Annotated in this window: 47 protein-coding genes, 1 tRNA gene and 1 pseudogene (2 of these 49 only partly in view); 17 read left to right on the top strand and 32 right to left on the bottom strand. The window is 73.2% G+C overall.

All coding sequences use genetic code 11. The features are described 5' to 3' along the window. The 3 genes from ACZ45Z_RS02010 to ACZ45Z_RS02000 form a co-directional block, all read left to right on the top strand. Positions 1–817, top strand: the 3' portion of a protein-coding gene (locus tag ACZ45Z_RS02010) for a YndJ family protein (RefSeq protein WP_468354496.1). The gene continues 95 nt to the left of window position 1, outside the view; 817 of the gene's 912 nt are visible here — the last part of the coding sequence; its start codon lies beyond the left edge, outside the window; it ends in the stop codon at positions 815–817. Next, positions 814–1,344 (top strand): DUF1990 family protein, encoded by a 531-nt coding sequence (locus ACZ45Z_RS02005; protein WP_468354493.1) that lies wholly within the window; start codon positions 814–816, stop codon positions 1,342–1,344. Before ACZ45Z_RS02010 ends, ACZ45Z_RS02005 begins: the two co-directional genes overlap by 4 nt. A 70-nt stretch (positions 1,345–1,414) precedes the next feature. Next, entirely contained in the window at positions 1,415–2,638 is a 1,224-nt protein-coding gene (locus ACZ45Z_RS02000) for a metallophosphoesterase (RefSeq protein WP_468354491.1), read from the top strand. Positions 2,639–2,681: 43 nt separating this feature from the next. On the opposite strand, the gene ACZ45Z_RS01995 is transcribed toward ACZ45Z_RS02000, so the two are convergent. Then, positions 2,682–4,160, bottom strand: coding sequence for a glycoside hydrolase family 30 protein (locus tag ACZ45Z_RS01995; RefSeq protein WP_468354488.1), 1,479 nt, complete (start codon positions 4,158–4,160; stop codon positions 2,682–2,684). A 209-nt stretch (positions 4,161–4,369) separates the two neighbouring features. On the opposite strand from ACZ45Z_RS01995, the gene ACZ45Z_RS01990 reads away from it, so the two are divergent. Continuing rightward, positions 4,370–6,583, top strand: coding sequence for a SpoIIE family protein phosphatase (locus ACZ45Z_RS01990; protein WP_468354485.1), 2,214 nt, complete (start codon positions 4,370–4,372; stop codon positions 6,581–6,583). 177 nt (positions 6,584–6,760) lie between these two features. Here the strand turns inward: ACZ45Z_RS01990 and ACZ45Z_RS01985 are convergent, their stop codons facing one another. Then, positions 6,761–8,158 carry an NADP-dependent succinic semialdehyde dehydrogenase gene (locus ACZ45Z_RS01985; RefSeq protein WP_468354482.1) on the bottom strand — a complete coding sequence of 466 codons (1,398 nt, stop codon included), beginning with the start codon at positions 8,156–8,158 and terminating at the stop codon, positions 6,761–6,763. Between the two features lie 513 nt (positions 8,159–8,671). Here ACZ45Z_RS01985 and ACZ45Z_RS01980 point away from each other — a divergent pair. Continuing rightward, the gene (locus tag ACZ45Z_RS01980; protein WP_468355538.1) at positions 8,672–9,415 is read left to right on the top strand and encodes a hypothetical protein; all 744 of its coding nucleotides are present in this window, start codon (positions 8,672–8,674) and stop codon (positions 9,413–9,415) included. Positions 9,416–9,418: 3 nt separating this feature from the next. Here the strand turns inward: ACZ45Z_RS01980 and ACZ45Z_RS01975 are convergent, their stop codons facing one another. From ACZ45Z_RS01975 to ACZ45Z_RS01960, 4 genes are all read right to left on the bottom strand, one after another. Then, positions 9,419–10,693 (bottom strand): MFS transporter, encoded by a 1,275-nt coding sequence (locus ACZ45Z_RS01975; protein WP_468354479.1) that lies wholly within the window; start codon positions 10,691–10,693, stop codon positions 9,419–9,421. A 76-nt stretch (positions 10,694–10,769) separates the two neighbouring features. Beyond that, complete coding sequence (locus tag ACZ45Z_RS01970; RefSeq protein WP_468354476.1) at positions 10,770–11,906, bottom strand: amidohydrolase family protein; 1,137 nt, start codon at positions 11,904–11,906, stop codon at positions 10,770–10,772. Beyond that, positions 11,906–13,306, bottom strand: a complete 1,401-nt coding sequence (locus ACZ45Z_RS01965) for a glutamine synthetase family protein (protein WP_468354473.1) — start codon at positions 13,304–13,306, stop codon at positions 11,906–11,908. The genes ACZ45Z_RS01970 and ACZ45Z_RS01965 overlap by 1 nt, the downstream gene beginning before the upstream one ends. A gap of 78 nt (positions 13,307–13,384) precedes the next feature. Further along, positions 13,385–15,448 (bottom strand): SpoIIE family protein phosphatase, encoded by a 2,064-nt coding sequence (locus ACZ45Z_RS01960; protein ID WP_468354470.1) that lies wholly within the window; start codon positions 15,446–15,448, stop codon positions 13,385–13,387. Positions 15,449–16,050: 602 nt separating this feature from the next. Between ACZ45Z_RS01960 and ACZ45Z_RS01955 the strand changes: the two genes are divergently transcribed. The 4 genes from ACZ45Z_RS01955 to ACZ45Z_RS01940 all read left to right on the top strand — a co-directional run bounded on the left by ACZ45Z_RS01955 (position 16,051) and on the right by ACZ45Z_RS01940 (position 20,205). After that, positions 16,051–17,004 (top strand): metallophosphoesterase family protein, encoded by a 954-nt coding sequence (locus ACZ45Z_RS01955; RefSeq protein ID WP_468354467.1) that lies wholly within the window; start codon positions 16,051–16,053, stop codon positions 17,002–17,004. Positions 17,005–17,039: 35 nt separating this feature from the next. After that, positions 17,040–18,290 (top strand): MFS transporter, encoded by a 1,251-nt coding sequence (locus ACZ45Z_RS01950; protein ID WP_468354464.1) that lies wholly within the window; start codon positions 17,040–17,042, stop codon positions 18,288–18,290. Next, positions 18,287–19,369 (top strand): TolB-like translocation protein, encoded by a 1,083-nt coding sequence (locus ACZ45Z_RS01945; RefSeq protein ID WP_468354461.1) that lies wholly within the window; start codon positions 18,287–18,289, stop codon positions 19,367–19,369. Before ACZ45Z_RS01950 ends, ACZ45Z_RS01945 begins: the two co-directional genes overlap by 4 nt. Positions 19,370–19,677: 308 nt before the next feature. Beyond that, the gene (locus tag ACZ45Z_RS01940) at positions 19,678–20,205 is read left to right on the top strand and encodes a DUF309 domain-containing protein (RefSeq protein ID WP_468355536.1); all 528 of its coding nucleotides are present in this window, start codon (positions 19,678–19,680) and stop codon (positions 20,203–20,205) included. Between the two features lie 145 nt (positions 20,206–20,350). Here the strand turns inward: ACZ45Z_RS01940 and ACZ45Z_RS01935 are convergent, their stop codons facing one another. From ACZ45Z_RS01935 to ACZ45Z_RS01925, 3 genes are all read right to left on the bottom strand, one after another. Further along, positions 20,351–21,526, bottom strand: a complete 1,176-nt coding sequence (locus ACZ45Z_RS01935) for a D-alanyl-D-alanine carboxypeptidase family protein (protein WP_468354458.1) — start codon at positions 21,524–21,526, stop codon at positions 20,351–20,353. Positions 21,527–21,955: 429 nt separating this feature from the next. Next, entirely contained in the window at positions 21,956–22,633 is a 678-nt protein-coding gene (locus tag ACZ45Z_RS01930; protein WP_468354455.1) for a GIY-YIG nuclease family protein, read from the bottom strand. A gap of 660 nt (positions 22,634–23,293) precedes the next feature. Then, positions 23,294–23,367, bottom strand: a tRNA-Pro gene (locus tag ACZ45Z_RS01925). A 177-nt stretch (positions 23,368–23,544) separates the two neighbouring features. Between ACZ45Z_RS01925 and ACZ45Z_RS01920 the strand changes: the two genes are divergently transcribed. The 3 genes from ACZ45Z_RS01920 (at position 23,545) to ACZ45Z_RS01910 (ending at position 25,626) form a co-directional block, all read left to right on the top strand. Next, positions 23,545–23,829, top strand: a complete 285-nt coding sequence (locus ACZ45Z_RS01920; protein WP_468354452.1) for a YiaA/YiaB family inner membrane protein — start codon at positions 23,545–23,547, stop codon at positions 23,827–23,829. Between the two features lie 97 nt (positions 23,830–23,926). Continuing rightward, a complete protein-coding gene (locus ACZ45Z_RS01915) occupies positions 23,927–24,628 on the top strand; it encodes a transketolase (RefSeq protein WP_468354449.1) in 702 nt (233 codons plus the stop codon). A gap of 95 nt (positions 24,629–24,723) precedes the next feature. Beyond that, positions 24,724–25,626: a transketolase family protein gene (locus ACZ45Z_RS01910; protein ID WP_468354446.1), complete on the top strand. Its 903-nt coding sequence runs from the start codon at positions 24,724–24,726 to the stop codon at positions 25,624–25,626. A 54-nt stretch (positions 25,627–25,680) separates the two neighbouring features. Here the strand turns inward: ACZ45Z_RS01910 and ACZ45Z_RS01905 are convergent, their stop codons facing one another. After that, the gene (locus ACZ45Z_RS01905; protein WP_468354443.1) at positions 25,681–26,604 is read right to left on the bottom strand and encodes an alpha/beta fold hydrolase; all 924 of its coding nucleotides are present in this window, start codon (positions 26,602–26,604) and stop codon (positions 25,681–25,683) included. Between the two features lie 269 nt (positions 26,605–26,873). Here ACZ45Z_RS01905 and ACZ45Z_RS01900 point away from each other — a divergent pair, with 269 nt between their 5' ends. Together ACZ45Z_RS01900 and ACZ45Z_RS01895 are read left to right on the top strand one after the other, a co-directional pair. Then, positions 26,874–30,119: an amidohydrolase family protein gene (locus ACZ45Z_RS01900; RefSeq protein WP_468354440.1), complete on the top strand. Its 3,246-nt coding sequence runs from the start codon at positions 26,874–26,876 to the stop codon at positions 30,117–30,119. A 299-nt stretch (positions 30,120–30,418) separates the two neighbouring features. Continuing rightward, positions 30,419–31,711, top strand: a complete 1,293-nt coding sequence (locus tag ACZ45Z_RS01895) for an acyl-CoA dehydrogenase family protein (RefSeq protein ID WP_468354437.1) — start codon at positions 30,419–30,421, stop codon at positions 31,709–31,711. Between the two features lie 79 nt (positions 31,712–31,790). Here the strand turns inward: ACZ45Z_RS01895 and ACZ45Z_RS01890 are convergent, their stop codons facing one another. From ACZ45Z_RS01890 to ACZ45Z_RS01860, 7 genes are all read right to left on the bottom strand, one after another. Beyond that, the gene (locus ACZ45Z_RS01890; protein ID WP_468354434.1) at positions 31,791–32,396 is read right to left on the bottom strand and encodes a GAF domain-containing protein; all 606 of its coding nucleotides are present in this window, start codon (positions 32,394–32,396) and stop codon (positions 31,791–31,793) included. Then, on the bottom strand, positions 32,393–33,013 hold the full coding sequence (locus tag ACZ45Z_RS01885; RefSeq protein WP_468354431.1) for a GTP-binding protein: 621 nt from the start codon (positions 33,011–33,013) through the stop codon (positions 32,393–32,395). The genes ACZ45Z_RS01890 and ACZ45Z_RS01885 overlap by 4 nt, the downstream gene beginning before the upstream one ends. Then, positions 32,991–33,395: a DUF742 domain-containing protein gene (locus ACZ45Z_RS01880; RefSeq protein ID WP_468354429.1), complete on the bottom strand. Its 405-nt coding sequence runs from the start codon at positions 33,393–33,395 to the stop codon at positions 32,991–32,993. Before ACZ45Z_RS01880 ends, ACZ45Z_RS01885 begins: the two co-directional genes overlap by 23 nt. Before the next feature lie 2 nt (positions 33,396–33,397). Beyond that, a complete protein-coding gene (locus ACZ45Z_RS01875; RefSeq protein ID WP_468354426.1) occupies positions 33,398–33,847 on the bottom strand; it encodes a roadblock/LC7 domain-containing protein in 450 nt (149 codons plus the stop codon). Next, the gene (locus ACZ45Z_RS01870) at positions 33,837–35,951 is read right to left on the bottom strand and encodes a sensor histidine kinase (protein WP_468354423.1); all 2,115 of its coding nucleotides are present in this window, start codon (positions 35,949–35,951) and stop codon (positions 33,837–33,839) included. Before ACZ45Z_RS01870 ends, ACZ45Z_RS01875 begins: the two co-directional genes overlap by 11 nt. A gap of 156 nt (positions 35,952–36,107) precedes the next feature. Next, complete coding sequence (locus tag ACZ45Z_RS01865) at positions 36,108–37,295, bottom strand: MBL fold metallo-hydrolase (protein WP_468354420.1); 1,188 nt, start codon at positions 37,293–37,295, stop codon at positions 36,108–36,110. A 181-nt stretch (positions 37,296–37,476) separates the two neighbouring features. Next, entirely contained in the window at positions 37,477–38,352 is an 876-nt protein-coding gene (locus ACZ45Z_RS01860; protein WP_468354417.1) for a GNAT family N-acetyltransferase, read from the bottom strand. A gap of 233 nt (positions 38,353–38,585) precedes the next feature. Here ACZ45Z_RS01860 and ACZ45Z_RS01855 point away from each other — a divergent pair, with 233 nt between their 5' ends. After that, a complete protein-coding gene (locus tag ACZ45Z_RS01855; RefSeq protein WP_468354414.1) occupies positions 38,586–39,605 on the top strand; it encodes a carbohydrate kinase family protein in 1,020 nt (339 codons plus the stop codon). Positions 39,606–39,641: 36 nt separating this feature from the next. On the opposite strand, the gene ACZ45Z_RS01850 is transcribed toward ACZ45Z_RS01855, so the two are convergent. The 3 genes from ACZ45Z_RS01850 to ACZ45Z_RS01840 are packed head-to-tail and all read right to left on the bottom strand — an operon-like array spanning position 39,642 to position 41,656. Further along, entirely contained in the window at positions 39,642–40,511 is an 870-nt protein-coding gene (locus tag ACZ45Z_RS01850; protein ID WP_468354411.1) for an SAM-dependent methyltransferase, read from the bottom strand. Further along, positions 40,508–40,786: a DUF397 domain-containing protein gene (locus ACZ45Z_RS01845; RefSeq protein ID WP_468354408.1), complete on the bottom strand. Its 279-nt coding sequence runs from the start codon at positions 40,784–40,786 to the stop codon at positions 40,508–40,510. The genes ACZ45Z_RS01850 and ACZ45Z_RS01845 overlap by 4 nt, the downstream gene beginning before the upstream one ends. 3 nt (positions 40,787–40,789) lie before the next feature. Then, positions 40,790–41,656, bottom strand: a complete 867-nt coding sequence (locus ACZ45Z_RS01840) for a helix-turn-helix domain-containing protein (protein ID WP_468354405.1) — start codon at positions 41,654–41,656, stop codon at positions 40,790–40,792. A gap of 214 nt (positions 41,657–41,870) precedes the next feature. Here ACZ45Z_RS01840 and ACZ45Z_RS01835 point away from each other — a divergent pair, with 214 nt between their 5' ends. Continuing rightward, entirely contained in the window at positions 41,871–42,254 is a 384-nt protein-coding gene (locus ACZ45Z_RS01835) for an ATP-binding protein (RefSeq protein ID WP_468355533.1), read from the top strand. A 103-nt stretch (positions 42,255–42,357) separates the two neighbouring features. Here the strand turns inward: ACZ45Z_RS01835 and ACZ45Z_RS01830 are convergent, their stop codons facing one another. Further along, entirely contained in the window at positions 42,358–43,158 is an 801-nt protein-coding gene (locus tag ACZ45Z_RS01830) for an SGNH/GDSL hydrolase family protein (RefSeq protein WP_468354403.1), read from the bottom strand. 274 nt (positions 43,159–43,432) lie between these two features. On the opposite strand from ACZ45Z_RS01830, the gene ACZ45Z_RS01825 reads away from it, so the two are divergent. Continuing rightward, positions 43,433–44,242 carry a tyrosine-protein phosphatase gene (locus tag ACZ45Z_RS01825; RefSeq protein WP_468354401.1) on the top strand — a complete coding sequence of 270 codons (810 nt, stop codon included), beginning with the start codon at positions 43,433–43,435 and terminating at the stop codon, positions 44,240–44,242. A gap of 55 nt (positions 44,243–44,297) precedes the next feature. Here ACZ45Z_RS01825 and ACZ45Z_RS01820 read toward each other — a convergent pair whose 3' ends face one another. The 11 genes and pseudogenes from ACZ45Z_RS01820 to ACZ45Z_RS01770 form a co-directional block, all read right to left on the bottom strand. Further along, complete coding sequence (locus tag ACZ45Z_RS01820; RefSeq protein WP_468354399.1) at positions 44,298–45,686, bottom strand: aspartate aminotransferase family protein; 1,389 nt, start codon at positions 45,684–45,686, stop codon at positions 44,298–44,300. Beyond that, positions 45,683–47,590 (bottom strand): 1-deoxy-D-xylulose-5-phosphate synthase, encoded by a 1,908-nt coding sequence (gene dxs / locus ACZ45Z_RS01815; protein WP_468354397.1) that lies wholly within the window; start codon positions 47,588–47,590, stop codon positions 45,683–45,685. The genes ACZ45Z_RS01820 and dxs overlap by 4 nt, the downstream gene beginning before the upstream one ends. 118 nt (positions 47,591–47,708) lie before the next feature. Then, positions 47,709–48,731, bottom strand: coding sequence for an adenosyl-hopene transferase HpnH (hpnH, locus tag ACZ45Z_RS01810; RefSeq protein WP_468354395.1), 1,023 nt, complete (start codon positions 48,729–48,731; stop codon positions 47,709–47,711). A 5-nt stretch (positions 48,732–48,736) separates the two neighbouring features. Further along, positions 48,737–49,387 carry a phosphorylase family protein gene (locus tag ACZ45Z_RS01805; protein ID WP_468354393.1) on the bottom strand — a complete coding sequence of 217 codons (651 nt, stop codon included), beginning with the start codon at positions 49,385–49,387 and terminating at the stop codon, positions 48,737–48,739. Continuing rightward, on the bottom strand, positions 49,387–51,438 hold the full coding sequence (gene shc / locus ACZ45Z_RS01800) for a squalene--hopene cyclase (protein WP_468354391.1): 2,052 nt from the start codon (positions 51,436–51,438) through the stop codon (positions 49,387–49,389). The genes ACZ45Z_RS01805 and shc overlap by 1 nt, the downstream gene beginning before the upstream one ends. Positions 51,439–51,543: 105 nt before the next feature. Beyond that, positions 51,544–52,608 (bottom strand): polyprenyl synthetase family protein, encoded by a 1,065-nt coding sequence (locus tag ACZ45Z_RS01795; RefSeq protein ID WP_468354389.1) that lies wholly within the window; start codon positions 52,606–52,608, stop codon positions 51,544–51,546. A 53-nt stretch (positions 52,609–52,661) separates the two neighbouring features. Further along, a pseudogene (gene hpnE / locus ACZ45Z_RS01790) lies at positions 52,662–54,131 on the bottom strand (hydroxysqualene dehydroxylase HpnE); the annotation flags it as partial. Positions 54,132–54,216: 85 nt separating this feature from the next. Then, positions 54,217–55,170, bottom strand: a complete 954-nt coding sequence (gene hpnD, locus ACZ45Z_RS01785) for a presqualene diphosphate synthase HpnD (RefSeq protein WP_468354387.1) — start codon at positions 55,168–55,170, stop codon at positions 54,217–54,219. Beyond that, positions 55,167–56,063: a squalene synthase HpnC gene (gene hpnC / locus ACZ45Z_RS01780; protein WP_468355530.1), complete on the bottom strand. Its 897-nt coding sequence runs from the start codon at positions 56,061–56,063 to the stop codon at positions 55,167–55,169. Before hpnC ends, hpnD begins: the two co-directional genes overlap by 4 nt. A gap of 421 nt (positions 56,064–56,484) precedes the next feature. Then, entirely contained in the window at positions 56,485–57,288 is an 804-nt protein-coding gene (locus ACZ45Z_RS01775; protein ID WP_468354385.1) for an ABC transporter ATP-binding protein, read from the bottom strand. Then, a protein-coding gene (locus ACZ45Z_RS01770; protein ID WP_468354383.1) for an ABC transporter permease crosses the window boundary here: on the bottom strand, positions 57,281–57,333 show its 3' end. It continues 877 nt past the right edge of the window; the window shows 53 of its 930 coding nt (coding positions 878–930); the start codon falls outside the window, past its right edge — the gene reads right to left on this strand; it ends in the stop codon at positions 57,281–57,283. Before ACZ45Z_RS01770 ends, ACZ45Z_RS01775 begins: the two co-directional genes overlap by 8 nt.

Here is a 57,333-nt window from a genome sequence, read left to right as displayed (position 1 = left end):
CGTCCGGCGGGTCTGGCCGCTCGCCGCCCTCGCGGGCTCCGTCGCGCTGTGGCTGCCGCGCGGCCCGGCCGCCACCGCGTGCGCCGTCCTCTACGCGACGGCCACCGTGGCCCTCGCCGCCCAGGCCCCGCTACGGCTCGCCCGTACGCGCTCTCTGGCGCCGCCCGAGATCGCCCTGCTGACGGCCCTGGCCACCCCGTCCGTGGCGGGGATCGCCCTGGTCGCCGAACGCGCCGGGCTTCCGCTGTTCGGCTTCGACCTCGACATCCTGGCGCTGACCGTGCCGCACTTCCACTTCGCCGGGTTCGCCGCCGCACTGATCGCGGGCCTGGTGTGCCGCGGCGCCGGCGGCGGACCGGCGGGAGGGGTCGCGGCGCTCAGCGTGCCGGCCGGCACGCTGCTGGTGCTCGCCGGATACTTCGTCGATGACTGGGCCGAACTCGCCGGGGCGCTGGTGCTGACCATCGGCATGTGGCTCGTCGGGCTGCTGACCTGGCGCGACATCAGGGCCGACGGACCGGACCGCACCACCCGCGCGCTGCTCGCCTGCTCCGCCGCGGTCCTCGTCGCGACGATGCTGCTCGCGCTGAGCTGGGCGCTGGGCGAGGCGACGGGCCTGCCGCACCCCACCCTGGCCTGGATGGCCGCCACCCACGGCCTGGGCAACGCGCTCGGCTTCGCCCTGTGCGCCCTGCTCGCCCAGCGCCGCCTACGCGCCGCCGCCCCGGAACCACTACCGGCCACCGCCCCGGAAGCCGCCGCGACGACCGCCGCCACCCCACCCCTCCTCCCCACCCTCAAGGAGCGCACCGCATGAAGGACCTCAGCTACCCCGAAGCGGGCGGCACACGGCGTACCCCGCTGCCGCCCGGCTACCACCACCTCCACGAGGAGGTGCCGATCGGCCGCGGCCGCGAGGCGCTGGCGGCGGCCGGCGAGGCGATCACCACCTTCCTGATGCACCGCGCGGCGGGCGCCCACGTCCGCGCCGACGCACCGCGGGCCGCACCGGGGCTGGCCGTCGAGGTGGCGATGGGCATCGGTCCGCTGTGGCTGCGGGCTCCGTGCCGGGTGGTGTGGACCGTGGACGAGGAGGACCGGGCCGGCTTCGCGTACGGCACCCGGGAAGGCCATCCCGAGTGCGGTGAGGAGTCCTTCGTGGCGGAGCTGCGCGCCGACGGCTCGGTCTGGCTGACCGTCACCGCCTTCAGCCGCCCGGCCCGGCTCTCCACCCGCCTCGCCGGCCCCCTCGTCCCCTTCCTGCAACGCCGCTACGCCCGCCATCTGGGCCGGTCGCTGCGCCGCCTGGTCAGCCGCCCCAGGACCGGGCGCGGCGCGCCCTGATCTCCATACGTCCACCTCGCGTTCATCACTTCGTCACCTTCACCCCTGCCGATCATGAGAGAAACCAGGCATGTGTGAGGACGAACTGATACCGCCACAGGCGGACATGACGGAAGAACAGTGGCTGCGGGACGGCTCGCGAAGGGCGGCCGGCGCGCCGCCGACACCCACGACGGGACGTGTCCCGCACTTCGTGAACCGGCGGACGCTGCTGGGTGGCGCGGTGGCCGGTGCGGCCCTCGCGGTCCTGCCCGCCGGCTCCCGCGGTACCGCGTACGCCGCGCCGCGCGGGGGCGGCGCCGGCGCGTTCCCCTTTCCCGAACACCCCAATGGAGCGGGCGAGTTCGCCGTTCTCGTGACCGGCGACGCGGGCACCGGGGACGAGGCGCAGTACGCGGTGGCGGCCGCCGCCCGGGACGTCTGCCGGGCCGAGGGCATCGGTCTGGCCGTCGGCCTCGGCGACAACATCTACGAGAACGGCCCCGAGTCCGACCACGACTCGGAGTTCCAGGACAAGTTCGAAAAGCCCAACAGCGGTATCGACGTGCCCTGGCTGATGGTGCTGGGCAACCACGACTGCTCGGGCCTGATCCCCGGCAGCGGCGGCGACCCCTCCCGAGGGGACCGCGAGGTCGCCTACGCCGCGACCTCCCGGCGCTGGTACATGCCCGGCCGCTACTACAGCGTGCCGCTGCCGGCGGCCGATCCGCTGGTGGAGTTCTTCGCCCTCGACACCATTCCGTGGTCGTCGTACGTCATGCAGCTCGACCCGCACTACCGCTGGGACGGTCCATACATGCGCGCCCAGCGCGAATGGCTCGACGGTGCGCTGCGCGCCTCGCAGGCCCGCTGGAAGGTCGTGATCGGCCACCATCCGTATCTGAACAACGGCAAGCACGGCAGCGCCGGTTCCTACGACGGTTTCGAGTTCGGCCACTACACCAGCGGTGTGCACCTGAAGGAGATGTACGAGGAGGTGGTGTGCGGGCGGGCCGACCTGATCCTGTCCGGGCACGACCACACGCTCCAGGTGCTGGAGCCGACGGCCCGTACGGGCGGCACCCGGCAGGTGGTGTGCGGCGCCTCGGCCAAGACGGAGGACGGCAAGGCGCACTTCGGGCACCCCGCCGCCTGGCAGAACTTCTCCGACCACGGCTTCATGGTGCTGAAGGTGTCGGGCGCGCACCTGACCATCGACGCGTACACGGTCGATGTCGCCACGCGCAAGGCCACGTTGGCGCACCGGACGCGGACCACGACGCCGGTCACCGCCGGGGCCCGGGCTCACGCCTGACGCGGACGAGCCGTCCCCGCACCGGCACGCCGCCCGGGACGGCTCAGGGCCGGCCGCCCCAGGTGAAGGTGGCCGAGGCGCCGGCCGGCAGGCGGTAGGAGAAGTGCCGGCCGGCCCAGTTGACGCGCGCGGTGCGGGCGGTGCCGGTGGCGTTGTGGGCGATGAGCGCCCTGGACCCGTCGGGGTTGCGCCACGCCACGTTGGGCAGGGTGGCCGAGGCCGTGGAGGCGATGCGGCGGGCGCCGGGCCGGACGAACTTGGTCAGGTGGCCCATCGTGTAGAACTCGATGGTGCGGTCGACCCGGCCGTGCCGCCCGTCACCGTTGTGCACGGTGATCAGGCCGGTGCAGGTGGCGCAGCCGCCGTGGTGCGGGCCGCCGTTCTGGTCCACCGCGAGGGACCATTTGACCCAGGAGCGGCCCCAGTTGCGGGTGTAGTCGATGAGGTCGCGCATGTCCGCCTCATGCTGGTTGGCGGTCTTGCGGTCCCCGGAGTGCTCGGTGTCGTACAGGGCGAGGCCGGGATAGCGGTGGTGCACGCGGCTCTGCTCGGCGACGTCGCCCCGGTAGCCGTGCCAGGCCACACCGCCGAAGTTGGGGTGGCGGCGCACGGCCGGGTCGTCGACGACGGGCCTGGCGAAACGGGCGTAGGTGTCCCAGTTCCAGTCCAGCGCGAGGACCTTGGTGGGCAGCCGGGCCTTCCTCAGGGCGGGCAGCAGGTCGTTCTTGGTGAAGTAGGCGAGGCCGGAGGGGTTCCAGCGCATGGAGGGGTAACCGGAGCAGCAGGTCGGCTCGTTCTGGGCGGTGACGTAGGCGACGGGCACCCCCCGGTCGCGGTAGGCGCGGAGGTACTTCACGAAGTAGCGGGCGTAGGTGCCGTAGAACTCGGCGCGCAGCCGGCCCTGGTCGAGGCTGCCGTTGTCCTTCATCCAGGCGGGGGCGCTCCACGGGGAGGCCATGACGGTGAGGGCCGGGTTGAGCCGCCGGGCCCGGGCGGTGAGCGGCAGGACGTCGGCGAGGTCGTGCGCGACGGTGAAGCGGCGCAGCCGCGGATCGGTGTGTCCGGGAGGCAGGTCGTCGTAGGTGTAGTCGTGGCGGGCGAGGTCGGAGGCGCCCATCGGGTTGCGCAGGAAGCTCAGGCCGATGCCCCGGCGGGGGTCGAAGAGCCGGGTCATCGTCGCGTCGCGGGTGGCGTCGCTCAGTGCGCCGCTGCTGTTGAGCAGCCAGGCGGCGGTGTCGGTGAAGGAGGCGCCGCCGCCCTCGAAGGTCTGGTAGGTCCTCGACCCGTCGACGGTGATCCCGGCGCCGGTGCCCGGGCGCAGGGTGCGGGGCTTTTGCGGCTGGAGGCCCCTGGTGACGTGCCGGCCGCCGGGGTCGGAGGTGGTGGTGAGGTGGACGCGCACGGTGGCCGGGGCGGCGGCACGCGGGCTCGTGGGTGGTCCGGTGTCCAGGCACACGGGCAGGAGGGCGGCGAGCGCCCCGATCGCGCCGATCGCGGCCCGGCGGGCTCTGCGGGATGTCATGGGCTCCACCTGTCGTCGGACCATCGTTGAGGAATTGAGCGGGCCACGTCAAGAGCCCCTTTGGTGGTCCGGCGGTGGTGGTGTGGTGGTCCGGCCCGGTGGAACACCGGGAATGCGGCGGTGCCCGGCCCCGCCTAGGGTGGGCGCATGGTCGCGTTCGGGTCGACACCGGCCCCGGTCAGCGGCCCGCTGCCGGGGGCGCGGGCCGGATGACCCAGCGGCCCGGCCCGCCGGAGGAGAGGTACGACCCGCGCGCCGACCGGGTGACGCGACGGGTCCAGGAGGACGTGCCGGGCGTCTCGCACCACGAACCCATCGGCCTGCGTCGGCGGCTCTCCCTCAACCGCATGGGTACCTTCGACTGGGACCTGGACACCGGGTTCATGAACCTGGACGCCGGCGCGCTGGACGTCTTCGACCTGCGCCCGGACGAATACGACGGCGCGCCCCTGTCGCTGGTCGCGCGGGTGCCCCCGGAGGAGGGCGCGCGGCTGGACACGGCGATCTCGGAGGCCCTCCAGGACGGCGACTCCTCCTACGGCGCGTATTTCCGCGTCCGGTGCCGTGACGGGACCCCTCGGTGGACGCACTCCCAGGGCCGGATCCTGCACGACGACAAGGGCCGGCCGTACCGGGTCATCGGCATCGTCCGGGAAGCGTCCAGCGAGCTGGCCGACTCGGCGCTGCTGCGCTCGCTCCAGGAGGAGCGGCAGCGGCAGACGGTGATGGTGCAGCAGACCACGACGGCGCTGTCCCGTGCGCTGTCCGTCGCGGACGTGACGCGGGTGCTCACCGGCCCCGGCGGCGCCCGCCGGTTCGGCGCCGACGCCCTCGTCCTCGGACTGGTCCACGGCGAACGCTTCGAAGTGATCGCCGCCGCCGGACTGGCCGGCGAGATCCCCCAGGACATGATGACCTCGCGGCTGGACGACACCCTGCCGCTGTCCTACGCGGTCCTCTCCCGGCGCCCCGCCTTCCTCAGCAACCGGGCCCAGCTCATCGCCGACTACCCGCGGCTGCGCCCCTACACCGAACTGCTCCCGGCGGGCAGCGCGGCCTTCTTGCCGCTGGTCGCGCAGGACACCGTCATCGGGTCGCTCGGCCTGTTCAACGTCGCGGCCTCCGTGCAGTCCACGGAGGCCAGGAACCTGGCGCTGGCGCTGGCCGGCGTCGTCGCGCAGTCGCTCCAGCGGGCCACCCTCTTCGACCAGGAGCGGGAGTTCGCCACCGGGCTCCAGGCGACGATGCTGCCGCGCCGGCTGCCGCCCATCGCCGGCGGCGAGGTCGTGGTGCGCTACCACCCGGCGAGCGTCGGCCGGGACATCGGCGGTGACTGGTACGACGTCATCGCGCTGCCCCAGGGGCGGACCGGCCTGGTCGTGGGCGACGTCCAGGGCCACGACACCCACGCCACGGCCGTGATGGGCCAGCTCCGCATCGCCCTGCGCGCCTACGCCGGGGAGGGCCACTCGCCGGAGACCGTGCTGGTACGGGCCTCCCGGTTCCTGGCCGAGCTGGAGACGGAGCGCTTCGCGACCTGTACGTACATCCAGGCCGACCTGGAATCGGGGGTGCTGCACGTCGCGCGGGCGGGCCATCTCGGCCCGCTGATCGGCGACAGTTCCCGGCACGTCGACTGGCCGGAAGTCGCCGGCGGGCTGCCGCTGGGGCTGGCCACCGTGTTCGGCCGCGACCACTTCCCCGAGAGCCAGCTCTTCCTGGAGCCGGGGTCGACCCTGCTGCTGTGCACCGACGGCCTGGTGGAACAGCCGGGCCGGGACATCTCGGCGGGCATCGACGCGCTGTCGGCGGAGGTACGGGCCGGGCCCGGGGACCTCGACGCGCTCGCCGACCAGCTCTCGGACCACCTGTGGGCCGATCCCGGCTCGGAGGACGACATGGCGCTGTTGCTGCTGCACCGGCTGCCCGGCACCGGGCCCGCCGCCCCGCCGAGGCTGCGGCTGCACGTCCACCAGGCCGACCCGGCCGGGGCGGCGGAGGTCCGTTCGGCGCTGCGCCGGACGCTGGACCAGTGGCGGTCCGGGGCCGTCACCCACGACGTGGAGATCGCCACCGCCGAGCTGATCGCCAACGCGCTCACGCACACCGAGAGCGGCGCCCTGGTGTCGGTCGAGCTGCTGCCCGGCCCGCCGCGGCGGATCCGGCTGGAGGTCGAGGACCGCTCCAGCCGGTGGCCGCGGCGGCGCAGCCCCGGCGAGACGGCCACCTCGGGGCGTGGGCTGATGCTCGTGGAGGCGCTGGCGGACCGGTGGGGCGCGGAGCCGCGGGGCGCCGGAAAGGCCGTGTGGTGCGAGTTCCTCCTGCCGGGCGGGAAGCCGGAGGCGGCAGGGGCCGGAGAGGGGAAGGCCCGGCCGGGCGGGAGGGTCCGGTCCGGCGGGACGGGTGCCGCCGGGCCCGGCTGATCGCCGACGGCCCTCGGGCGCGCGCGGGGGCCGAGCCGGCCAACCTGGCCGCCGGCCGACTCGACGTGACCGGACCGTACACCCTGGCGGCGGCCGGGAAAACCGCTCCGGCGCGCGCGCCCGCCACGGCGCCGTACGGGGCGCTCGCCGGCGCCTTCGCGGGCGCCGGCGGGCAGCTCAGTCCTCCGGCCCGTACCAGAGCGTGGTCGGATTGCAGAACTCGCGGATGCCGTGTCCGGCGAGTTCCCGGCCGTAGCCGGAACGCTTCGCGCCGCCGAACGGCAGGCCCGGGTGGGAGGCCGTCATGCCGTTGAAGAACACCCCGCCGGCCTGAAGGTCCCGGGCCAGGCGCTCCTGCTCGTCCGCGTCCCGGGTCCAGGCGTTGGAACTGAGCCCGAACGGCGAGTCATTGGCCAGCGTCACCGCCTCGTCCACGTCCGCGACGCGGTAGAGCGTGGCGACCGGGCCGAACGCCTCCTCCTTGTGGATGCGCATGGCGGGGGTGATGCCGGAGAGCACCGTCGGCTCGTAGAACCAGCCCGCCGGGCGGTCCGGCGGGCGCCGGCCGCCGCACAGCGCGGTCGCGCCCTGGTGCACGGCGTCGTCGACCAGTTCCTCCAGGCCGGAGCGGCCCTGCTCGCTGGCCAGCGGCCCGACGTCGGTGGTCTCCTCCATCGGGTCGCCGACGGTCAGCGCGGCCATCGCCTCGGTGAAGCGGGCGGCGAACGTGTCGTAGACGTCGGTGTGGACGATGAACCGCTTGGCCGCGATGCAGGACTGGCCGTTGTTCTGCACCCGGGCGGTCACGGCGGTGCGGACGGCCTTGTCCAGGTCGGCCGAGGGCAGGACGACGTAGGGGTCGCTGCCGCCGAGTTCGAGCACCGTCTTCTTGATCTCGTCACCGGCGATGGCGGCGACCGAACGGCCCGCGGGCTCGCTGCCGGTCAGCGTGGCAGCCGCGATCCGGGGGTCGCGCAGGATGTCCTCCACGGCGCCGGAGCCGATCAGCAGGGTCTCGAAGCAGCCCTCCGGGTAGCCGGCCCGGCGGAAGAGTTCCTCCAGGTACAGCGCGGTCTGGGGGACGTTCGAGGCGTGCTTGAGCAGTCCGGTGTTGCCCGCCATCAGGGCGGGCGCGATGAACCGTACGACCTGCCAGAGGGGGAAGTTCCAGGGCATGACGGCGAGGATGGTGCCCAGCGGGCGGTAGCGCACGAGGGCCCGCGCCGCGCCGGAGTCCCGGACGTCGGCGGGGTCGGGCCGTTCGTCGGCGAGGAGTTCCTCGGCGTGGGTGGCGTACCAGCGCATGGCCTTGACGCATTTGGCGGCCTCGGCGCGGGCCGCGACCAGCGTTTTGCCCATCTCGGTGGTCATCGTGCGGGCGATGGAGTCCTGGTCGGCCTCCAGCAGGTCCGCCGCCGCGAGCAGCAGTTCAGCCCGGCGGGCGAACGACGTCGTGCGGTGTTCCTGGAACGCCTGCTCCGCCCTGACCAGGCGGTCTTCGATCTCGCCCGCGTTGTGCGCGTCGAAGGTCTTGAGCGTCTCGCCGGTGGCCGGGTTGACCGTGGCGATGGCCATGGTCAGCACCTCCTTGGTGGTGCGGCTGGTGATGCTTGCTGTGCGGGCCGGTCTCCTAGAGCGGCGCCGGTGCCGGTTCCGGGGCCGGGTCGGGTTCCACCGGGCGGGGCACCGGGGACGGGCCCGGCCCGGTCGGTACCGGCTCGGGCGGCGGCGGTGCCGGCGGCCCGGGGAGCGGTTCCGGGACCGGAGCGGGAACGGTTCCTGCCGGGCCGGGCGCCGAGAGCGGATCCCGGTCGTGATCGCGCGTGCGGGCACTGCGGGTCGGTGGTTGCCGCTGCACTACGAGCCTCCAGAGTGAGACGGCTGGCGGGTCGGCGGGCCTGGCGGCCGGCCTTCGGGCACATCAGCCCCCGTACCCGAGTCTCGCCGGTCCATGGCCCCGGCGCACGACGGATTACCGGCGGTCGGCCTCCCGGGCCCGGCGCCGGCCCGGTGACCTGTTCGGGCGAGCCGCGGCGGGCCGTGCGGCCGCCGGCTCCCGGCCATGGTGATGATGGTGCGGCGATGACGATGAGGACGCGGACGACGCGGACGACGCGCGGGTGGCGGCGAACGGGGCCGGCGGCCTGCGCGGCGCTGCTCGCGCTCGCCGCGGCGGCTTCCGCACCGGCCCTGCCGGCCCCCGCCGCCCGCGTACCGCTCCCCTCCCGGATGGCCGACACCGGCGGCGGCGACCAGCTCCTCACCGCGCGGGCGGCCGGTACCGGTTCCACGACGGGCACGGTGACCTGGTGGGAACGCCGCGACGGCCGTTGGCGGCAGGCCGGTTCGGCGCCGGCCCGCTTCGGGTCCGGCGGCCTGGCAGAGGGCGGCACCCGCCGCCAGGAAACCGCGACCACGCCCACGGGGCTGTACGACCTGCCGTTCGCCTTCGGCACCGGCCCGGCGCGCACCTCGGCCCCCTACCGCCGGGTCGGCGCCGACTCCTGGTGGTGCCAGGACAACGCCTCCGCCTCCTACAACCGCTGGGTGGAGCCGCGGCCCGGGGACTGCGCGGCCACCGAGGCGGAGCACCTGGCGGACTACCCGGTCCAGTACCGCCGGGCGCTGGTCATCGGCTTCAACTACCACCGCCCGGTGCGCGGCCGCGGCGCCGGGATCTTCCTCCACGTCAACGGCGAGGGCGCGACGACCGGTTGCGTGTCCGTACCGGCCCGGGCGATGGCACGGATCCTGGCGTGGGTACGGCCGTCGCGGAGACCGCATCTCGCCATCGGCACGGCGGGCGGGCCCACGGCGCTCACCCGTTACTGACCCTCACGGCCGCGGATCGCGCGCGTCGTAGCGGGCGAAGGCGCGGCGGCCCAGGCCCAGCGCGGTCACCACCAGGACGCAGGCGAGGCCGCCGCCGATCACCGCGGTGGCCGGGGAGGTCAGGTCGGCCGTCGTGCCGGCGAGGAAGTCGCCCAGGCGCGGTCCGCCCGCGACGACCACGATGAAGACGCCCTGGAGCCGGCCGCGCATCGCGTCCGGTGTCGCGGCCTGGAGCATGGTGCTGCGGAAGACCATCGAGACGGTGTCGGCGCAGCCGGCCAGGGCCAGGAAGAACAGTCCGAGCCACAGGTTCCGGGAGAGCCCGAAGCAGGCGATGGCCGCGCCCCAGGACGCCACCGCGAGCAGGATGGCCAGGCCATGCCGGCGGATCCCGCCGAGCCAGCCGGAGAACAGGCCGCCCAGGACGGCGCCCACCGCGGGCGCCGCGACCAGCAGGCCGACGGTTTTGGCGTCGCCGCCGAACCACAGGACGGCGACGGCGGGGAACAGCGCCCGCGGCTGGGCGAGCACCATCGCGGCCAGGTCGGAGAAGAACGTCATCCGCAGATTGGGCCGGGTGGCCAGAAATCGCAGTCCGTCCAGGACGGAGGCGCGGCGCCGCGGCCCCTCGCCCCTCTCGGGCCGCATCGACGGCAGCCGCCACATCGCGTACAGCGAGCCGCTGAAGGCCGCCACGTCGATCAGGTAGGCGGCCTGGTAGCCCCACAGTCCGACGATGACACCGCCCAGCATCGGCCCGCCCATCCACCCCAGGTTGCTGGTCAGCGAGTTGAGCGCGTTGGCGGCCGGCAGGTGTTCGGTGGGCAGCAGCCGGGGGATCATCGACGAGCGGGCCGGGGAGTTCATCGCGAAGCAGACGGCCTGGAGCGCGACGACGCTGTAGAGCAGCCACACCCGGTGGTAGCCGGCCAGCGCGGCGGTGGCCAGGACGACGGACATCACGGTCGCGCCGAAGGCGCTGAACAGGCCCAGTCGGCGGCGGTCCACGGTGTCGGCGATGGCGCCGCCGTAGAGGCCGAAGACGACCAGCGGCACCAGGGAGCACAGGCCCACCAGGCCGACCGAGAAGGTGGAGCCGGTGATGGCGTACACCTGGAGCGAGACCGCGAGGGCGGTCATCTGCTGGCCCATCCAGGAGACGGTGTTGCCGCACCACAGGCGGCGGTAGTCGGCGGAGACGCGCAGCGGGGTGAGGTCGGCGAATATGCGGGACCGCCGCGCGGTTTCGCCCGTTTCGGAAGTCGCTGTAGGAGGCACGCGGAAGTAAAGCACGGCGCGGAGAAGTCGATCACGGCAGGGCGGGAGCGGACCGGGGCTCGCCGCCGCCCGAGCGTCAGTTTCCGGCCAGGCCGTACACCCGCCGGGCGTTGTCCGCCGCGATCATCGCGCCGACCCGCCGCGCGTCCGTCTCCGACCAGGCTCCGTTCGCCGTCCAGTCGCCGAGTACGGACGCGAGGGCGGTGCGGAACAGGGCGCAGCCGACGGCGTACAGCTCCGGGAGGCCGTAGGCGTCGGTGGAGAACAGCAGCTTGCCGAAGGGGGCGAGTTCGAGGAATTCGGCGAGGACGGCGGCGGCCGGGGCCCCGGTGTGGGTGAGGGTCAGCCCGATGTCGGCGTAGACGTGCGGGAAGACACCCGCCAGGTAGGCGGCCTGGCGGTGGTAGGGGTAGCAGTGCAGCAGCACCAGGTCGGTGCCGGTGTCGGCGGTGGCCCGGACCAGGGCGGTGAGCAGCGCCGGGTCGGCCTGGTCCAGGCGCAGGTCGGGGTCGCCGAAGCCGGTGTGCACCTGGAGCGGCCGGCCGGTGGCGACGGCCAGCCAGATGAGGTGGCGCAGCAGGACGGGGTCGGTGAGGCGGGGCGCGCCGGCAGCCAGCCACCGGCGGGCGGCGGCGTGGACGGCGTCGGGGCCGGGCGGCCGGGGGTCGAGGGCGAGCCCGTGGCGGTAGGCGGCGACGGTTTTGAAGGCGACGGCGGTCCGCGCGGCCTCGGTCACCGCGCGGCCGAGGGCGTCGGTGAACTCCTCGGCCTCGCGTATCCCCGCCGCGAGGTGTTCGGCCAGGGTCTCCAGCCGGACGACCTCGTGGCCGGTGCCGCCGCCCGCCGCGGCGGTCTCGGCCGGGCCGGTGAGGTCGCCGGGCAGCCCGGTGTCCAGCAGGTAGGTGCCGATGCCGGTGGCGCCCAGCAGCCGCCGGCGCGTCTCTTCCGGGCCGAGTTCGCGGCGGCGGGCCAGGTAGCGGTCGGGCGGGCAGTGTGCGGGCAGGCCGAGCAGCGGCGGGCACCAGCGGCGTACGGCGAAGCCGGCCTGGGTGTCGAAGAAGGTGGTGCCCGCGGCGGGCGGGCGGTCCGATTCGGTGAGATACCCGGCGAAGGTCCCGGCGTCCAGGTCGTGCCGGAGCACGCCGTGGCAGTGGTGGTCGACCAGCGGCGGCAGGCCGTCGTCGGGGCCGGCCCCCACGGCGGGCGCCGGCATCACCAGCGCCAGCGGGTGGCCGCGGTGATCTCCTCGGCGTCGCTCTCGGCGAACCGGGCCTCCTCGGCCCGGCGGACGGCGAGGACGGCGCCGTGCAGCACCTCGCCCAGGGCTTCGTAGAGCGGGCCGGACTTCTCCAGTCGGTCGGTGGCCTCGGTGAGGGTGGCGGGCAGCCGGACGATGCCGCGCCGGGCCCGTTCGCGGACGCCGAGCACGCCCGGGTCGCCGGCCATGGGGGCGGGCAGCCGCGCGCCGGACTCGATGCCGTGCAGGCCGGCCGCGATGACCGCGCCGACGGCGAGGTAGGGGTTGGCGGCGGCGTCGAAGGTCTTGACCTCGGCGTGGCCGCCGTCGGGGTCGTCGGGGGCGCCGGGGATCAGGCGCAGTGCCGCCTCGCGGTTCTCCACGCCCCAGCACTGGTAGACACCCGCCCAGTGGGAGGGCGTCAGGCGCAGGTAGCTGGCGGGCGAGGGGCAGCCGATGGCGAGGAGGGCGGGCAGCGCGTCGAGGATGCCGCCGAGGAAGGCCACCGCGTCGGGTGCCAGGCCCCATTCGGCGTCCGGCGCGCGGTGCAGGCTCGCGTCGTCGCGGCGCAGGCTGAGGTGGAGGTGGCAGCCGTTGCCGACCTCTCCGGCGACGACGGAGGGTGCGAAGGAGGCGCGCAGGCCGTGCCGGGCGGAGACGGCGCGGACGGTCTCGCGGACCAGCACCACGTCGTCGGCGGCGCGTACGGGGTCGCCGGGGGCGGTGGTCACCTCGAACTGGCCGGGGGCGTACTCGGGGTGCAACTGGAGGACGTCGACGCCCTGGACGGTGAGGGCTTCGGTGACATCGCGGAGGTAGTCGGAGAGTTCGACGACTCGGGTCATGCCGTACGCGGGGCCGTGGCAGGGGTAGTCGAGCGTCTCGAACACCTCGGCGTTGGCCGGTGTCTGGGCGTGGGGGGCGCGGGTGACCACCCACTCGGTTTCGAATCCCATCCGGATGTCGAGGCCCGCGGCGGTGGCCCGGTCGGCCATGCGGCGGGCGAACTGCCGCTGGCAGGCGGGGTGCGGCAGGCCCTGCTGGTCGTAGCGGTCCACCGGGGCCCAGGCCCAGCCGGGCTGGGCGGCGAGCGTGGTGACCCGGTCGAGGTCGGGGAAGAGCCGCAGGTCGCCGTCCGGGCCGCCGAGGTGCTCGGATTCGGTGATGGCGTCGTCGGAGGTGAAGACGTCGAAGACGGGCGACATGCCGACGCCGCGTTCCACGGTGTGCGCCAGGCGCTGCGCGGGGATGGCCTTGACGCGGGCGATGCCCGCGTTGTCCACCCAGGTCAGAGCCACGTTCCGGACGCCTTCCGCGTCCAGTCGCGCCGCCAACTGGCGGGCGTCCCCGCGCTGGTCCGCAGGCCGCGATGCCATAGTGCCGTCCTCACTCCGCCGTGCCGATCCCTCGGCGCCCGAGCCCCGCTGTCGCCGGGGCGGCCAGAGCCTTCCCGGTCAGGGGCAATTGAACTCGCACCATACGCACTTACCGCCACCGCGTGGTTCCACACCCCACACATCCGCCAGCCGGTCCACGAGCAGCAGGCCGCGGCCGGAGACCCCCGCCTCGCCCGGTTCGCGACGACGCGGCAGGCTGCTGGACTGGTCCTCGACCTCCAGCCGCAGCCGTCGCTGGACGCTGTGCGGCATACGGATGTTGACGACGGCCTCGCCGTCGGTGTGCAGCAGCGCGTTGGTGATCAGCTCGTCGGCGACCAGCTCGATCTCCTCGGAGCGCTCGCGGGCGCCCCAGGCGCGGACGGCCGCCCGGATCATGTGGCGGGCCGCGGCGAGACCGGCCGGGTCGGCGGGCGCGATGTGCTGCCGGAACCGTCCGACGGTGTCGTGCTCCGGCGCCCCGAGGCGGCGCAGCAGGAGCAGCGCCATGTCGTCCTCGCCGGTCCGGGCGGCCGCCGACTCGCAGAGCCGGTCGGCGAGTTGCTGGACGTCCTGCGGGCCCTCGCGCACCTCCCTGGCCAGCCGTCGCATCCCGTCGTCGAGGTCGGCGCCGGGCTCTTCGACGAGTCCGTCGGTGCACAGCAGCAGGGTGTCGCCGGGGGCGAGGTGGACGGTGGTGACGGGGTAGTCGAGCCGTCTGAATTCGGAGGAGATGCCGAGCGGCAGTCCGCCGGCCACCGGCAGCCGCCGGCAGAGCCCTTCGGCGTGCCGCAGCAGCGGGTCGATGTGCCCGGCGCGGACGAACCGTGCGGCGCCGGTGCTCAGGTCGGCGTCGACGTAGACGCAGGTGGCGAAGCGGTCGGTGTCGAGTTCGTTGAGGAAGGCGGAGGCGCGGGCCATGACGGTCGCCGGTGCGTGTCCTTCGGCGGCGTACGCGCGCAGCACGATCCGCAGTTGGCCCATCAGCGCCGCGGCCTGGGTGTCGTGGCCCTGGACGTCTCCGATGACGGCGCCCACCCGGCCGTCGGGCAGCGGGATCACGTCGTACCAGTCGCCGCCGATGTCCCGGCCCATCCGCGCGGAGCGGTAGCGGACGGCTATCTGGGAGCCGGGCACACCGGGTATCCGGCGCGGCAGCATGGCCTGCTGGAGGCCCGCGGCGAGGTCGTGTTCCTGGTCGTAGAGCATGGCGCGGGCCAGGCTCTGCGCGATGCTGCTGCCGAGCGCGAGCAGGACGTTGCGCTCCTGGTCGCGAAATTCGCTCTCGCGCTGGAAGAAGAGGCCGATCACGCCGATGGGGCGGCCCTGGGCGATGAGCGGCAGGTAGGCGGCGGAGCCGATGTCGAGCGGTTCGATGGCCGGCCACAGCCGCGGGTAGCCGTCGGCGAACTCGGCGCGGCTGCGGACGTAGCGCGGGGTGAGGGTGCGGACGACCTCGCTCATCGGGAAGGCGTCGCCGACGCGGGTGTACTCCAGGTCCGGTACGAAGCTGCCGGCCTTGCCTTCCGAGACCAGGCGGATGCGGCCGGCCTCGACCAGGCCGAGAATGACGTTCTCCGCGCCGAGCCGGCTGAGCCCCTGCTCGTCGGCGAGGACGGCGATGACGTCGCGGACGGTCCTGGCGTGTGCCAGGGCGGCGGTGGTGCGCTCGACGATGCTGGTGTGCCGGCGGCGTTCCTCGTCGACCAGGAGCCGCTCGGCCGCCTGGGTGTATTCGTCGCTGGCGTCGCGGACCACGCCGATGACACGCCGGGGGCGGCCGGTCTCGTCGCGGCGGATGCTGCCCTGGGCGTGTGTCCAGCGCAGCCCGCCGTCGCGCAGGCGGACGCGGAAGTAGGCGCCGTAGGAGTCGCTGCCGTCTTTGAGGGCGCGGGCGACGAGGGCGTCCAGGCGGGCCGCCTCGGTGGGCGGTACCCGGCTGGTGAGGGCGGTCGGGCGGTTGTCGTACTCCGCCGCGGGCATGTCGAAGATTTCGAGGGCGGGCGGGTCCAGGTGCATCAGCCCGCTGTCGAGGTCCCAGTCGAAGCCGCCCATGCCGTTGAGAGCCAGGGTCAGGTCGGGGTGGGCCGGCCAGTCGTCCGGCACCGACACGGTGGGCCGCTTCGCCTCCCGGTCAGCCATGTCGTCACTTTGCCACATTCACCCGCCTTACGGCGTTTCGGAAATGCACCACCCTCGCATTCCGCCCACCCGACCAGCTCGTCGACGCACCCTCCACTTCCGCTCCCCATGTCCTCCGACCTGGCCTTTTCTCACCCTCCCCGCCTCTTCCCGCCGCGCCCCGACCTGAGGACCCGGCTCGTCGTCGGCGGTCCCGGCCCTGCGGGAAGGCCCGGAACCCGGGTCACGGAGGACGCCGGAGGGGTGACGCACCGTAGCCACGAGGCGCAGGGTCATACGGAGACGTATTCCCTTCCGGGGCGGCGGCGCCCTCGGGGATCACCCGAGAGCAGGGCGGCGACACGCACGTTCGAGACCGGCCGCCTGTTCGTCACTTCCCGGTGGCCCGCAGGACATCGCACCGCCCTACCGTGATCGACATCCCCGGGCGGTCCGACCGAAGCGCCATCTCCGCTCGCGCCAGGCGGAGTTGGCGTAGCCGTCGACACCCGGGCGCCAGTAGTAAAGGTTCTTAACAGAAACTCGCCGCCCTCCTTGACGCGTACATGGCCGACCGTCAGGATGCCCGGGACGGCTCCCCCACGCCGACCCAGGAGACGACGATGACGCCCACCCCCCTCACCCCGAAGAAACTGCTGCGCAACCCCCGCTTAGGCATATCGGCCGCCGCGGCCCTCGCCCTCGTCGGCGGCTTGGCGCTGTGGTCCCCCGCCGGCCGCGCGGACGCCGCCCCCGACCACGCGGCGGGCCCGAACGCCGCCGGCTTCACGGCGGTCGCCGCGGGCGACATCGCCGAGAAGTGCACCGCGAGCGACAGCGACTGCGAGCACCCCAAGACCGCCGCGCTGGTACAGAAGATCAACCCCGCCTTCGTCCTCACCATGGGCGACAACCAGTACGACAACGCCCGACTCAAGGACTACCAGCGGTACTACGCCAAGACCTGGGGCGCCTTCAAGGACAAGACGCACCCCGCTCCGGGCAACCACGAGACCTACGACCCGGACGGCGCCCTCGCGGGCTACAAGTCCTACTTCGGGTCCGTGGCCTACCCCCAGGGCAAGAGCTACTACAGCTTCGACCAGGGCAACTGGCACTTCATCGCCCTCGACTCCACCAACCTGAACTCCTCACAGATCAACTGGCTCAAGGCCGACCTGGCCGCCAACTCCAAGCAATGCGTGGCCGCTTACTGGCACCACCCGCTGTTCTCCTCGGGTGAGCACGGCAACAACCCCGTCAGCCGCCCGGTCTGGAAGCTGCTCTACGACGCCAAGGCCGAGCTGGTCCTCAACGGCCACGACCACCACTACGAGCGTTTCGCCCCGCAGGACCCCGACGGCCGGGCCGACAGCGGCGGGCTGGTCGAACTCCTCGGCGGGATGGGCGGCGCCAACCCGTACAAGATCGAAGAGGTCCAGCCGAACAGCCAGAAGCGGCTGACGGACACCTTCGGCGTGGTGAGGCTGAACTTCACCGACACCGGCTTCTCCTGGGATCTGGTCGGCACGGACGGCACCACCAAGGACACCAGCCCGTCCTACGCGTGCCACTGAGGCCCGCGGCCACCGGAAATCCACAGGGCTGACCGATGTATCTCGCGACCACGGACGCGGCCGCGACGGCGACGAAGGTGACGCGCGGCCGCGTCGGGGGGCCGGTTCTCGCCCTCGGCGCGGTCAGCCTCGTCACCGACATCTCCTCCGAGATGGTCACCGCCGTCCTGCCCCTCTACTTCGTCCTCCAACTGGGCCTGTCGCCCCTCCAGTTCGGTTTTCTCGACGGGCTCTACAACGGCGTGACCGCCCTCGTCAGGCTGCTGGGCGGGCACGCGGCCGACCGCGGCGGCCGGCACAAGATCGTCGCCGGCGGCGGCTACGCGCTGTCCGCCCTGTCCCGCCTGGGGCTGCTGCTCGCCGGCGGCGCCACCGCCGGAATCGGCGTGGCGCTCGCCGCCGACCGCATCGGCAAGGGGGTGCGCACCGCCCCGCGCGATGCGCTGATCTCCCTCAGCGCGCCACCGGACGCGCTGGGCCGGGCGTTCGGCGTGCACCGCGCCATGGACACCACCGGCGCGCTCCTCGGCCCGCTCGCCGCGTTCGCCCTGCTGTGGGCCACCGCCGACGCCTACGACGCGGTGTTCGTCGCCAGCTTCTGCGCCGGCCTGCTCGGCGTCCTGATGCTGGTCGCCTTCGTACCGGGCCGGGCCGAACTGCCCGCGCACCCCAGGACACCGGCCACCGGGCCCCGGGCGCGACTCCTGACGCCGCTGCGCGACCGATCCTTCCGCCGTATCTGCGCCGCGGCGGCACTGCTCGGCGCGGCCACCATCGGCGACGCGTTCGTCTACCTGCTGCTCCAGCGCCGCCTGGACTTCGCGGTGAGCTGGTTCCCGCTGCTGCCGCTGGGCGCCGCCGCGGTCTACCTGCTGCTCGCGGTGCCCGCCGGCCGGCTCGGCGACCGCGTCGGCCGCCGCGTCCCCTTCCTGTGCGGGCATGCCGCGCTGCTGACCGGCTACGTCCTGCTGCTGACCACCGGTACGGGCACGACGGTGCTGGTCGGCGTGCTGCTGGCGCTCGGTGTGTTCTACGCGGCCACCGACGGCGTGCTGATGGCGCTGGCCGGCCCGGTCCTGCCCGCCGCGCGCCGGGCGAGCGGGATGGCGCTGCTCCAGACGGTCCAGGCGCTGTGCCGGCTGCTGGCGGCCGCCGGCTTCGGCGCCGCCTGGACCGTGTGGGGCACCCGCCCCGCCCTGATCGCCGCCGTCCTCGCCCTGGCCGCCGCGCTCGCGGCCGCCACCGTCCTGCTCCCCCGCCCGGAAAGGCAGCCGTCCCCCGCATGAAGCCCCCGACCGGTCCCACACCCGGCACCGCCGAAGCTCCAAAGCGGCCGGACGCCCCGGAGAGCCGCCCGCGGGGACTCGCCGCGCTACCCCTGCGCGCCCGGGTCGCCGCCGTGGCGGCCGCCGCCGCGCTCCTGGTCACCGTCGCCGTCGTCTACACCGCCGGCGCCGCCCGGCGCGCCGAACCGGCCGACGGCCCCTCGGCGTTCGGCATCGACCACGGCCTGCTGTACTTCCGCAGCACCGGCCCCGGCGCCGGCCGCGTGGCCCGCCTCCCCGCACCGCCGGGCCCGGTGGCCGGCACGGCCCGCACCACCGGCGGGCCCGTCTGCGAGCGCTTCCACGCGGCGGCCGGCACCGGCCTGTGCCTCCAGCGCCGCCCCGGCATCCCACCCCGGTCGTACGCCGTCGTGCTGGACCGGCGGCTGCGCGAGACGCGGCGTATCGCGCTGACCGGCATCCCCAACCGGGCCCGGGTCTCGGCGTCGGGCCGGATGCTGGCATGGACGATGTTCGCCACCGGCGACTCCTACGCCACCAGCACCTTCTCCACCCGCACCTCGATCCTGGACACCCGCACCGGCTACCTCGTCAAGAACATGGAGGAGATCCCCCTCACCCTCGACGGCCACCGCTACCACTCCCCCGACGTCAACTACTGGGGCGTCACCTTCGCCCGCGACGACAACCGCTTCTACGCCACGGTCTCGACCAAGGGGAAGACCTACCTCGTCCAGGGCGACATGCGCCAGTGGACGGCCCGCACACTGCGCGAGAACGTCGAATGCCCCTCCCTCTCGCCCGACAACACCCGGCTCGCCTTCAAAAAGCGGGTCCGCGAGGGCGCCACCGACCCCTGGCGGCTGTACGTCCTGGACCTGCGCACCCTGCGCGAACACCCGCTCGCCGAACGCCGCGGGGTGGACGACCAGGCCGTCTGGCTGGACGAGGACACCCTCGCCTACGCGCTCCCGGGCCGGGACGGCCGAACCGCCGACGTGTGGCGCGTCCCGGCGGACGGCGGCGGCACCCCGTCCCTACTCGTCCCCGACGCCTCCTCGCCCGTACGCGTCCCCTGAGAACGGCTTCCCCCGCCCGGACCGGCAACGCCCCGGCCGACTCCGCCGGCCCCCCGGCGACGGGGACCCACCCCTCGGCGCACAATCGGAGGGTGAACGACGCGGAGGAAGCCCACGGCAAGGCCGGCGCGCACGACGCGGCGGCGCGGCACACGGAACGACCGGCGGCCCGGACCGCCCGCCAGGAGGGCGGCGACCCGGCATGCTGGCTGGACCAGGTGTGCCCGGACTGCGGCCGCATCCGCGAACGGCCCGCCGACGCGGCCTGCGAGCACTGCGGCGCCGCGCCGGAGGCGGAAGCCCCGGACATCACCCCCGCGCCCACCGAGGTCGATGCCCCGGCCCCCGACGCCCCTGCCCTCCGCAGGGACCGTGACGAGCAGGGCCGGGCCCGCAACGCCCGACCGCGCGACGGACTCGGCCGCCCGCTGCCCTACGGCTCCCCGGGCGTGCCCCGGCAGCCGGAAGGCGTACCCCGGACCCCCGCGCAGTCGCTGGCCGAGGCGCAGCGGCTGCTGGACGCGGGGATGCCCTTCCACGCCCACGAGGTACTGGAGGACGCCTGGAAGGCCGCGCCATCAGCGGAACGCGGACTGTGGCGGGGTCTCGCGCAGTTGGCGGTGGGCCTGACCCACGCCGCGCGCGGCAACGTCTCCGGGGCCACCTCGCTGCTGGAGCGGGGCGTCGCCGCCGTGGCGCCGTACACGGACGCCGCCCCGTACGGCATCGACCTCCCCGGCCTGGCGGCCTGGGCCCGGGAGCTGACCGGCCGTCTGAACGCCCCGGTGGACGCGGCCGAGGCCGCTCCCCGGCTGCGCGGCGGGCCGAGCGACTGACGCTCGGCCCGACCCTGACCGCCGAGGACGACTACGGGCCCTGGCCGCCGAGGACGGCTACAGCCCCTGACCGTCGGCGCCGGACGGGTGCCCGGCCCGGGCCACCCGTCAGGCGATCACCCGGGAGGTGCGCCCGCAGGACACCTCAGCCGCCACCCGGCCTTCCACGGCCACGGCTGCGGACCCGGCCCCGGCCGGGCAGCCGCCAGGCGAACACCGCGCCCATCGCCGGCACCGCCCCGCCCGCGCCGCCGGCCCACAGCCCGAGCACGGAGTACCAGGGCGCGCTCGCCCTGTTCTCCTCGTCGGTGGCGCCGACGGCGAGCGCGCCGCCCACGCGGGTGGTGTAGGCGGCGTGCCGGACGCTCAGCGATCCGACCGGACGGGCCTTGTCCGCGTGGCTGAATCCCCAGTCCAGGAGCGAACGCGCTTCCTTGTAGACGGCGTTGTCCGCGCCGGACCGCGGGTTCATCACCGTGACCACCAGGGTGCGGCCGTCGCGCCGGGCGGCGGCGATCAGCGTGTTGCCGGCCTGGCTGGTGTAGCCGTTCTTGACGCCGATGATGCCGGGGTAGCGGGCCATTCCGTGCGAGCCCGCCAGCAGCCGGTTGGTGTTCTCGATCTCGGTGCTCCCGCTGGCGGTGGGGAAGCGCGCCCGGACGGTGGAGCAGTAGCGGGCGAAGTCCTCGTTGGCGAGCCCGGCGCGGGCGAAGACGGTCAGGTCGTACGCCGAGGACACCTGGCCCGGCGCGTCATAGCCGTCCGGGGACTTCACCGTCGTGTCGTTCGCGCCGAGTTTGCGGGCGGTCTCCTGCATCTCCCGGGCGGTGGCCTCCCAGCCACCGTTCATCGAGGCCAGCACGTGCACGGCGTCGTTGCCTGAGCGAAGGAAGACCCCGCGCCACAGGTCGGCGACTTTGTAGCGCTGGCCCTTGCGGACACCGACGAGACTGCTGCCGGCGCCGATTCCCTTCAGGTCCGCCGCGCTGACCCGGCGGACCGTGCCGGCCGGGAACTTCGGCAGGACGGTGACCGCGAACAGCGCCTTGAGGGTGCTGGCCGGCGCGAGCTTGCGATGCGCGTCCTTGGCGGCCAGCAGATCGCCGCTGTCGGCGTCGGCGACGGTCCACGACAGGGCGGACAGACCGTCGGGCAGCTTGGGACCATCGGGCGCCACGGCCACCGGCCGGGTCAGCGCGGGCTGACGGACGACCGGCCCGCCGGGGTGAGCCGCGGCCGGTATGGGCGCCAGCGAAACCCCGGCGGCGGCGAGCAGCGCCAGCACACCGGACTTCTTGGACAAAACCGCGTCAATTGCCATGCCACCACGCTAAGAAGGGCAGCCGCCGCGCGCAGTGCGGGTGCGCCAGACGGACGAGGAGACCGCCGCGCCCGCGGCGTGTCGCAACTGCAAAGAGCGACCCGCCCGGTGCGACGGGGGATGCACACCGGGCGGGTCCCAAGACCTTTCTACCGCATGTCGGATCGCTTATGCCTCAAATCTTTGTTCGTCTGCCGATTACCCGGCGGCGGGGAGCGAAATCCGGCCATGCGCCCATCCGGTGGACGGGGCCGGAATCCAGCGCCGTTCGCCGCCGCCTCCCCCTGCCAACTGCCCGCCGAGCACTGCCAGTTCGGCCGAATCTCGGCGCAACCGGACGCGCCGTCCACAGCGGCCCCCAGGCATACGAAAAGCCCGCCGCCCCCGGTTTCACCAGGCGACCGGCGACCACATCGCGTGACGCGCATGTCAGCTCTCCACGGCTCCACTGGCTCGCCACTCAGGGGCATCAGTCTCCTCGTGGAACTCCAGCAGGTGCTCACCAGCGAACCGTTGCAGGACCGTGCGGACTTCGGCGGGGGTGACGTAGAAGAACTCCCGTCGCAGATTGACCCGGTTCACCCGGCGGTCCTCGAACTGCTGGTGGAGGCGACGCTCCAGCCCCGCGGCGTCTTCGCGCTTCTGGAGCTCGGCTTTGTACGCGATCGCGTCGTTCAGCCGGTGCCGGTATTCGTAGATCCCGACTTCCTGCAGCATCGCCGTCTCATCGGTCAGGACGATGCCCCGTCGCGCCTCCGCGAGTCGCCGCTCCGCCGGCTCGGCCTCCCGCAGCATCGCGTCCCGGCGCCGCCGCGCCTCGTCCAGTTGAGTGCTGAGCTGCTCCGATGCTCGCTGCGCCTTCGCCAAGCGCAGCTCATCATGACGGGCGGTGTCGGCCGCCCTCGCATGCTCTTCTCGGGCTATCTGCTCGCGGAGCCGCTCATGCTCAGACCTCAGTCTCCGGGTCTCGACGATCAACTGGGCCGAATCGAGGCCCTGGATGCGGGCCACTTGCTCCTCAGCGACGGTTTTCTCGGCTGAGCGGCGTTCGCATTCCGCCCGCAGGTTCTCCACCGCGGCCATCAGCCGGGTGTTCTCTGTCTGCACTCGCTGAGCCTCGGCTTGAGCCTTTCTGCGGCGCCGCCCGAAGAGGCCGGTTCCATGATCACTGTCAGACCGTGTCGCCGGGCGGGTCCGCTTCCGCCGGCGGCTTCTGCCGACCGCGGCGAGCCCGGCGGGGCCGGCACATCCTGACGGCCGTCGGGAGCGATCGGATCAGCTTCCGAGCCCTGCCGCGGCCGCCCCCGGCCGAGGGAGAGCCCGCGAGCCCAACGTCGCGCCCGGTCCGGCTCGGATGCGGTACCGGGTTCGTCAGGGACTTCGATCCACTATCGCCAGCCCGGTGGTGGCGGCCCCCACGCCATCACCTTCCCGCACAAACTCGATGGGGCGGTTCCGCCACATGAAGAGCCCACCGATATGGGGCACGGATTTCTGCGATGCCGCCGCGGCGGCATCGGATCTGGCATACGGCCGGTGGACGGCCGCGCCGCCTGCGGGGGGAATGGGCCTCCTCGAACTCGCCTGGAGCATCACCCACTTGCGACCGCTCCGCACCGCGCCGACCCCAGGAAAAAGACGCTGTTGACGGTTAATCAGGCACCGCCCCGGCAGCGCGGCGGCCGACTGTTCATCTCGCCGCCATGACGTGTCAGACAAACGCAATCAGCGGGCCTGTCGTTGCCGACAAACCCGCTGATCACACCGTCGGGACGACAGGATTTGAACCTGCGACCCCTTGACCCCCAGTCAAGTGCGCTACCAAGCTGCGCCACGTCCCGGTGCCCGTTTCGCCGGGTGCATTCCCGGCTGACCGCGCACGAGAACGATACCGCATGTCAGAGGGTGGGTGCTGCCATATCCGGGCACGGGCGGGCGGCTGCCGGCGGCCGGGTGCGCCGGGGGGGATGAGTACCTGTACTCATGCGCCCCGGTCACGGCGCCGCCACGCTACGCGCATGACTACTCCCTCGATTCAGCGGCCGACGACCATGGCCTTCTTCGTGCAGGCCGCGATCTCCTTCGGGCTGTCGCTGGCCGCGTTGATGATCGGCATCCTCAAGCTGCCGGTGGGCCCCTGGGAGCGCGGCTTCCTCTCCCTCGGGCTGGTCTTCGTGGTGTCCTCGGCGTTCACGCTGGCCAAGTGCGTGCGCGACCGGCAGGAGGTCGAGGAGGTGACGAACCGGGTGGACAAGGCACGGATCGACAAGATCCTCATCGAGCAGGACGTCTTCAAGGCGTGACCTGCGCGGCCCCGGCGGCCGCCCGGGATCGCCCGCCGGGACGAGCGGCGATCCCGGCCTTGACCTCAAGGGAACTTGAGGTTGCAGGCTCTGTGACATGACGACGACGCACCACGGCCCGGCCGGCTTCGCGGAACTGCCCCGACTGATGAGCCTGATGACGGGCGATGAGAAGCACGGCCCGGCCGCCACCTCCACCCTGGACGCGCTCTGGGTCCTCTACGACCGGGTGCTGAGGGTCTCGCCCGCCGACGCCACGGACCCCGCGCGGGACCGCTTCCTCCTCTCCAAGGGCCACGGTCCGATGGCCTACTACGCGGTCCTCGCGGCCAAGGGCTTCTTCCCCGCCGACTGGCTGCCGGGCTTCGGTTCGTACGACTCGCCGCTCGGCCACCACCCCGACCGCGTGCTCGTGCCCGGCGCGGAGATCGGCAGCGGATCGCTCGGGCACGGGCTGCCGCTGGCCGTCGGCACCGCCCTCGGGCTGCGGGCGCAGGGGCGCCCGGACCCGGCCGTATGGGTGCTGATCGGCGACGCCGAACTCGACGAGGGCAGCAATCACGAGGCGCTGGCCTACGCGGGCGCGACCGGGCTCGACCGGCTGCACGCCCTGGTGATCGACAACTCCTCCGCCACGCACGGCTGGCGCGGCGGGATCGCCTCCCGCTTCGAGGCCGCGGGCTGGTCGGCCCTCACCGTCGACGGCCGCGACCACCGGGCGCTGGAGGCGGCGTACACCGCGCCGCACCCCTCCCGCCCGCACGCGGTGGTCGCCCGCGTCGAGCCGAAGGACGCCTGACGGCCGGCGCCCGCCGTCCCGTCACCGCCCGATTCATCAGGACTTCACGGCTTCAGGACTTCAGGACTTCAGGACTTCGAGAGGATCTTTCGCAGATGGACACCATGCGTGAGCGTTTCGCCTCGGTCACCTCCCGGCTGCTCGACGAGGATCCGCGGCTCGCGGTCGTCCTCGCCGACATCGGCACGGGCGGTTTCGCCGACGCGGCCCGGCGCCATCCGGACCGGGTGCTCAATGTCGGCATCAGGGAACAGTTGCTGGTCGGTGTGGGCGGCGGTCTGGCGCTCACCGGGCTCCGGCCGGTGCTGCACACCTTCGCCAGTTTCCTGGTCGAGCGCCCCTTCGAACAGCTCAAACTGGACTTCGGCCACCAGGGCGTGGGCGGGGTGCTGGTGAGCGCCGGCGGCTCCTACGACTGGCCGAGCGGCGGCTTCACGCACATGGCGCCGGGCGATGTCGGTCTGCTCGACACCCTCGACGGCTGGACCGTGCACGTCCCCGGGCATCCGGACGAGGCGGAGACCCTGCTGCGGCGGGCCGCGGCGGCCGGTGACGACAAGGTGTACGTACGGCTGTCCGTGCAGGCCAACGAGGCGCCGAGGCCGGTGGACGGGGAGCGTTTCCAGATCCTGCGGGCGGGAGGCGGCGGGGTCGTCGTGGCGGTGGGGCCGATGCTGGACGCGGTCCTCGCCGCCACCGAGGGCCTGGACGTCACCGTGCTGTACGCGACGACCGTGCGGCCCTTCGACGCCGAAACGCTGCGGGCCGCCGCCGACGCGGCCGGCGCCGCCGAGGTCGTGCTCGTCGAGCCGTATCTCGCGGGCACCTCGACACGCCACGCGAACGACGCGCTCGCCGACCGCCCGCACCGGGTGCTGGGCCTCGGCGTCGGGCGTCGGGAGCTGCGCCGCTACGGGCGGATCGAGGAGCACCTGGCCGGGCAGGGGCTGGACGCGCGCGCTCTGCGGGAGCGCGTCACCGCGTTCCTGGGAAGGTGACGAAGGCCGCGGGCGGGAGCGGGGCCGGGTGCGGGCCCGCACCCGCGGGTGCGCTCACAGCCGTTTGTCGAGCCAGGCCAGCAGGTCGTTTCCCACCTCGTCGCGGTTGGTCTCGTTCACGATCTCGTGGCGGGCACCGGCATACGCCTTCCAGGTCAGGTCGCGGGTACCGGCGTAGCGGAAGTCCTCCAGCAGGGCGTAGAGCAGGGTCAGCCCCTGGTTGCAGGGGTCCTGGTCGCCGACGGCGAGGTGGACGGGCAGGCCGCGCGGGACGCGGGCGAGGTGGGCCGGGTCGTTGATCTTGCGGATGGCGCGTACCCAGTCGAGGGCCAGGCCGGAGCTGAAGGCGAAGCCGCAGTCCTCGTCGGCGGCGTAGCGGTCGACCTCGGAGGCGTCCCGGGAGAGCCATTCGAAGCCGGTGCGGTGCGGGAAGGCGTCGTTGAAGGAGCTGAAGGTGCGCGGGAGGAAACCGGAGCGTGCCGTACGGCCGCGCTCGGCGATCTCCGCCTCCAGTTCGGCGACGGCGGTGTCGATCTCCAGGCGCGGCAGCGTGCGGAAGGTGCCGGTGAGGATCAGGCCGGCGAGGTCGGCGCCGTACTCCTGCGCGTAGTCGCGGGCCAGCATCGAGCCCATGCTGTGGCCGAGGAGGACCAGTGGCACGCCGGGGTGGGCGCTCGCCGCGTGGTCGCCGATGTCCTTGAGGTCGGCGACGATCGCGCGCCAGCCGTCCTCGCCCACGACGCCCCGGCCTCCGGTGGAGGGGGCGGTGGCGCCGTGCCCGCGGTGGTCGGAGGCGAGGACGCCGTAGCCGTGGCCGGTCAGAAAACGCGCGAAGCGGTCGTAGCGCCGGCCGTGCTCCGCCGCGCCGTGCGCGATCTGGACGAGGGCGCGCGGCCGGCCGGACTCCGGCAGCCAGGTGTAGGTGGCGATGCGGGCACCGTCGGGCGCCTGGTGGAAGTCCTGCCGCATGGCCTGCATGGCGTCATCTCCTGAGGGTGGGAGGGCTAGGTGACGGGGCGTCGGGTGGGCGGGTCGCCGGCGTCCTCGGTCCGTTCGGCCGATCCTTACCCGCGTGCGCCGGGCCGCGTACGTCGAAGGCCCCACGCCGCCGACCACTCTCGCCCGCACCGCGGGGGCGCGCCAAGGGGGCGCGCGCGGCGGTGCCGCCCCCGGGCCCGCGCGGCGTGACACGATCGGTCGGCTCTTTCCCTGCGTTTTTGCCCCAACCCCCTGCCACAGGAGGATCGTTGGACACCACGGATCGTTGTGCGCACCCCTCTTCCCCCGTCCCCCCGCCGCTGTCCCGCCGCGGATTTCTGCGGGGCACCGCGTCGGCCGCCGCCGCGGCGGGCCTGGCCGGCGTCGCCGTCCCCGAGGCGGGGGCGCGCGGCGCCGGGGCGTCCGGCGGCACGCTGTCCTTCACGGCCGCCACCAACGGCGCGGCCTCGCTCGCCCCGGCCGGCGACCGGCTGGTGGCCGAGGTCCAGAACGTCCTGTGGTCGGTGCCGCGCGCGGGCGGCGACGCGGTGGCCCTGACCCCGCCCGACCTGGAACCGACCCGCCCGGTGCACTCCCCCGACGGCCGCCACATCGCCGTCTGCGCCTACCGCGGCGGCGGCTTCCACCTGTGGACGATGCGCGCCGACGGCTCCGGTCTGCGGCAGCTCACCGACGGGCCGTGGGACGACCGCGGGCCGGCCTGGTCACCGGACGGGACCCGGATCGCCTTCGCCTCGGAACGCGGCGGGGACACGGTGACCGGCGGCCCGTACCGGATCTGGGTCCTGGAGGTGGCGACCGGGCGGCTGACCCGGGTGACCGGGCTGCCGGGGCAGGAGGGCCCTCATCAGGGCGGCGCCTGGGAGGACTTCGACCCCTGCTGGTCACCGGACGGCACGCGGATCACGTTCGTACGGGGCGCGGTGACGGGCGCGGCCCTGGCCTCGCGGACGGTCGCGTCGGTGCCGGCCGACGGCGGGCCGGTGCGCACCGAGCACACCGAGACGGCCGCCGCCCAGGTGATGACGCCGGCCCTCTCCCCCACCGGACGCCTCGCCTACCTGCGGACCACCGACTATCCGGGGCCGACCTGTGCCCTGGTGGTGGACGGCGAGCGGGTGGCGGTGGACGGCGATGTGGAGCCGGTGCCGCCGCGCTGGGTCTCGTCCGACGCGCTGCTGGTGACGGTGGGCGGTCAGTTCCGGATCGTGCGGGCCGATGCCCCCGAGCGGGCCGAGACGATCGCGTTCACCGCGCGGCTGCCGCTGGACCGCCCCGGCTACCGCGTCAAGGACTACGGCTTCGAGCGGACGGACAGCGGCCCGGTGCGGGGCGTGCATCTGCCCGCACTGTCGCCCGACGGCCGCGAGGTGGCCTTCGCCGCGCTCAATTCCCTGTGGCTGGCGCCCACTTCGGGCGGTGGTACGCCCCGCCGCCTGGTCCGGGCCGGCGCCACCCGTTATGTCTCCGCGCCGAGTTGGACGCGGGACGGCCGGGCGCTGCTCTACGCGGACGACCGGGACGGGCTGTTCGCCGTGCGGCGCCGCGATCTCGCCTCCGGCCGGGAGACGGTGCTGGCCGCCGGCGGGCGGGTGCAGCCGGCGCTGTCGCCCGACGGCGGGCGGCTGGCGGCGCTGGACATGGCGGGCAATCTCGTGGTGCGGACCCTGGCGGACGGGACGGAGAAGGTGCTGGCCGCGCCGATGGGCGGCGGCGGGCTGCCCGGCCGCCCCAGTTGGTCGCCCGACGGCCGCTATCTGGCGCTGTGCGACCGCAACCGCCTCAACCGCCGGTTCCGCGAGGGATACAACGTCATCCGGGTCCTGGACACCGGCACCGGCGCGAGCCGGCTGCACGCCCTCGCCGAGCACGTCTCGCTCGCCGACCGCTACGACTCCGGGCCCGTCTGGTCCCCCGACGGGCGGTGGATGGCGGTGATCGCCGAGTCCGCGCTGTGGGTGCTGCCGGTCCTGCCGGACGGGACGCCGGACGGGGCGCCGCGGCGGCTGACCGACGAGAGCGCCGACCATCCGTCGTGGTCGGGGGACTCCGCCACCCTGCTGTATCTGTCCGCGGGGCGGCTGCGGCTGACCGGGGTGTCCGGCGGGGCGGCGCGGCCCGTCCCGGTGTCCCTGCGGCACCGTCGGTCACGGGCCCGGGACACGGTGGTCCACGCGGGCAGGTTCTGGGACGGCACCGGCGCCCAGGTGCGCGAGGACGTCGACGTGGTGGTGCGGGAGGGACGGATCACCGCCGTCCGGCCGCACCGGGCGGGCCGGCCGGCCACCGGCGTGGCGCGGCGGGTGGACGCCTCCGAGCGGACCGTGCTGCCCGGCCTGTGGGACGCGCACACCCACCCCTGGCAGGTCACCTACGGCGGGCGGCAGACCGCCCTGCAACTGGCGTACGGCATCACCACCGCCGTCTCCTGCGGCGGCTTCTCCTATGAACAGGCCCGCATCCGGGAGGCCGTCGCGGCCGGGGTGCTCGCCGGGCCGCGGCTGCTGACCTGCGGGGAGCTGCTGGACGGCGGCCGGGTCGCGTACAGCATGGGGCGGGCGCACCGCACCCCGGCCGGGCTGCGGCGTTCGCTGGAGCGGGGCGCGGCCCTGGAGTGGGACTTCGTCAAGACCTACGTACGGGCGCCGGGCTGGGTGATGGAGCAGGCGGCGCGTTTCGCGCACGAGCGGCTCGGGGTCCGGGCCGGGAGCCATCTGCTCTCTCCCGGCGCCCAGTTGGGCCAGGACCTCACGACACATCTCCAGGCCACCCAGCGGGTGGAGTTCGGGCACGCGGTGTCCGCCTCCGGGCACGCCTACCAGGATGTCGAGGAGCTCTACACGGGCACCGACTTCCATCTGGTGGCCACGCCCTTCTCGGCCGGGGCGCTGCTCGGGGACGATCCCTCGCTCGCCGAGGACGTGCGGGTGGGCAGGCTGATGCCGCCGTGGGACGCCGCGTTCGTCCGGGAGAACGCCGGGCACCGGCCGACGCCCGCCCAACGGGCCGACATCGCGCGGGAGGTCGCCGTCTACCGGCGGGTGCTGGACGGCGGCGGAGTGGTCGCGCTGGGCACCGACCAGCCGCTCACGCCGGTGGGGCTGAGCCTGCACCTGTGCCTGCGGGCGCTGCACCGGGCCGGCCTCACCGTGAGCGAGACGCTGCGGACCGCGACGGCGCTGCCGGCGAGGATGTTCGGGGCGGAGCGCGACCTGGGGACGCTGGAGGCCGGGAAGCTCGGCGACATGACGCTGGTGGACGGCGATCCGTTCACCGACTTCGACTCGCTCGTACGGACGACCGCGGTGCTGCGGGGCGGGCGGCTCTTCGAACAGCGGGAGCTGGTCGAGTCCTTCCCGGCGCCGGCCGGCCGTCCGGCGGCCTCCGGGGGCAGGAGGGCGGCGGGCCCTGACGCGGCGGCCGGCGGCCCGACCGACTGGCTGGAGGTGGGACGGCACCAGCGCCGCGAGTCCTGCTGCGACACCGGGCACTGACCGGGCGGGCACCGCCAAAAAAGGCCCGGGAGGCGTGGGGTGGCGCGGTTTCGCGGCCGGCCGCCCCCGTCCCCGGGCATCGCGGAGCGGGGGGTGGTGCGCCTATGCTTCGCGCTTCAACTCATCGTTCGAATGCACCCAGTTGATGTTTTATGCGCCGCGCAGTAGGTATGCCAACGGGTATTGCGCGCGGTAAGCAACAGATCACTTTCCGGAAGGACAACGGCCGACGGCACCGCCAGTGCCGTCCCGAGGCGGGGAGCGACCAGCGCGGGAAAGATCGCGGAGGAGGGCTCGTCTTGCATCGCTATTTCACCGACCAGCGGCATGAAGCACTCCGGCACCGGGTGAGGGACTTCGCCGAGCGCGAGGTCCGCCCCCGGATCCCGGAGATGGAGGCGAGCCGTACCGTTTGCCACGACCTGTCGCGCCTGATCGCCCGGCAGGGCTGGATCGGCGCGACCATCCATCGGGCGTACGGCGGGATGGGCGCCGGCCATGTGGCCAAGACCCTCATCATCGAGGAGATCGCGCGCGTGAGCGCCGCCATGGGCGCCATGGTCCAGGCGTCCCAGCTCGGCGTGGCGAAGATCGTCCACTTCGGGAGCGAGGAGCAGAAGAAGACCTGGTTGCCGGCCATCGCCTCCGGTGACTGCCTGCCGACCATAGCCGTGACCGAACCGCAGTCCGGCGGGCATGTGCTGGGTATGGAGAGCAGCGCGGTCCGCGACGGCGACGACTACGTCCTCAACGGCCGCAAGACCTACGTCGGCAACAGCCATGTCGGCGATCTGCACGGCGTCGTCGTGCGCACCGGCGAGGGATCCAAGGGCCTGTCGGCCTTCCTCGTGGAGTCCGACAGACCGGGTTTCCGCATCGGGGAGCAGCAGCCCGCGATGGGACTGCACGGCTTCAGCTTCGGCGAGCTGTTCTTCGACAACTGCCGGGTCCCGGCGGCGAACCTGCTGGGCCGGGAGGGCGACGGGCTGTCCGTCGCGTACTCCTCCAGCGTCCTGTACGGACGGCCGAATCTGACCGCCGTGTCCCTGGGCATCCACCAAGCGGTGCTGGAGGAGACGACGCGCTTTTGCACCGAGCGGCAGCGCTACGGCAAACCGCTGGCGGACCTGGGCAACATCAAGCTCAAGCTCGGCCGCATCCAGTCCCGGCTGCTGCTCGCCCGGCTGTCCGCCTACCACGCGGTACACCTGCTCGACCAGGGCCTGTCCTGTGACGCGGAGTTGATGAACGCCAAGCTCGTCAACGTCGAGTCGGCTCTGGAGTCGGCGCGCGACGCGATGGACATACACGCCGCGTGCGGGCTGTTCACCGACCGGCCCGTGGAACGCTTCCTGCGGGACGCGTACCACATCTTCGCGCCGGCGGGCACGTCCGACATCCAGTTACTGCGCCTGGGCGAGCTGGCGCTGGGCCAGGCGAAGGGCGAATGGTCCGGCCGGTTGGCGGATCTGCTGCGGCTGGAGCCGGCCGAGCGCCCGGAGGAGGCGGCGGCCACCGTGCCGGGTCAGCGCGGCGGTCCCGCGCCGCTACTCTCGCCGTACGCGCCCCTGACGGCGGTCGCGGGAGAATGACGGACGGCTGACGCGACGGGGGCCGCGGCCCGGCGGTGACGCCGTCTGCCGCGACCCCCGGCCGTCATTCCGCCGCGCTTTACGACACGTCGGTCTGCTGCCGCTCCATGCGGTGGATCTGCTCGACGAGTTCGGCCGCCATCGACTTGATGGTCTCCAGCCCCTCCCGCCCCCACGGGCGCGGTTCGAGATCGACGACGCAGACGGTGCCGAGCGCCATGCCCGTGTGGTCGATGAGCGGGGCGCCCAGGTAGGAGCGGATGCCGATCTCGTCCACCACGGGGTTGCCCGCGAACCGCGGATAGTCGCAGACGTCCTCCAGGACGAGCGCCTTGCGGCGGACGACGACATGCGGGCAGTAGCCGTGGTCGCGGGCCATCACCCGGCCCGGCTGGGCGCTGGCGGGCGCCGGGCCCAGTTCGACGGCCTGGTCCTGCGCGGGCGTGTAGAGCCCGGCGAAGTACTGCCGCCGCTCGTCGATGAAGTTGACCATGGAGTACGGCGCACCGGTGGTCCGGGCCAGCTTGCGGGCGAACTCGTCGAACGCCGGCAGCGGTGAATCGCCGATGCCCAGGGCGCGCAACCGGGCGACGCGCGCCGGGGCGTCGTCGTCCTCGGGGGTGAGCAGGAGGTGGCGCGTCGGGTCGTAGGTGGGATACGGCACGCGCGAGGCGGGGTGGTTCATGGCAGCTCCGGGGTCGCGGCGAGGGCGGGGGTGAGCAGGTGCTGGACGAGCGAGACCAGGACATGGGTGGACGAGCTGCACTGGCGGGCGTCGCAGAGCACGACGGGGGTGTCCGGTCCGAGATCTATGGCGGCGCGGACCTCGTCCGGCGCGTAGTGGAAGGAGCCGTCGAACTCGTTGACGGCGACGATGAATTGGATGCCGCGCCGTTCGAAGAAGTCGACGGCGGCGAAGCACTGGTCCAGGCGGCGGGTGTCGGCGAGGATGACCGCGCCGAGCGCGCCGTTGGACAGTTCGTCCCACATGAACCAGAAGCGTTGCTGGCCCGGCGTCCCGAACAGGTAGAGGACGTGCTCGGGGCTGAGCGTGATGCGTCCGAAGTCCATGGCGACGGTGGTGGTGCTCTTGTCCTCGATGCCCGCCAGGTCGTCGGTGCCGACGCTGATCTGGGTGAGGAGTTCCTCCGTGCTGAGCGGTTCGATCTCGCTCACCGCTCCGACGAAGGTGGTCTTGCCGACCCCGAAGCCACCCGCGACCAGGATTTTGAGCGCGGTGGGAAAGAGGTCGGGCGAGGGGTCCCCCGGGATGTTGGGGTCACAGTCGTTTGCGAAGTCCATTCAGCACCGCCTCCAGGAGGGCTCGGTCGGTCCGGGACGCGGGCCCTGCCGAAACGGCCGCGGGGGCCCGCGCGGTGAGCGCTCCACAGTCGACGAGGTCGGCGAGGAGCACCTTTGTGACCACGGCGGGCAGCCGTATGTGGGCGGCGATCTCGGCCACCGACACCGGCCCGCCGCACAGCCCTAACACCTGGGCGTAGTCAGGTCCTTGGCAGGAGACGGGCCGTCGTCCGGTGGCCATCACCATGGTCAGCAGGTCGAAGTGCGCCGTGGGGCGGGTCCGGCCGTTGCTGATGGTGTACGGGCGGACCAGCCGGCCCGCCGCGTCGTCGTACCACGGTGCATCCTGGCCGCCCGACCGCCGTCGGCGACGCACCACCATGGTCAGTGACCGCCCGCCTGGGCCTGATGGCGGGCGGGGGTGGACAGATACGGGCGGACGCTCTTGACGAGCATCCCCATCTCGTAGCCCAGCACCGCCACATCGGCCTCCCGTCCGGCGAGGACGGCCAGACAGGCGCCCGAGCCGGCCGTCGAGACGAACAGGAACGTCGATTCCAGTTCGACGACGACCTGGAGGACGTCGTCGCCCTCCCCGAAGCGCGCGCCGGCGCTGCGGGCGAGGGAGTACAGGCCGGAGGACAGGGCCGCCATGTGGTCGGCGCTGTCCGGGTCGAAGCCATGGGCGGCCTTGACCAGGCCGTCGGAGGACAGCAGGAGCGCGCTGCGAGCGTGCGGCACCCGCTGCACGAGTCCGGTCAGCAGCCAGGACAGATCGGTGTGCTGGCCTCCCTGCGGCTGCGCGTGCGGCTGCGTGTGCACATCACTCACCATGGTTGTGGTCGTCTCCTCGTGGGCGGGCCATCGGGGCATCTCGGTCGCGTTCATAGATCAGGTCGTTGCCGCCAAGGCTGCCGGTGTCGAGGCCCTGGCCTGCGGTGTCGCCGGCGGCGTAGCGCTCGTCCGCGAGGCTGACGCCGCGCCGGAAGGCGGCCATCAGGCCGGGGTCGTGCTCCGGTTCCGGCCCGGTGCGGCGGGCCGCGGACGGCAGGATCGGATCGCCGCGCAGCTCGGGCACCAGGTGCTCCTGCTTGCGTCGGCGCGGCAGGATCGGGCGGGCGGCGTTGTCGGCCGGTGGCGCGGGGGGCAACAGGACCGGGCCAGGGTCGGCGCGGTGGTCTTCGGTGGGGGCCGGGGCCCGGTGGGCGCCGGTGGTGGTCTCGCCCGGGTAGCCGCCGGTGTGGCCGGGGGCCTCGGTGCGGGCGTCGGGCGCGGCGTGGTCGACCTGCCGGGTGGGCAGGGGCGGCAGGGGGTGGTGGGAGGGGCCCTGGATGTCAGCTCCCTGCTCGGCGGGCGGCGCGGCGGCCGGGGCGGGGTGGGCCGCCGGCCGGGGGGCGGCGCGCAGCAGGCGGCGCCGGGTGGGGCCGGTCTCGGCCTCGGTGTCGGCGGGGGCCGCCCGGTCGCCGTGCTCGCGCCGGGGCGCTTCGAGGGCGAGGTCGGGGCCGGGTGCCGAGTCCAGGCTCGCGTGCCGCGGTTCGTGGCGTGGGTCGTCCCGCGGGTCCTGGTGCAGGATGTGGGTCTCGTCGTACGCGCCGGAGTGTTCGCGTACCGGGTCCAGGTCCGGTGATCCGGTGCGTGCCGCGCCGTCCTCGTCCGACTCCGGGCCGAGCAGGCTCTTGGGCAGGACCAGTACCGCCTGCACACCGCCGTAGATGTTGCTCTGGAGCCGGACCACGATGCCGTGCCGGCGGGCGAGCGAGGAGACGACGAAGAGGCCGATCCGGCCGTCGCTCAACAGCTCGGCGACGTCGACGTGTTCGGGGTCGGCCAGCAGCGCGTTCATCCGCGTCTGCTCGTCCGGCGACATGCCCAGGCCGCGGTCCTCGACCTCGACGGCGAGGCCGGCGGTGACCAGTTGGGCGCGCAGCAGGACCGGGGTCTGGGGGGCGGAGTAGATGGAGGCGTTCTCGACGAGTTCGGCGAGGAGGTGGATGACGTCCGCGACGGCGTGGCCGCGCAGGGTGCCCTCGATCGGCGGCACGAGCTTGATCCTCGGGTACTGCTCGACCTCGGCGATCGAGGAGCGCAGCACCTCGGTCATGGTGACCGGCCGGCTCCACTGGCGCCGCGAGATGGCGCCGCCCAGGACCGCGAGGTTCTCGGCGTGGCGGCGGATGCGGGTGGCCAGGTGGTCGATGTGGAAGAGGCCCTTGAGCAGGTCGGGGTCCTCGACCTGGTTCTCCAGCTCGTCCAGCAGCTCGATCTCGCGGTGTACGAGGGACTGCAGGCGCCGGGCGAGGTTCACGAAGACCTCGACCTTCTGCTCGCTGCCGCTGGCGTTGCTGCGGGCGATGGCGACCGCGTCGATGACGGCGGCCTCGGAGGCCCGGCCGGCGGCGGCGATTTCGTGGGCGAGCAGGTCCAGGGTGTCTCCGGGGCCCGCGACGGCGGTGTCGGGCTCGCGGTGCTGGAGCCACTCGCCCTGGCGTACGCGGTCCAGGAGGTCGTAGAGGTCGGCCTGGCTGCGGGCGCAGACCTGGCGCAGCCGGGCGTAGCGCGCGACGGTGGCGCGCGCCTCGGAGTTGGCGGCGGCGCCCGCGGTGAGCACGATGACGCAGATCAGCGCCAGGCCCGCGGTCAGCGCCGTCCACTCGCGGCCGGAGACCTGCGCGCCGCCCGCCTGGACGACGAAGGCGGTGACGGCGGCGCAGGTGACGGCGACCAGGAGGCAGGGGACGGCGACGAGTCGGATCAGGCGGGACCGTATCGCCGAGTCGGCGGCCGACTCGGGGAACGACGCCCGGCCGTGCCGTCCGCCCTCCCGCTCCCGCCGCCGCGCGGAGGTGGGTACGGGGGTAGCCCCCGGGGAACTCGGTACCCCATGGGGGCTTTGAGTTTCCTGGGACGTCTGGGTCCCCTGGGGGAATGCGGTAGGCATCGGCGCCCTCCGGATCGGCCGTTGGCAGTTCGCGGAGCACGCACGCTAGTTGTTGCCGGGGTGGGAACCGGACCCACTTCGAGGTTTCGCTACCCCTCGCCACCTCCTTGAGGGGACATCGTCCGCACGAGAGTGCGATTGCACCCGAACTTCCGTTCAGGCCAGGGAAGTTGGCGCCTCTTCGACCGGGGTCGGGGACACGGCGCCGAGCGGCGGCCAGCTCGGCCAGCCGTGCACCGGCGGCACGGCCACCGCCCGCCACCACGGCTCGACGAGCGGCTCGTCCGCGGGCTCGAACGGCTTGCCCGGCACCGGGGCGGCCAGCGTCGCACCGGCCTTCCTCGCCGCCTCGGCGCTCCGCTCGATGGGATCGGACCACGGATGCGGGGCGAGGTTGAAGGTGCCCCAGTGGATCGGCAGCATGACACCGGCGGGGGTGCCGCCGGAGAGGTCGGCGTGTGCCCGGAGCCCCTCTTCGGGGGTCATGTGGATGTCCGGCCAGAATTCGCTGTACGCGCCGATCTGGATCATGGTCGCGTCGAACGGGCCGTGCGCCGCGCCGGTCTCGGCGAAGCCGGGGAAATAGCCGGTGTCGCCGCTGTGGTAGATCCGGTGTTCGGGGCCGGCGACCACCCAGGAGGACCACAGGGTGTGCTGCGGACCGCGCAGTCGGCGGCCGCAGAAGTGCTGGGCGGGGGTGGCGGTGAGGGTCAGCCCGCCGACGCGGGTGGACTCGTGCCAGTCCAGTTCGGTGATCCGCTCCGGGGGCACGCCCCAGAACTCCAGGTCGGCGCCGATGCCCAGCGGCACGACGAAAGCGGCGCCGGTGCCCGTCAGGCCCTGGACCGTCGTCATGTCGAGGTGGTCGTAGTGGTCGTGGGAGATCACCACGACATCGACCGGCGCCAGCTCCCCCAGGACGAGCGGCACCGGATGCATCCGCTTGGGCCCCGCCCAGTCGAACGGCGAACAGCGCTCACCCCACACCGGGTCGAACAGCACCCGCTGCCCGTCGATCTCGGCGAGCACGCTGGAATGGCCCATCCAGGTGAGCCGCAGACCCGACGCGGGCGGCCGGCCCCAGTCCGCGTCCGTCGGGCGGTGCACCGGGATCCGCCCGACCGGTGCCCGGCGCAGCCGCCCCTCGCGGCTGAGCTGCGTACGGGCCATCGGCAGGGCGGAACCCTGGACGAGCTGCCGGGTCTGGACCGGATTGCGGAACTGGCCGTCCACGAACTGAGGTGACCTGCGCATTCTGGCCAGCCGCTCCCCCGTGGGATCGGCGCCGAAGCTCGCGGGGCGCAGCGCGGTGAGTCGGATGCGGCGGGGTCGGGAACCGGTCACGGCACCTCCAGGGTCGGGGCAGTCGCGAAGTGAACGGGCCGCGCGAGCGGCGGGTTCCGGCGCACCGGGTCCCGCGGCGCCGGCTGACGGTCGCGGCACCACGACACCCTGGAGAAACACCATCCCCCCCAGACGCCAACCGCGCGACCGGCCGTGGCATTCCGCCCAGCGCGTCGCGGCCTCAGCCGCGCCCGAACTCCAGAACGAGGTGGTCGTCGACGGGGCGGTAGCCGAGCCGCCGGTAAAGGGCGTTACTGGTGGGGTTGGCGAGATCGGTGAACAGCAGCAGATCGGCCACGCCGGACTCCCGCGCGGCGCCTGACACGGCGCTGGTCACCGCCCCCGCGAAGCCGCGTCCGCGCAGCTCGGGCGGGGTGTAGACGGGGGCGATACAGGCCGCGCCGACGAGCGTGCGGGTGATTCCCGCCATCGCGACGGGCCGCCCGCCGGCCTCCCACAGGGTGCACCGGCCGTGGGCGATCCGGTCGTCGACCGCGCGGGCGTCACGGGGCGGTGGACCTCCGACCTCCGCGGCGAACGCCGAGAACCACCCGATCAGCAGGTCCCGGTCGGCCGTCGTGGCGAGCCGGGCCCGGCCGGGTGGTGCGGGGGCCGGCGGGGTCAGCGTGCCGAGCCGGTGCAGGCGCAGGCGCTCGGCGGTGGTGATCGGGCCGCCGTGTCGCCGCCGCCAGGCCGCGGCGACCGCCCCGGCCACCGCCCGGGAGGCGTTCACCCCGGGGATGTCGAGCCGCTCCCGGGCCAGCGCGTCCACCAGCTCGGCCGCCGCGGCCGCGCCCATCGGTGAGAGCAGTGCGGTCCGCGGCGGCGTCCACACGAAGGCGGCTTCGGCCGTCCCGCTCCGGCCGTCGTGCCACCAACCGCACCACGGCGCGTCCTCGCCGTACGCGTCCGGTCCCGTCTCCCGCAGCGCGGCCGTCACCGAGAGCAGCAGGGTGTGCCCGACCGGCCGTCGCCGCAGGAACGCCCCCGCGGCCGTCTCGAATACGCCGAGGTCTTGTGTCATCGTCCAGGTCATGCCCCACTCTCGCTCGCGCACGGCGGCGCACGCACCCCGTTTTCGCCGTGGGACGGTCCTGTGGCGCGGCCCGGAACGACGCGCCGACGGACGGGCCCGGGCCCAACTCACCACGGCTTCTCCCGCGTTCTTTCCCCCCGCGGGTCACGGCAGTCCCTAACGTCCCGTTATGACGTGAGGCTGCGTCTAGACTCCCGGCATCGGACGGAAAGCGTCCGTAAACGGTCTCACCAGCAAGGGATTCAAGGACGCTTGTGACATTCCAGCAGGTAACTGAGCCGTACGACGTCCTCGTCGTCGGCGGATCGGGCGTGGACACCGTCGTGCGGGTCGGCGCGCTGCCCGTGCCGCCCGCCGACGCCCATGGAGTGCCGCCCATCCGCGAGTGGGCGGGGCACACCGGCACCGGCGTCGCGCTCGGCTGCGCGGCGCTCGGACTCGCCACCGGATTCGTGGACTTCATCGGCGACGACCACCCGGGCACCCTCGTCCGCGAACGGCTCGCCGCCAGCGACGTCGACTTCCGGCCGCTGATCTCTCCGCACGGCACCCGGCGCGCCGTCAACCTGGTCGACCCCGACGGTCGCCGGATGTCCTTCTACGACGCCCGCGACCCCCTCGACCTGCGGATGCCGCCCGAGCACTATCTCCCCGCGCTGCGCCGCGCCCGGCACGTCCACCTCTCGGTCATGCACTTCGCGCGCTTCCTGTACGACGACATCGAGGCGCTGGGCCTGCCCGTCTCCACCGACCTGCACGACTGGGACGGACTGGCCGCCCACCACCGGGAGTTCGCGCTCCGTTCGGATCTGGTGTTCCTCAGCACGGCCGGGGCGGGCGAGCGGATCGGGCCCGTCATGCGCGAGATCCTCCGCGAGGGGCGCGCACGGGCGGTGATCGCGACGGCGGGCGCGGGCGGCGCGTATCTCCTGACTCCCGACGACCGCACGCCGCGGCACATCCCGGCCGCCGTCCCGCCCGGCCCGGTGGTGGACACCAACGGCGCGGGCGACGCCTTCACCTGCGGGTTCCTCTACGGCCAACTGGCGGGCCGGGACCTTGAGGAGTGCGCGCGCCTGGGGGCCGTCGCGGGGGCGTACGCGTGCACGGGGCAGGGCACGCACACCGCGCTCGTCGGCCCGGAGACGCTGCGTGCCGTCCTCACCGAGCGCACGAGCGCCAAGGACCCCGTCGCCCCCGTCGCCGCCGAACCGGCCGGCGAGGAGGCGCCGGAGCCGCCGGGCGCGCAGGTCTCGCCCGCCGGGGCGTCGTAGAGGGCGCCGCCGCGCCGCCCCGGCGTCGGTGCGGTGTCAGTCCTTGCGGCCCACCGCACCGTAGAAAATGATGTTGTTGAGTTCCTCCGCGCTCGGAACCGCCTCGTCCGGGCGCCACAGCGACACCCGTACCACGCCGGGGTCGAGCAACGTGAACGGCCCCATCAGCGGCCGGATTTCGGCCTTGGAGCGCAGGTTGAGGGGCGCGGTGGCGTTGCGGTAGACGTTCACGACGCCGTCGCGGGCCCGCACGTCGGTGCGGCCCGCAGGGTACGCCTCGTAGGGCTCGCCGGTGGCGTGCGAGAGCACGAGGTGGCTGCCGGCGGGCAGGGCGTCGGCGAGGGTGGCGACGAGGCCCGCGGGGTCCTCGTCGTCGCGGACGAAGTGCAGGACGGCGAGCATCAGCAGCGCCACCGGCCGGTCGAAGTCGATCAGTTCGCGGACGGTCGGATGGTCCAGGATCGCCTGGGGGTCGCGGACGTCGCCGAGCACGAAGCCGGTGCCGTCGGTGTTGGTCAGCCGGGCCCCGGCGTGGGTGGCGACGATCGGGTCGTTGTCGACGTAGACGACGCGGGTGTCCGGGGCGGTCTCGCGGGCCACCTCATGGGTGTTGGGCGAGGTGGGGATGCCGGTGCCGATGTCGATGATCTGGCGGACGCCGCCGGCGACGACCGCCCGGACGGCCCGCTGGAGGAAGCCCCGGTTGGCGCGGGCGCTGAGCCGCACCTGGGGGTGGACCTCGATGACGCGCTCGGCGGCCACCCGGTCGACTTCGTAGTTGTCCCAGCCGCCGAGGTAGTAGTCGTACATCCGGGCCGGGTGCGGCCGGCTGGTGTCGATCCGGTCGGCCGGGAAGCCGCCCGGGTAGGGGCCGTTGCCCTCGGTGCCTATGTCGTTCTCGCTCACGCCGTCCTCCGTTCGGTGCACCGGCACGGCGCCGCGGCGAGCAGGAAGTCGGCGTCCCCCGCCTTCGCGCCCTCGATGAAACTCACGATCTCGTGGTGGGTGTAGATCAGCGCCGGTCCGTCCGGGTCGGTCGACTGGCGCAGCGCCACCCGGCCGTCCCCCAGCCGCATGGCCTCGACGCACTCGCCGCCGTTTCCGCCGCTCCACGGCTTGTGCCAGCCCTCGTCGCCCAGGTCCTTGGCGGGCATGCCGTTGTAGATGCGTATGCGATCCACTGTTCAGATCTCCTTGCGAAAGCCACCCAGAAGGGCCTCGGTGGTGTGTGCCGGCGCGGCCTGCGCACACATCCGGTCCAGGGCCTCCAGGAACTGCGAGACGTCGTTGCGCTGGTCGAAGTACACGGCTCCGACCAGGCTCTCCGCGTAGGCGATGTCCGGGAGTTCCGGGATCGGGAAACGGAAGATGTGGAACGGGCCGTACATGGCGGGATGCGGGCCCGCGGCGAAGGGGATGACCTGGAGCCGGACGTTGGGCAGGGCGGTGGCCTCGCACAGCCGAGTGATCTGGTCACGCATCACCTGGGAGCCGCCGATCGGGCGCCGCAGGACGGTCTCGTCCATGACCACCCACAGCAGCGGCGCGTTCTCGCGGGTCAGCAGGGACTGCCGCTCCAGTCGCAGCGCCACGAGCCGGTCGATGTCGGCGGCCGGGGCGTGCGGCATGCCGGCCCGCAGCACGGCGGCGGCGTAGTCCTCGGTCTGCAACAGGCCGGGGACGTAGTGGGGTTGGTAGGCCCGGATGAGGTTGGCTTCGCTCTCCAGGCTGACGTACGCGCTGAACCACTCGGGCAGGACGTCGCGGAAGTTGTGCCACCAGCCGGGGCGGTTGGCCTCGCGGGCGAGGGCGAGGAAGGCGTCGATCTCGTCCTGGTCGCCGACGCCGTAGGTGGCCAGCAACTTCTCGACGTAGGGGATCTTGAGGCCGACCTCGGCCTTCTCCATCCGCCGAATGGTGGCGTGGGTGACGTCGAGTGCCTCGGCGGCCCTCGCGTAGGACAGTCCCGCCTTCTCGCGCAGGTCCTGCAGTCGCTTTCCGAGCACTACCCGCAGGACCGTCGGCGCACCTGCCGACCGTGGGTCCGCCACGTCCGTTCCCCTCCCACCAGTTGGCGTGTTCAACAGTGTGTCATGGCGTCAGGAACACGAACAGACTGCGTTTCTGATTCTGCAAATTACAGAATGATCCTTGCCATCGGCGACTGGCATCGCACATAGTTACGGCGTGGCTTCCTCCAACAACGCTCCTTCGTTAGGGCGCTGTGGCGGCTTCGTCGCCCAGCACCAACAGGACGCGTTCCATTTGCCGGCGCGGTGCACCTCCGTTCCCGAGGCGCGCAGACGCGTGAGCGCGTTGCTGTGCGAGTGGGGCGCGGACCGGCACGTCCGCGACGACGTGGAGTTGGTGGTGTCCGAGCTGTTCACCAACGCCGTGCGGCACACCGACAGCGAGAAGGTCGGCTGCGAGGTGACGCTGATCGGCGCGCACCTGCGCATAGAGGTCACCGACCAGGGCGGCCGGGGCGGCCCGGGGCCGCGGAGCCGGCCCGGCAGCCCGGACCAGGAGTGCGGACGCGGACTGTTCCTCGTCGGCGCGCTGTCCGAGAGCTGGGGGACACGGCTCGACGGCAGCGGCCCCGGCCGGGTCGTCTGGGCCGATCTGCCCTACTCTCCCGCGACACACTGAAGGCCCCGTGCCCCCTCTCGGGCGGCCGGGGCCTTCCGTTGTCGCCGCGGCCCACCGGGCCGCGGCTCTTCGGGCCGCGGCTCTTCGGGCCGCGGCTCTTCGGTTACAGCGGCAGCAGATCGGGCCGCTTGGGCTCGACGTGGTCGCCGGAGGACTCGCCGCGCAGCCGGCGCCCGATCCACGGGACGAGGTGCTCCCGGGCCCAGTTGATGTTGTCGCGCCGGGCCTCGGCCGCCGACCGCTCCGCCTCCGGGGGCCACGGCTGGTCCGGGTCGGCCGGCACCCGCAGCCCGAGCACCTGCGCCGCGCGCAGGGCGACCCGGGTGTGGCCGTCCGGGGACAGATGCAGCCGGTCATCGCTCCACGCCCGCCGGTCCTGCACCGACTTCAGCGACCACAGGTCCAAAACCGGGCAGTCGTGCCGGTCGGCGATGGCCCGGACATGCGCGGTGTACGTCGCGATCTTGCCCCGCAGATGCCGCAGGACGGGGATGTCGCGGGTGTCGAAACCGGTGCAGACCAGGACCGTGCCGACCGTCTCGCGCAGATCGGCCACCGCCGCCTCGTAGCGCTCGGCGACCGCGTCCGGGTCCGAGCCCGGCCGCAGGATGTCGTTACCGCCGGCACAGAACGTCACCAGCGAGGGGGCGAGCTCCTTCGCCCGGGGTACCTGCTCCTCGATGATCTGGCCGAGCAGCCGCCCCCTGACGGCGAGATTCGCGTAGCGGAAGTCCCCCTCGTCCCGCTGGTCAGACAGGAGAACCGCGAGCCGGTCCGCCCAACCGATGTACGCCCCGTCAGGGCCGGGATCCCCGACCCCCTCGGTGAAGCTGTCCCCGACGGCTGCGTACGACCCGATGGCGCCGTGGGCGCCGTTGCTGATGTTCTTCGAATCGTCTGCCACGTCAGGACATACTTCACCTATGGAAGTGACTTACGCCACCGTAACCAGGGGTTGACGAGGGGTGATTAATGCCACCCGGTCAAATTCTCCTCAAGTGGGAATAGCACGGGACCGCCGGCCGGTTCGGCTATGCCGGGTGCGCGGTCAGGCAGCCGCTACGCACGGTGAACCGGCGGCGTCCGCCCCCTGATTGCCTGTTGCATGAATGTCGTATCGTCGAAGGTGGCCCGCCTTGTCGACGAGCAGCGTCGGCGGCCGACCCCGAGGAGCGCCCGTGACGCAGCAGACGCCGCAGGTCCCGTCGACCGAGACCGAACTCACGGAGGTGCGCAACTTCCGGGACGTGGGCGGGCTGCCGACCGTGGACGGGCGTCGGATACGCGACGGGCGGCTCTTCCGCAGCGGTCACCTCGCGCACGCCACGGAGTCCGACGCGGCGTTCCTCGCCGGGCTCGGGCTGCACACCATCTTCGATTTCCGCAACGCCTCGGACATCAAGCTGGAGGGCCCTGACGTCACCCTCCCCGGCGTCCGGAACGTGAACATCCCGCTCACGGATCCGGCCGACGGCGCCGAGTTCTGGACGATGGTGCGCGACGGCGAGCTGGAGCAGCTCCGGGTCGCTCTGGGCGACGGCAAGGCCGCGGCCCGCATGGCGCAGACCTACCGCCACATCATCACCACCCGCACCGAGGACCACAGCCGGCTGCTGCACGCCCTCGCCGAGGACAGCGTGCCCGCCCTCATGCACTGCGCGGCCGGCAAGGACCGCGCGGGCCTGTCCATCGCCGTGACGCTCCTGGCCGTCGGCGTGGAGCGGGACGCGATCGAGGCGGACTACCTCAAGTCCAACGACCCCAGCCGGCGCTACAAGATCCGGCGCTCCGACAGCTCCGCGGTCGGCATGTCCCCCGAGGTCATGGAGCTGCTCTCGCCGCTCTTCGGTGCCCACGCCGACTACCTCGCGGCCGCCTTCGACGCGATCCACCGCACCTGGGGATCGACGGAGAAGTACCTCACCGAGGGCCTGAAGGTGACCCCCGCCACCCGCGAACGGCTGCGCGCCCAGTTGCTGACCGACTGAACCGGCCCGGTAGGCGGGCGGGCGGTCACTCCGCCCGCCCGCACACCGCGACCGGTCAGGCCCGTGTCTGGGCGACCGCCTGCTTGACCAGCGTCCGCCCGAAGTCCCAGATCAGGCCGCCGCCGTTGTGGGCGTCGTCCATGACGGCGGTGAACGCCTCGACGAACCGGTCCACTTCCCGTTCACCGATGGTCAGCGGCGGGATCAGCTTGATGACCTCCATGTGGTCGCCGGAGACCTGAGTGAGGATGCGGTGGCGTTGCAGCAGCGGCACCACGACCATCTGGGCGAACAGGCCCTTGCGGGCCGCCTGGAGCATCGTCCAGCGGCTGCGCAGGCGCAGCGACTTGGGCCGGCCGAACTCGATGCCGATCATCAGGCCGCGGCCGCGGACGTCGTGCAGCAGCTCGTAGGTGCCGGTCAGGGCCGCGAGGCGGGTGCGCAGCAGATCGCCGGTGTGCCGGGCGTTGGCGACGATCTGCTCGTCCTCCATGACCGACAGGACGGCGAGCCCGGCGGCCATCGCCTGGGCGTTGGAGCCGAAGCTGGCGGAGTGCACCAGCACGCGGTCCATGGAGGAGTAGACCTTCTTGAAGATCCAGTCCTTGCCGAGCGTGGCGCCGACGGGGACGTAGCCGCCGGACAGCGCCTTCGCGACGCACACCAGGTCCGGTTCCACGCCGTCCTCGTGCTGGTAGGCGAAGAAGTCGCCGGTGCGGCCGAGGCCGGTCTGCACCTCGTCGGCGATCAGCAGTGCCTTGTGCCGGTGCAGCAACTCCTGGGCGGCGCGCAGGAATCCGGGCGGGGCGGCGAGCACGCCCTTGCCCTGGATCGGCTCGACGATCAGGGCCGCCACATCGCCGCGCCTGAGCTCGGCGGCCAGCGCGTCCAGATCGCCCATCGCGACGGCGGTGTCGGGCAGCAGCGGCGCGAAGCCGTCGCGGAAGCCGTCCTCGCCGTTGACGGAGAGGGAGCCGGTGGTCAGGCCGTGGAAGGCGTGCGCGCAGTACAGGACGCGCGGTCTGCCGGTGGCGTAGCGGGCGAACTTCAGGGCGGTCTCCACCGCTTCGGTGCCGCTGTTGCCGAAGAACACCCGGTCCAGGTGGGGTGCGTACGTCAGCAGTTTCTCGGCGAGCAGGCCGGGCAGCGGCTGGCAGTCGAAGCGGGTCAGGTCGGCCAGGCCCGCGTCCAGGACGTCGTGCAGCGCCCGGCGGACGACGGGGTGGTGCCTGCCCAGGCCCATCACGCCGAAGCCGGCGAGCATGTCGAGGTAGTCCCGGCCCTCGGCGTCCCAGAAGTAGGCGCCCTCGGCCCGCTCGTAGACCTTGTCGAAGCCGAGGGTGTGCAGCATGCGCGGGAGTTGGTGGTTGAGGTGGCGGGCGTGCAGGTCGTAGCGCTCACCGCCGCGTTCGGCGAGCAGCTCGGCCAGGTCGAATCCGGTCACGGGGCGTTCTCCTTCGAGGCCGGCACGGCGCTGATACGGCGGGCGATCTCGGCCGGGGTCAGGCCGAGGTCGGCCAGTAGTTCACCGCGTTTGGCGTGCGGCGGGAACCGGTCGGGGATGCCGAAGGTGCGCAGGGGTACGTCGACCTCCGCGTCCCGCAGCGCCTGGCCGACCGCCCAGCCCACCCCGCCGTTGCGGCTGTTGTCCTCCACGACCGCCACCCGCGCGTGCCGCCCGGCCAGGTGGACGAGGGCGGGGTCGACCGGCTTGACCCAGCGCGGGTCGACGACCGTCACGCCGACGCCGCGCGCCGCCAGCAGCTCGGCGGCTTCCAGGCAGACCCCCGCCATCACGCCGACGGCGACCAGCAGGACGTCGGGGCGGCCGTCGCGGTGGAGCACATCGACGCCGCCGACCCGCTCCACGGCTTCGACCGGCTCGCCCACCGCCTCCTTGGGGAACCGGATGACGGTCGGCGCGTCGGATACCTCCAGGGCCTCCCGCAGCTCGGCGCGGAGCCGGTCGGCGTCGCGCGGGGCGGCGATCCGCAGGCCGGGGACGACCCCCAGCACCGACAGGTCCCAGACGCCGTTGTGGGAGGGGCCGTCGGGGCCGGTGACGCCGGCCCGGTCCAGGACGAACGTGACGCCGCACTTGTGGAGCGCGACGTCCATCAGGATCTGGTCGAAGGCGCGGTTGAGGAAGGTGGCGTAGACGGCGACGACGGGGTGCAGGCCGCCGGTGGCCAGACCGGCGGCACAGACCGCGGCGTGCTGCTCGGCGATGCCCACGTCGTAGACCCGGTCCGGATACGCCTCGGCGAACTTCCCCAGGCCCACCGGCCGCAGCATCGCCGCCGTGACCGCGACGACGTCGTCGCGTTCGGCGCCGAGGGCGACCATCTCGTCGGCGAAGACGGAGGTCCACGACGGCGGGCCGGGCAGCGGACCCGCCGTGCCGGTCCGGGGGCACCTCCTCGCGGTAGCCGGGAGAGGGGCCATCGCGCCGACGGTGTGGAAGTGGTCCGCCTCGTCCTCCCGGGCGGGCGGGTGGCCGCGGCCCTTCTCGGTCAGGCAGTGCACCAGGACCGGGCCGTGGAAACCGGCGGCCCGGCGCAGCGCGGACTCGACGGCGGCGATGTCGTGCCCGTCGACCGGGCCGATGTACTTCAGCCCCAGGTCCTCGAACATGCCCTGCGGCGCGACGGCCTCCTTGAGGCCCTTCTTCGCGCCGTGCAGCGATTCGTAGAGCGGCTGCCCGACGACCGGCGTGCGCCGCAGCACGTCCTTGCCCCAGGCCAGGAACTGCTCGTAGCCGTCCGTGGTGCGCAGCGTGGCCAGGTGGTCGGCCAGGCCGCCTATGGTCGGGGCGTAGGAGCGTGCGTTGTCGTTGACGACGATGATCAGCGGGCGGTTCTGGGCGGCGGCGATGTTGTTCAGGGCCTCCCAGGCCATGCCGCCGGTCAGCGCGCCGTCCCCGATCACCGCGACGACGTGGTCGTCCCTGCCGCGCAGTTGGTTGGCCTTGGCCAGGCCGTCGGCCCAGCCCAGCACCGTCGAGGCGTGGCTGTTCTCGATGACGTCGTGCGCGGACTCCGCCCGCGAGGGATAGCCGGACAGGCCGCCCTTGGCCCGCAGCTCGGAGAAGTCCTGCCGGCCGGTGAGCAGCTTGTGGACGTAGGACTGGTGGCCGGTGTCCCACAGGATGCGGTCGGCCGGCGAGTCGAAGACCCGGTGCAGGGCGAGGGTCAGCTCGACCACGCCGAGGTTCGGGCCGAGGTGGCCGCCGGTCTTGGAGACGGCGTCGACGAGGAAGGTACGGATCTCCCCGGCCAGTTCCGCCAGCCGGCCGTCGGGCAGCGCCTTCAGGTCGCGTGGGGTGCGCAGGTGCTCCAGGATCGTCATGTTCGTTCCCCCTCTTCGGTCCCCTCACGTGCGGATGCGCGGCCGTCCGGGCCCGGCCCCGGTCGTACGCGGCGGTGTGCCGCGCGCGCCGGAGCCGGGCCCGGACGGGCGCGTCACCTCAGCGGCTTTGTCCGACGGTCTCCCGGGCGGCCCGCAGGGACTCCTTGAGGGAGCCCATCGTGGCCAGGACGGCGGTCGGTTCGTAGCCGCAGTGCGCCATGCAGTTGGCGCAGCGCGGGTCCTTGCCGCGGCCGTACTTGCTCCAGTCGGTCTCCTCGATCAGCTCGCGGTACGTCGGGACGTAGCCGTCGCTCATGAGGTAGCAGGGGCGCTGCCAGCCGAAGAGGGAGTAGTTGGGGATCGCCCAGGCGGTGCACGGGAAGTCCACCTTGCCTTCCAGGAAGTCGAGGAAGAGCGGGCTGTGGTTGAGCCGCCAGCGGCGGCGGTTGCCGCCCGCGAAAGCCTTCTTGAACAGCTCGCGGGTCTGCTCGACGCCCAGGAAGTGTTCCTGGTCGGGGGCCTTTTCGTAGGCGTAGGCGGGCGAGAGCATCATTTCGTCGACCTGGAGGTCGTCGTTGAGGAAGTTCAGGACCTCGATGATGGTCTGCGGGGTGTCGGTGTTGAAGAAGGTGGAGTTGGTGGTGACCCGGAAGCCACGGCGCTTGGCTTCCTTGATGGCCGTCACCGCCTCGTCGAACACGCCTTCCTTGGCGACGGATTCGTCGTGCCGCTCGCGCATCCCGTCGATGTGCACCGCGAACGCGAAATACGGCGAGGGGGTGAACTTCTCGATCTTCTTGCGCAGCAGCATGGCGTTGGTGCACAGGAAGACGTACTTCTTCCTGGCCACCAGTTGCCGCACGATCTCGTCGATCTGCGGGTGCATCAACGGCTCGCCACCGGCGATGGAGACCATCGGCGCACCGGACTCCAGCACCGCCCCGACCGCCTGCGCCACCGGCATCCGCTGCTTGAGCACACCCGCCGGATGCTGGATCTTCCCGCAGCCCTCGCAGGCGAGGTTGCAGGCGTAGAGCGGTTCGAGTTCCACGATGAGCGGGAACTTCTCGCGCCGTCGCAGCACTTTCTGTTCAAAAAGATAGGTCCCGACCCGGATGGTCTGACGCAGTGGCATGGCCATCTAGCTCACCTCCTGGGGAGCAGTAAAGAACGGTGCCATTCGAAAAAAACAGGAAGAACGGAGCGCAGCACACGGAAGGCCGATATTCCACCGCGTACGGTGCCCAGGCGCATGAGTTCATGTTCTGGAGCGTCGACGACCACCCGGACGGCCGCAACCGGGCGGAGTCCGGCGCGCACCGCGGCGCTGAGGGTGGCGGCGGACTCCATGTCGACCGCGACGGCCCCGGCGGCGTGCAGCGCGGCCCGTTCCGCGCCGTGTACGACGTGGTCGGAGCCGCGCAGCAGGCCGGTGTGGACGGTCAGCCCGCGCCGGCGCAGCGCCCGCAGCAGCGGCTCGTTGTCGCGGCAGATCACGTCGGCGGCGTCGGGCCGGTGGTCGCGGGTGGCGTCGGCGACGACCACGTCCCCGGGCCGCATCCCGGGGGCCAGGCCGGCGCAGAAGCCGCTGGCGATGACGGGGGAACGGCGGGTGGCGGAGTCGGCGCGCAGCGCGTGGGTCAGCGCACGCTCCGCCGCCTGCGGGCCCATGCCGGTGCGCAGCGTGACCACGCCGGGGCCGTCGCGGTGGCCGCCCCGCAGCGCGAACCGTTCGATGCCGAGCGCGCAGGCGACCAGCAGCGGGGGTCCGGCGTCCGTGGGCGGCCGTCGCGGCATCATGCCCCCATGGGCGCACCGGCCGGCTCGCCGTGGACGTAGCGGCCGAGGGCGGTCAGCGGGAAGACCTGCCGGTAGAGGTGGTAGTTGATGGAGAAGTCCCAGGGGAAGCCGGTGCCGGTGAAGTGGGGCTCGTCCCAGGAGCCGTCCTCGCGCTGGGTGTCCGCCAGCCAGCGTACGCCGCGGCGTACGGCGTCGCTGTCCCGCTCGCCGGCCGCGAGCAGCGCCATCAGCGCCCACCCGGTCTGCGAGGCGGTCGACGCGCCGCGTCCGGCCCACTCCTTGTCCCGGTAGGAACGCTGGTCCTCGCCCCAGCCGCCGTCGTCGTTCTGGACCCGCCGGAGCCAGCCGACGGCCCGGCGCACCGCGGGGTGCGAACGGGGGATACCGGCCGCGACGAGCGCGGGCAGCACGGACCCGGTGCCGTAGACGTAGTTGGTGCCCCAGCGGCCGAACCACGCCCCGCCGGGTTCCTGTTCGGACAGCAGCCACGCGATGCCGCGGCGGGTGCGCGGGTCGTGGGTCCTGCCGACGTCGGCGAGCATCTCGACCACATGGGCGGTGACATCGGCCGACGGCGGGTCGATGACCTCGCCGAAGTCGCAGAACGGCAGGCGGTTGGGGAAGGGGCTGGTGTTGTCGGCGTCGAAGGCGCCCCAGGCGCCGTTCTTGGACTGCATCCCGACCGTCCAGCGCACCGCGCGGCGCACCGCGGCCTCGACGCGCCGCGGGTCGGGATGCTTGACCCGGCGCAGCGCCAGCACCACTTCGGCGGTGTCGTCGATGTCCGGGTAGTTGTCGTTCTCGAACTCGAAGGCCCAGCCGCCGCTGGGCAGTTGGGGCTTGCGCACCTGCCAGTCGCCGGGCCGGTCGATCTGTTCGGCGAGCATCCAGTCGGCGGCCTTGACGAGCTGGGGGTGGTCGGCGGGCACGCCCGCGTCGGCGAGCGCGATCGTCGCCAGGCAGGTGTCCCAGACCGGTGACTGGCAGGCTTCGACCATCCGGACGGGGCCGCCTTGGGAGCCGTCGGGCCCGTCTTCGGCGGCTTCGCGCCAGACGGTGAAACGATCCAGCGACCGCAGGCCGGTGCGCAGCACGGGGTGGTCGAGGTCGTAGCCGAGCAGGTGCAGGGCGATGACGGAGTAGACGGCCGGCGGCTGGATGCCGCCCCAGCAGCCGTCGTTCTCCTGCCGTTCGATGATCCAGCGGGCGGCGGAGCGCATCGCGGCGCCGCGCAGCTTGCGCGGGGCGACCTTGTGGTAGACGTGCAGCGCCTTGTCCAGGCGCTGGAAGAGGCCGTCCCAGGTGGTGGCGGGCGCGAGCGGCCGCGGCGGGTTGGGGCGGCGGGGGTCGGTGTGCAGCTCGTCGAGGGCGAACGGCGCCGGGCGCACCGGGCGTTTGGCCGAGACGATGGTCAGCGGCACTATCGTCTGCCGGGCCCAGCAGCCGAAGTCGTAGATGTTGAGCGGGAACCACTTGGGCAAGTAGAGGACTTCCGGGGGGAGTTCGGGCAGGTCGTCCCACTTCCACCAGCCGAAGAGGGCCAGCCAGATGCGGGTGAAGACGCGGGCGGCGGCGATCCCGCCGTGGGCCCGGACCCAGGCGGCGGCCCTGGCCATGTGCGGGGCGTCGGGGGCGTCTCCGGCGAGCCGCAGGGCCACATAGCCCTCGATGGTGGTGGAGAGTTCGCCGGGGCCGCCGTGGAAGGTGGCCCAGGTGCCGTCCGCGCGCTGCTCGCCGCGGATGAAGCGGGCCGCGGCGGCGGTGGTCTCCGGGTCGGAGATGCCCAGGAACTGACGCAGCAGCAGGTCCTCGGCGTCCATCGTGACGTTGGTGTCGAGGTCGCCCTTCCACCATCCGGCGGAGTCCTGGACGGAGAGCAGGTACTCGGTGGCGCGGGTGGTCGCGCGCCGGGCCGCGGCCGCCGTGTCCTGCTCCAGCACGGCGGTCCGCGCTCTGTCGGCGGTCTCGGTCTTCTCAGCGGCAAGGTCGCCGGCCGAAGGGGACCGGGGCGGCAGCGCCCCGGTGCTTCCGTCGGTCGTCGCTGTCATGGTTTCCCCTTCTGCAGTGAACTGTGAAGCGTGCTCAGGGATTCCGTCGGCCGGCGCCCGGCTGGCACCGGCCGGCGACTGCGATTCAGTTCGTCCCGATAGTGATCATCTCTCTCGTACGACGACGAAGTCCGCGAGCGCGACGAGCTGCGCGCGGATGTTTTCCGGCATGTCGACCTCGTCCAGGGCGGCGATGGCGGTGGTGTGCTGGCGGCGGGCCTCCTGGGAGGTCCACTCGCGGCCGCCGGCCTGCTCGATCAGCGCCGCGCGGGAGGCGAACTCCTCCTCGGTGAAGTCGGCGATCTCCGTCGCGCTCTTCTTCGCGTCGGCCGCGAGGATCTGCGCGAGGCGCTCGGAGGCCGGTCCGCCGGCGGCCAGGGCGGCGACGACGGGCAGCGACTTCTTGCGCTGGCGCAGGTCGCTCCAGGTCTGCTTGCCGGTGGCGTCCGGGTCGCCCCAGATGCCCAGCACGTCGTCGACGGCCTGGAAGGCGAGGCCGAGGTGGTAGCCGTACTTCTCCAGGATGTCCGCGGTGCGGTCGTCGGCGCCGCCGAGGACGGCGCCGATGGAGACCGCGCAGGCCAGCAGCGCGCCGGTCTTGTTGCCCTCCATCTCCAGGCACTCCTCGACGGTGACCCGTTCGCGGTGCTCGTAGGAGATGTCCTGGGCCTGGCCGTCGATCAGTTTGCGGGTGGCCAGGGTGAGCCGCCGGGTCGCCCGGCCGGCCTCGACCGTGCCCAGCTCCAGCAGTATTTCGTTGGCGAGGGCGAACAGCGCGTCGCCGACCAGGATGGCCTGGGCGGGGCCGTGCACCTTCCAGACGGTGTCGCGGTGTCTGCGCTGCTCGTCGCCGTCCATCAGGTCGTCGTGCAGCAGCGAGAAGTTGTGCACCAGCTCGACGGCGACCGCGCCGGGGATGCCGACCTCGGGGGCCTTGCCCGCGGCCTCCGCGGACAGCAGGGCGAGCGCGGGCCGGACGGCCTTGCCGCTGTCGCCCGTGGTGGGGCGGCCCGCGGCGTCGATCCAGCCGAAGTGGTAGGCGGCGACGGTGTCCATCGGAGGAGCGAGCCGGTCCACGGCGGCACGCAGCACGGGAGTGGCGAGCGTCCGCCCGCGCTCCAGCAGCGCGGTGACGCTCTCGGTGTCGATAGCTGGGGAAGCCGGATTCACGGTTTCTCCTCTGTTTCCGATGCTCGTGCTCGTGCGAGCGCTCGTACTCGTGGTCATGCCGCCTCCTTGGGCAACCGGCCCTGGGGCAAGCCGAGTTCGTCGAGTGCCTCGCGAGCGGCGACGGTGCCGCTGCGAACAGCGCTTTCCATGGTCGCGGGCCACCCGGTGGCGGTCCACGCACCGGCCAGGAACAGGCCGGGGACTTGGGTACGGGCGGCGGGGCGGAGCCTGCCGACGCCCGGGGCGGGCGCGAAGGTCGCGGTGCGCTCGCGGGTGACGAAGAAGTCGCGGATCCTGGCGCCCCGGGCGGCGGGCAGCAGCCGCTCCAGCTCGGGCAGATAGCGGGCGCGCAGCTTGGCGACCGGCTCGTCGATCTCCTCCTGCGCGGCGGACTGCGAGACGGCCAGATACTGGGAGCCCTCGCCGCCGGGGACGCGCGCCAGCCCGGAGGTGTCCGTACGGTCGAAGACCCACTGGACCGGGGAGCCGACGGCGGCGAAGAAGGGGCGGCGCAGCACCTTGCGGTCGTAGACGACGTGGAGGTTGAGGATCGGCGCGGTGCCGATGTCCAGCAGCCGCTCGCGGTGGGCCAGCGCGCCGTCGGGCAGCAGGGCGTGGGTCTCGCGCTGCGGCAGCGCGAGGACGACCGTGCCGGCGGTGAGCCGTTCGCGGCCGTGCGGGCCGTTCTCCACCGTCACCTGCCAGCCGCCCTCGTCCGCGGGCGCCAGGGAGGTGGCGCGGGTGCGCAGCGCGACGCGGACGCCGGCTGTGCGCAGGGCGGTGCGGGCGAGGGTGTCGTGGACCTCGCCGAGCGGCACCCGCGACCAGCCGATGTCGGCGGCGCCGGGCGCGGAGAGCAGGCCGGTCTTGAAGACCTTGGCGGCCAGGCCCAGCGAGGCGTCGGCGGCGGTGGCGTTGAGGGTGGCGATACCGACCAGGTCCCACAGGGCCTCGACCGCCCGGGCGGACTGGCCGTGCCGGCGCAGCCAGCCGCCGAAGTCGGCGTCGTCCAGCGCCGGGTCGGCCGGGTCGAGCTTCTGGAGCGCGAGGGTGGCGCGTACGACGCGGGCGCGTTCGGCGGGTGACAGGTGCGGGTAGCCGGCCAGGCTCCGGGCCAGGTGCAGGGGAACGGGCAGGGCGGTGCGGCGCAGTCGGCCCAGGCGCATCCGGTCGGCGTCCAGGACGGGGACGTCCATGCGGCGTTGCAGGGGCACCAGGTGGGCGGCGCCGAGCCGCTCCAGGAAGCCGCTGTAGGCGGTGCAGCAGCGGAGATAGACGTGCTGGCCGTTGTCGACGCTCAGGGGGCCGGCGGCACTGTCCCGGCGGAAGGAGAAGACCAGCCCGCCCAGCCGGGGCCGGCCCTCGACGAGGGTGACCCGCAGTCCGGCGTCGGCCAGCGCGAGCGCCGCCGTGGTGCCCGCCAGACCGCCGCCGATGACCACCGCGGCCGCGGAGCGGTCCGGCGTCTGCGTACGGTGCCCGTCGGGGTGCGTGGCTCCCGATGTCATGGTTGCTTCCCCCCTGCCGCTGTCTGGGACGCGGCCGAACGGGCGAGGGTTGCCCGCCGCGCTGACGCGGGGTCCTCACCGTCGCGCACGCCCGGGCGCGTCATCCGCGCCTCCTGACCGACTGCCGGCGGCCGATCGCGCGGGCGTCGAGCCCGGACAGTCCGCGCACGGCGACGAACGCCTTCTCCCGGCCGGGCAGCGAGACCCGGCCGCGCAGCACCGCTTCGGGGTCGGCGGCGATGCGCGACAGCAGGCGGTGGTAGATACCGGCCATCGCGGCCACGCAGGCGCCGCTGCGCCGGTCGAGCATCGGCAGCAGCCGGAAGCCCTCGGCGAACAGCTCGCGGGCGCGTTTCACCTCGAAGTGGACCAGGCCGGCGAAGTCGCCGCCGGCAGGTGGGAGGGGGCTCTGGAAGCCCTCCGAGCAGCCGAACTTGGCGAGGTCTTCGGCGGGGAGGTAGGTGCGGCCGTTGCCGGCGTCCTCGCGAACGTCGCGGAGGATGTTGGTGAGTTGGAGGGCGAGGCCGAGCGTGTCGGCGTACTCGGGGGCGCGTTCGGCGTCGGCCGCGCCGGGCACCGTGCCGAACACGCCCAGCGAGAGCCGTCCGATGGCCCCGGCGACGCAGCGGCAGTATGCCGTGAGGTCCTCCCAGGTCTCGTAGGTCTCGCCGCGGACGTCCATCAGTACGCCGTCGATGAGTTCGTCGAGACCGCCCAGCGGCAGCGGGAAGCGGCGGGCGGCGTCGGTGAGCGCGACGGCCACCGGGTCGGTGTCGTCCTCGTCGACCCGGCCGTCCTTGACGCGGGCCAGCAGCGCCCGGGTCTCCTCCAGCCGCTGCTGCTTGGCGGCGGGCTCCAAGGCGCCGTCGCCGATGTCGTCGACCCGTCGCGAGAAGGCGTAGAGCGCCGACATCGCCTGCCGCTTGTCGGTCGGCAGCAGCCGGATGCCGTAGGCGAAGTTTCGTGCCTGCTGCCCGGTAACGGCCTCGCAATAGCGGTACGCAGCGAGCACCGGCGCGGACGCGTGTGCGGTTGCCTCCACGGTCGAACTCACCCCTCTCTTCGCAATGTCGCCCCCACCTCGCGCAGCAGGCTGAGCTTGGTCGGCTTGGGTGGTCCAGGGAGTACGTCGTGGTCGGCGGCCGCCACCGCCCGGAGCGCGGCACGCCCGCCGGCCACGAAACCGGCCAGCAGCAGCTTGAGTCTGCCGTGCACGCTACCCACCAGCGGGGTGCCTTCATTCAGCAGCTCACGGGCGCGTTCCGCCTCGTGGGCGATCAGTGCGCGCACCGATACGCCCCCGCTCGGGGCGGCCAGATCGGCTTCGGTGACGCCGAAGTGTTTCATGTCCTCGGCGGGGAGGTAGACGCGGTCGCGGGCGAGGTCCTCGGCCACGTCCTGGAGGTGCTCGACGATCTGCAGCGCGGTGCAGACCGCGTCCGAGCGCCGGACGCGCTCGGGGCTCGCGGTGCCGGTGATGGCCAGGACGAGCCGGCCCACCGGGTTGGCCGACAGCTCGCAGTAGGCGAGCAGGTCGTCGTAGGTGCCGTAGCGGCTCACCCGCTGGTCCTGGCGGTTGGCCTCGATCAGGCGGAGGAAGGGCTCGGGGGTCAGCGCGGCGCGCCGGACGGTCGGTCCCAGCCGGCGCATGAGCGGGTGGCGGGGTCCGGGGGCGCGGTCGCTGAAGACGCGGTGCAGGTCCGCTTCGAGGGCGTCGAGCAGCGCGGGGCGGTCGTCGCTCCGCGCGCGGTCCAGGCCCAGGAGGACGGCGTCGCCACCGCCGGGCGCGAGATCGCCGTCGCCGATGTCGTCGACGAGCCGTGCGAAGCCGTAGACGGCCATCAGGTCGGCCCGCCAGGCGCGGGGCAGGAAGAACGGTGCCACCGGGAAGTTCTCGTGCGCGGCCTGGTCGAGGACGGTGCGTGTCTGCGCCCGCCCGTCGCCCACCGTTACCCCTTCGCGGAAGGCGCGGCGCGCCTGCTCATCGTCTCGGCTCACCGCGGGCTGCCCGGCGCGTTGCGGAGCCGGAGCGAACCACTAGCCATTGCCGTCACGTCTCCCGTTCTACACCGCCAAACCAAAACATCCCATTTCGGACACGCCGCAGGGCGCGACACGCCTGGGACGAGCCATGTTCGCGCGCCCAGGTGAGCGTCGCCCGACTTGTACCACTTGTGCTGTTCAGTACCCGTACAGCTTACGCCGTACATCTCGCCCGCGTACGAGCGGGTACCGCGCTCCCGGGCAACGATCCGGTCAACTCCTCGGAGTTCCCAACTGTTCCCGGCCAAAGACGAGTTGACCTCACTCCACCGACGAAGGCCCCCGCGAGGCGCACTCGCGGGGGCCGTCGGAACGCCGGACGGGGCTACTTGCCCGACTCCTTCTCGTACGCCTTGATCACTTCATCGGTGGGGCCGTCCATCAGCAGCTCGCCTCGCTCCAGCCACAGCACCCGGTCGCAGGTGTCGCGGATGGACTTGTTGTTGTGGCTGACCAGGAAGACCGTGCCGGCCTCCTTGCGCAGCTCCCGGATGCGCGCCTCGGAGCGCTTTTGGAAGCTGCGGTCGCCGGTCGCCAGCGCCTCGTCGATCATCAGCACGTCGTGGTCCTTGGCCGCCGCGATGGAGAACCGCAGACGGGCCGCCATACCGGAGGAGTAGGTCCGCATCGGCAGCGAGATGAAGTCACCCTTCTCGTTGATGCCGGAGAAGTCGACGATGCCGTCGTAGCGCTCGCGGACCTGGTCGCGGGACATGCCCATGGCCAGACCGCCGAGGATGACGTTCCGCTCGCCGGTCAGGTCGTTCATCAGGGCCGCGTTGACGCCCAGCAGCGAGGGCTGGCCGTGGGTGTAGACCTTGCCGCGCTCGGCGGGCAGCAGTCCGGCCACCGCCTTGAGCAGCGTGGACTTGCCCGAGCCGTTGGACCCGATCAGCCCGATCGACTGGCCTCGGTAGGCGGTGAAGGAGACGCCCTTGACCGCGTGCACCTCGCGCACGCCCGCCGACGGCTTGCGGCGGATGATGCGGTTGAGCGCCGCCGTGGCGCCGCCCTTGCCCGCGCCCGTGCCGTAGACCCGGTAGACGATGTGCAGGTCGTCCGCGATCACGGTCGGGACCCGGTCCTGCGCCGCCTTCGTCGGCTGGACGCCGTTCTTCTGCTCAGCCACGTCCGTACCGCTCCTCAGCCTTCCAGAAGTACACGAAGCCGACGA

Source organism: Streptomyces sp. NPDC031210, assembly GCF_055570395.1.
Note: the sequence above shows the minus strand (reverse complement) of the source record. Positions and strands in the feature narration are given on the sequence as shown.

Bases quoted from the DNA above. Each gene is read 5' to 3' on its own strand.
- ACZ45Z_RS01885 (WP_468354431.1), bottom strand. From the start codon at position 33,013: ATGGACTTCGCAAACGACTGTGACCCCAACATCCCGGGGGACCCCTCG.
- ACZ45Z_RS01950 (WP_468354464.1), top strand. From the start codon at position 17,040: ATGTATCTCGCGACCACGGACGCGGCCGCGACGGCGACGAAGGTGACG.
- ACZ45Z_RS01915 (WP_468354449.1), top strand. From the start codon at position 23,927: ATGACGACGACGCACCACGGCCCGGCCGGCTTCGCGGAACTGCCCCGA.
- ACZ45Z_RS01985 (WP_468354482.1), bottom strand. From the start codon at position 8,158: ATGGCCATCGCCACGGTCAACCCGGCCACCGGCGAGACGCTCAAGACC.
- ACZ45Z_RS01955 (WP_468354467.1), top strand. From the start codon at position 16,051: ATGACGCCCACCCCCCTCACCCCGAAGAAACTGCTGCGCAACCCCCGC.
- ACZ45Z_RS01880 (WP_468354429.1), bottom strand. From the start codon at position 33,395: ATGGTGGTGCGTCGCCGACGGCGGTCGGGCGGCCAGGATGCACCGTGG.
- ACZ45Z_RS01870 (WP_468354423.1), bottom strand. From the start codon at position 35,951: ATGCCTACCGCATTCCCCCAGGGGACCCAGACGTCCCAGGAAACTCAA.
- ACZ45Z_RS02000 (WP_468354491.1), top strand. From the start codon at position 1,415: ATGTGTGAGGACGAACTGATACCGCCACAGGCGGACATGACGGAAGAA.
- ACZ45Z_RS01970 (WP_468354476.1), bottom strand. From the start codon at position 11,906: ATGCCGGCGCCCGCCGTGGGGGCCGGCCCCGACGACGGCCTGCCGCCG.
- ACZ45Z_RS01805 (WP_468354393.1), bottom strand. From the start codon at position 49,387: ATGCCGCGACGGCCGCCCACGGACGCCGGACCCCCGCTGCTGGTCGCC.
- dxs (WP_468354397.1), bottom strand. From the start codon at position 47,590: ATGACGATCCTGGAGCACCTGCGCACCCCACGCGACCTGAAGGCGCTG.
- hpnH (WP_468354395.1), bottom strand. From the start codon at position 48,731: ATGGCCATGCCACTGCGTCAGACCATCCGGGTCGGGACCTATCTTTTT.
- ACZ45Z_RS01960 (WP_468354470.1), bottom strand. From the start codon at position 15,448: ATGGCTGACCGGGAGGCGAAGCGGCCCACCGTGTCGGTGCCGGACGAC.
- ACZ45Z_RS01980 (WP_468355538.1), top strand. From the start codon at position 8,672: ATGAGGACGCGGACGACGCGGACGACGCGCGGGTGGCGGCGAACGGGG.
- ACZ45Z_RS01995 (WP_468354488.1), bottom strand. From the start codon at position 4,160: ATGACATCCCGCAGAGCCCGCCGGGCCGCGATCGGCGCGATCGGGGCG.
- ACZ45Z_RS01990 (WP_468354485.1), top strand. From the start codon at position 4,370: ATGACCCAGCGGCCCGGCCCGCCGGAGGAGAGGTACGACCCGCGCGCC.
- shc (WP_468354391.1), bottom strand. From the start codon at position 51,438: ATGACAGCGACGACCGACGGAAGCACCGGGGCGCTGCCGCCCCGGTCC.
- ACZ45Z_RS01935 (WP_468354458.1), bottom strand. From the start codon at position 21,526: ATGGCAATTGACGCGGTTTTGTCCAAGAAGTCCGGTGTGCTGGCGCTG.
- ACZ45Z_RS01890 (WP_468354434.1), bottom strand. From the start codon at position 32,396: ATGAACCACCCCGCCTCGCGCGTGCCGTATCCCACCTACGACCCGACG.
- ACZ45Z_RS01910 (WP_468354446.1), top strand. From the start codon at position 24,724: ATGGACACCATGCGTGAGCGTTTCGCCTCGGTCACCTCCCGGCTGCTC.
- ACZ45Z_RS01965 (WP_468354473.1), bottom strand. From the start codon at position 13,306: ATGGCATCGCGGCCTGCGGACCAGCGCGGGGACGCCCGCCAGTTGGCG.
- ACZ45Z_RS01945 (WP_468354461.1), top strand. From the start codon at position 18,287: ATGAAGCCCCCGACCGGTCCCACACCCGGCACCGCCGAAGCTCCAAAG.
- ACZ45Z_RS01875 (WP_468354426.1), bottom strand. From the start codon at position 33,847: ATGGTGAGTGATGTGCACACGCAGCCGCACGCGCAGCCGCAGGGAGGC.
- ACZ45Z_RS02005 (WP_468354493.1), top strand. From the start codon at position 814: ATGAAGGACCTCAGCTACCCCGAAGCGGGCGGCACACGGCGTACCCCG.
- ACZ45Z_RS01905 (WP_468354443.1), bottom strand. From the start codon at position 26,604: ATGCAGGCCATGCGGCAGGACTTCCACCAGGCGCCCGACGGTGCCCGC.
- ACZ45Z_RS01920 (WP_468354452.1), top strand. From the start codon at position 23,545: ATGACTACTCCCTCGATTCAGCGGCCGACGACCATGGCCTTCTTCGTG.